Raw genomic sequence first — 57,480 nt, 5'->3', positions numbered from 1 at the left:
GCTCTTTCTTCCTTTCATTAATTCATTTCACATTCGATTCGTATATTTAAATGACAAAGCTCATACTAACAAAGATTAGTTGAGAGTCTCTTTTTTATGTGAATTTCCTTACAAATGCAAACTTTCTTGCTTACGAAAAAAGAAAGGCTCTGTTAGATAGTTAATAGGAAACAGAGCTATAAAATATATATTTTATAATTAAAAAGGAGTTCATACACATAACCACAACTTGTGGATAAAGGTTGTTCTGGAGTAGGGGAAATCTTTGTCCACAGATTATCAACAATTGTGGATAATATATTTCCCAGAAAAGAATTCCACAAAGTAAAACACAATTATCGTATCAAATAAAGTTAGGTATTTCAATAGTTAAACGATCTTATCCACATAATCATATGTTATATACATAACAGTTGTCCACAGGTTTCTTATATGTGAAAAACCTGTAGATAAACGTTGTGGATAATTTTTAAAGGCAAAAATACTATTCACAGCATAAACGGAAATTAATTTTATAAATTGTGGATAAGTGGGAGGGTAGATCAGCAAGGGGATTATATAAGGTTTATAAGGAAAAAGAGAAAAATAAAATTGAAGCATTGACAAACAGGTTTTATTCTTTATATAATATCATGGTCTGTATGTAGAGATAGATATAGTAACGCTCGAATTCAGGAGGTGTATATAAATGAAACGCACGTACCAACCTAAAAAACGTAAGCACTCTAAAGTTCACGGTTTCCGCGCTCGTATGAGCACTAAAAACGGCCGTAACGTATTAGCTCGCCGTCGTAAAAAAGGAAGAAAAGTATTATCAGCATAAGTCCACTGAGCCACATCAGTGGTCTTTTTTTTCTTTTATCGTTGTTGAATGAGCAAAAAAAGTACCAATGATTAGATGGAGCAGGTGAATGGATCATGAATAAACGCCAACGTATAAAGAAAAATGAAGATTTTCAAAAGGTGTTTAAAAAAGGTAAGTCGTTTGCGAATCGCCAATTTGTTGTATATTGCTTGAAAAAGGAAGAGCAACAGGCGTTTCGTATTGGCTTATCAGTGAGCAAAAAAGTAGGAAATGCGGTCACTCGGGTTCAAGTGAAACGCTATATTCGCCAAGCTTTTCTGGAATTAAAAGATGAAGTAAAACAAGATATGGATTATGTTATTATCGCCAGAACGCAGGCGGCCACACTGGATTTTCACGAAACCAAAAAGAGCTTGCAGCATGTTTTGAAGGTTGCAAGAGTATATAAAGGATAGTTCCGCAATTAATTGTTTATCATTCATTGCTCTAAACTTTGGATTTACGGAACAATTAGTAGTGTACGAACGTCCGTACATGGTAAAATATTGTCATAAAAATTGAATAGGTTTGCTTTAGGAGGAAGAAGGTTGAAGAAAAATCTATGGATAATGCTGTCACTTGTTTCAGTAGTATTACTGCTATCAGGCTGTACAGAATTTGACCAACCAATTTCATCTGAAAGTGATGGCTTTTGGAATGAATATATTGTTTGGCCATTAGTATCATTTATCAAGCTTTTTGCTGATATGTTTGAAGGTAATGCTGCGAATTATGCATTTGCAATTATTATCGTAACTGTTATTATTCGTCTAATCATTCTACCTTTAACTATCAAACAAGTAAAAAGTTCTAAGAAAATGCAGGAAATGCAACCGAAGTTAAAAGAGCTGCAAGCAAAATACAGCTCAAAAGACGCGGCAACTCAGCAAAAATACCAGCAGGAAATGATGCAGTTAATGCAGACTTCAGGTGTTAACCCGTTAGCTGGATGTTTACCGATTCTTATCCAGATGCCGATCTTAATCGGTTTCTATCATGCGATCAGCCGTATGAATGCAACACCGGATGCCTTTGAATTAGGGACATTTTTAGCGGTTCCATTAGCTGAGCCTAGTATTATATTTGCTGTTATCGCAGGTCTTATCCAGTACGTTGTATTAATGACTGGACCAGCAGTAGATAACCCGCAAATGAAAATTATGATGTACATCATGCCATTAATGATCGTTGGTTTCGGTATTATTTTACCTGCCGCGTTATCATTGTATTGGGTAGTCGGAAACTTTGTATCTGTATTACAAAACCTTGTTATTTACAAACCTTGGAATAAAAATAAACCGGATGCTACCGATGCCAAAGGAGCGAAATAAGTGAAACAAACTACGCAAATAGGCGCAACAGTAGAAGAAGCGATCTCATTAGCGTTACAAAAGCTTGGCCATACTCGTGAACAAGTTGATGTGGAAGTTTTACAAGAGGGCAAAAAAGGATTTTTAGGTTTTGGGGCACGAAATGCTGAAGTTCGTGTCACTGTAAAGGAAATTGTTCAGCAGCAAGTGGATCAAGAGACGACTTCAGGTTCTGGATCAGATGTGGAAGAACTGACAATTGTCGAGGAAACAATCGAGAATGAGCCGGTTTTAGCTAATGAAGATCAACCAATTCACCATGAACAACAACAAGTGGATCCTATTGAAGAGGCAAAACAGTATTTAACGAATATTGCTTTAGGAATGGGAATTACAGATTTAACAATTGACCATGAAACAGATGGCAAACATGTTTCATTTAAGTTATCGAGCGAGAAAGCAGCGTTATTAATTGGAAAGCGTGGCCTTACATTAAATGCGCTTCAACATTTAACTCAGCTCATTCTTAATAAAACGGCCAAATCGTTTATGATTTTACAAATGGATGTGGAAGATTATCGTGAGCGACGTCAAGCAGCACTTGAACAGCTTGCATTACGCATGGCGGACAAGGCTATTCGAACACGAAAACCCGTATCATTTGAACCAATGGCATCTTATGAACGAAAAATTATTCATAATGCTTTGGCAAATCGCATAGATATCGAAACACACTCAGAAGGTGTCGAACCAAATCGATATTTAGTGATTGAGCCAGTAAAATAATATACAGACATATTTCGACCTATTCTTTTGGATAGGTCGTTTTTTTAATGAAGAATGGAAAATCTACATTACTTTAGATTTTAATAAAAATATGTTAGTCTAAATTGTTAGTTAGTATAGCACGGATGTGATTTATCCACATGTGGATAACACTGAAATAGGAGGATATAAATGGAATTCGATACGATTGCTGCGATTTCCACTCCGATGGGAGAAGGAGCTATTGCGATTGTTCGTCTGAGCGGCGATGAGGCGGTAGCAATTGCAGATAAAATATTTAAATCACCAAATCATAAGCGGTTATCGGAAGTTGCGACACATACGATCCATTACGGACATTTGATCGACCCGAAAACCGATGAAGTGGTAGAGGAAGTTATGTTGAGCTTAATGCGCGGACCTAAAACATTTACGCGTGAAGATGTTGTCGAAATCAATTGTCATGGCGGTATTGTATCTGTTAACCGAGTACTTCAGCTTGTATTACGCTACGGTGCACGTTTAGCAGAGCCTGGGGAATTTACGAAGCGTGCATTTTTAAATGGCCGTATCGACTTGTCACAGGCAGAAGCGGTAATGGATTTAATTCGTGCAAAAACCGATCGTGCAATGAATGTTGCACTCGGACAGATGGATGGAAAGCTTTCTCGTCTTATTACATCTTTGCGCCAGGCATTATTAGAGACATTGGCACAAGTGGAAGTAAACATTGATTATCCGGAATATGACGATGTAGAAGAAATGACGATTCCTGTACTTCTTGAAAAATGCGGTTGGGTACGAGAGGAAATAATTAAATTACTTCAAACATCATCTCAAGGCAAAATTTTACGTGAAGGTTTATCTACCGTTATTTTAGGACGTCCGAACGTAGGTAAATCATCTCTTTTAAATAGTTTAGTTCAAGAAAATAAAGCGATTGTAACCGACATTGCAGGCACAACTCGTGATATTATTGAAGAATACGTAAACGTACGTGGAGTTCCTTTACGTTTAGTTGATACAGCAGGTATTCGGGAAACAGAAGATATCGTTGAACGAATTGGTGTTGAGCGTTCGAGAGAGGCATTAAAAGATGCTGATTTAATATTGCTTGTATTAAATTACGGAGAAGAGCTTACTGAAGAAGATGAACGCCTTTTTGAAACGATTCAGGCGATGGATTATATTGTCGTTGTCAACAAGACAGATATCGAACGTAAAATCGATTTAAACCGTGTTCATGAATTGGCTGGAAAACATCGTGTCGTAACGACTTCGTTATTGAAAGAAGAAGGTGTAATTGAGCTGGAAGAAGCGATTGCAGCATTGTTCTTTGAAGGGCAAGTGGAAGCGAATGATTTAACATATGTATCAAATGCGCGACATATTGCGCTATTGCATCAAGCTCAACAGGTAATTGAAGATGCGCTTGCTGCAGCCGAATCAGGTGTACCTGTCGATATGATTCAAATCGATGTGACACGTACATGGGAGATTCTTGGTGAAATTATTGGAGATACTGTACAGGAAAGCTTAATTAATCAGCTATTCTCGCAGTTCTGTTTAGGGAAATAAATTGGAATAAAAGAGAGGAAGAACAACATGTCAATACAATACGAAGCAGGTAATTTTGACGTAATCGTTGTTGGTGCAGGACATGCAGGTGTGGAATCTGCATATGCAGCTGCAAAAATGGGTGCAAAAACACTCATGCTTACAATTAACTTAGATATGATTGCGTTTATGCCATGTAATCCATCAGTCGGCGGACCTGCAAAAGGAATCGTTGTTCGTGAAATTGATGCACTTGGCGGTTTAATGGGACGCATTATCGATAAAACACATATTCAAATGCGTATGTTAAATACCGGAAAAGGTCCTGCAGTACGCGCATTACGTGCACAGGCGGATAAATTCCAGTACCAGCATGAGATGAAACGGGTTTTGGAAGAAGAAGAAAACCTTCAAATTCATCAGGCAATGGTCGATGAACTAATTGTAGAGGATGGCGCAGTAAAAGGTGTTATTACTCAAGTTGGAGCAATTTACCGTGCACCGGCTGTAATCATTACAACAGGTACATTTTTACGCGGGGAAATTATTTTAGGAAATCTGAAATATTCTTCAGGTCCAAACAACCAGCAGCCATCAATCAAATTAGCGGATAACTTAAAAGAATTAGGATTTGACTTAATCCGATTTAAAACAGGGACACCACCACGTGTAAACAACCGTACAATTGATTATTCAAAAACGGAAATACAGCCTGGTGATGATGTACCCCGTGCGTTCAGTTTTGAAACAACTGAATATATTATGGATCAGCTTCCTTGCTGGTTAACTTATACAACAGAAGAAACACATCGTACAATTGAGGAAAACCTGCATCTTTCTCCAATGTTTTCAGGGATGATTAAAGGGACAGGTCCTCGTTATTGCCCATCAATTGAAGATAAAGTAACACGCTTTAACGACAAACCGCGTCACCAGATTTTCCTGGAGCCTGAAGGACGCAATACACGTGAAGTATATGTTCAAGGCTTATCGACAAGCTTACCTGAGCATGTTCAGAAAAAATTAATTGCATCGATTCCTGGTTTGGAAAATGCTGAAATGATGCGTGCAGGCTATGCGATTGAGTACGATTCAGTGATTCCTACACAATTATGGCCAACATTAGAAACGAAAAAAATCCAAGGTCTTTATACAGCAGGTCAAATTAACGGTACTTCAGGCTATGAAGAAGCAGCAGGACAAGGCTTAATGGCCGGAATGAATGCCGCTGCGAAAGTTTTAGGCCGTGAAGAAATTATTTTAGACCGTTCAGATGCCTATATTGGTGTGTTAATCGATGACCTTGTTACAAAAGGTACGAATGAACCTTACCGTTTATTAACTTCTCGTGCAGAGTACCGTCTTCTATTACGTCATGACAATGCAGATTTACGTTTAACGGAAATCGGTTATAAAGCAGGAATGATTACGGAAGATCGTTACGCGAAGTTCCAAGCGAAAAGAGCAATGATTGAACAGGAGATCGCCCGTCTGCGTGAAATCATCATTAAGCCAAACGCGACGACACAAGAAGTAATCCGAAATGCTGGCGGCGCGGAGCTAAAAGATGGTATCCGCGGAGCAGACCTTTTAAAACGTACAGAAATGACGTATGATTTAGTTGCTTCCCTAACTCCATCAGAAGTGGAACTTACGGATGATGTAAAAGAGCAGATTGAAATTCAATTAAAATATGAAGGGTATATTCAAAAAGCACTTCAGCAAGTAGAAAAAATGAAGAAGCTTGAGGATAAGAAAATCCCTGAAAATATCGATTATGATGCTATTCCTAGCTTGGCGACAGAAGCGCGTATGAAGCTGAAAAGTGTTCAGCCGCTATCAATTGCTCAAGCATCGCGTATTTCAGGTGTAAACCCTGCAGATGTTTCAATTTTACTTGTCTATATTGAGCAAGGTAAAATTGCAAAAGTAACTACGAACTGAATGATGTGAGCGTCTTTATCCAAAAAGGCGCTCATTCTTTAATATGGAGGTGTCATTTTATGAACGAAAAGCAGTTTATCGAGGCATTGAAGGAAAAGGGTATTGAGCTTTCCGAACACCAGATTGCGCAGTTTAGAAAATATTTTGAGCTTTTGGTTGAGTGGAATGAAAAGATGAACTTAACGGCGATTACAGATTTGGAAGGCGTATATTTAAAACACTTCTATGATTCAATCAGTGCATCATTTTATTTTGAATTTACAAAAGTGACAACAGTATGTGATGTTGGTGCAGGTGCGGGCTTCCCAAGTATCCCGATTAAAATTTGTTTCCCGCATTTACAAATTACGATTGTCGACTCGCTTAATAAACGAATTACATTTTTAAATCATTTAACAAATGAGTTAAACTTGGATCATATGACATTTGTTCACGCACGTGCTGAAGAGTTTGGTCAAAATGCAGCATACCGTGAAAAGTTCGATGTTGTCACAGCCCGCGCGGTTGCACGTCTTTCTGTATTGTCAGAGCTATGTATTCCATTAGCTAAAGAAGGCGGTTATTTTGTTGCGTTAAAAGCAGCAGCAGGTGCTGAAGAATTAAAAGATGCGGCAAAAGCCATCTCTACATTAGGCGGTAAATTAATAGAGGAGTTTGCATTCCATTTACCTGTAGAGGAAAGCGAACGTTCCCTTTATGTATTTGATAAAGTGAAATCAACACCGAAAAAATACCCACGTAAACCAGGTGTTCCTAATAAAACACCAATTAAATAAAAAAATTAACGAAATTTGAAATATATCCGTCTTTTGCTGCATATATATTTATATTTATGTTTTTTTAGTGGATAGAAAAATATAAGTTTATTTTGAAATAGAAATGGGTAAAGACATTATTTTGTCCTTTTTAAGACGAAATCGGTCTTTCTCGTAAATTACTATTCATTGAACACTGTACATTTTTGAATGAATCAGAAATAATATTGTATATGAGGTAGACAGTTTCCTAAAGGTGGTGCCACACGGATGAAAAGTACTTTTTCACGTTTTTTCGGAGGCGGGAGCAAAGAGCCTGAAGTAAAAAGTGAAGTAGAAGTAATAGAGAATATCTCGATGGCTTCAGAAGAAGTAGTTAAAATTCCAATAGACAAAATCATTCCGAACCGTTATCAGCCACGTACAGTTTTTGATGATGAGAAGATTGAAGAATTAGCAAGAACGATTCATACACATGGCGTCATTCAACCGATTGTGATTCGTCCAATAGATAATGACCCAGATAAATATGAAATAATTGCCGGTGAGCGACGTTATCGAGCGATGAAATCTTTGCAATGGACAGAAGTGCCTGCCATTGTACGCAATTTAAATGATCGAGAAACGGCGTCTATTGCCCTGATTGAAAACCTTCAACGTGAGGAATTAACAGCAATTGAAGAAGCGCTTGCTTATCAACAGTTATTAGGGTTGCATCAGCTTACACAAGAAGCGCTTGCACAACGTCTTGGTAAGGGACAATCAACAGTTGCTAATAAATTGCGTTTATTAAAGTTGCCTCAATTTGTTCAGGATGCTATTTTAAATCGTGAAATTTCGGAACGTCATGCCCGGGCTTTAATTGTAGTCAAGGATGAGCAATTGCAAATGCAACTCATTGCAGCGACGAAAGAGTTTGATTGGAATGTTAGACAGCTTGAAGAGCAAATTCAAAAAATTCTAAATCCCGATGAGCCAGAGATAAAAAAACGTAAACCAAGCAGAAAAGCGATTAGCAAAGATGTGCGTATTGCCCTTAATACGATCAAGCAGTCGTTGTCTATGGTGACGAAAAGTGGAATAAATGTAAAAACGGAGGAAGAGGATACAGACGATTACTACCAAATCACTGTAAAAATTCCGAAGAGAAAATAAATTACTGAACTGCCCGAAAGATAATGACTTTCTAGGCAGTTTTTTTAGTAGAGTACTAGAATCAGCAAGTTTTTTTGAAATAAATTATGTTTCATAGCATCGTTTTCTAACATTTTTTGTTAAGATAAAAGAAACAGTAATGTAAAAGGAAGATTTAGTCATCCGAGATTTTTAGACTTTAAAAATATACCTAAATTGAAGTGATGAAAGCAGGTGCGGATATTGGGACGTATTATTGCGATAGCCAATCAAAAAGGTGGCGTTGGAAAAACGACAACCTCTGTTAACTTAAGTGCATGTTTAGCTTTTTTAGGAAAGAAAGTATTAATAATCGATATCGACCCACAAGGTAACGCTTCAAGCGGATTAGGTGTTCGAAAAGGTGATTTAGAGAGCTGTGTATACGACGTATTGATCAATGATGAAGATATTAAAGGTGTCATTCAACAAACGGATGTAGAAAATTTATATATTGTTCCTGCGACAATATCTCTGGCAGGGGCTGAAATTGAGCTTGTATCCACAATTTCACGTGAAGTTCGATTGAAGAAATCATTACAGGAGATTAAAAATAACTTCGATTTCATTATTATTGATTGTCCGCCATCGCTTGGCTTATTAACAATCAATGCACTGACGGCATCCGATGCACTGATTATCCCGGTCCAATGCGAATATTATGCATTAGAGGGGTTGAGCCAGTTGCTCTCGACAGTGCGCCTTGTCCAAAAGCATTTGAACAAGGAGTTAATGATCGATGGCGTATTGCTCACAATGCTGGATGCACGTACGAATTTAGGACTTCAAGTAATCGATGAAGTAAAACGCTATTTCCAGGATAAAGTATATCGTTCGATTATTCCGCGTAATGTCCGGTTAAGTGAAGCACCAAGCCATGGGAAACCGGTAATTTTATATGATGCAAAATCACGCGGAGCGGAAATCTACTTAGAGTTTGCAAGGGAAGTGATTAAAAATGGTTAAAGGTTTAGGTAAAGGAATTGATGCGCTTTTTCGTGAAGAGGCCGTACATAAAGAAGACCAGGTACAGCAAATTGCAGTCGGGAAAATTTTAGCAAATCCATTTCAGCCACGTAAAATCTTTGATGAAACTGCAATTGAAGAATTAGCCAGCTCTATTATTGAACATGGTATTATTCAACCGATTGTTGTCCGTAAAAATGCTAGGAAATATGAAATTGTAGCCGGTGAACGCCGTTATCGTGCGGCTGTAAGTGCAGGTTTAACAGAAGTACCTGTTATCGTAAAAGACTTTAATGAGCAGCAAATGATGGAAGTAGCTATTTTGGAGAACTTGCAACGTGAAGATTTAACTCCAATTGAAGAGGCAGAGGCATATAACAGTTTAATTGTGAAACTGAATTTTACACAAGATGATTTAGCAAAACGGTTAGGAAAAAGCCGACCGCATATTGCTAACTTAATACGTCTACTGCAGTTGCCGGAAGATATTCGAGACCTTGTCAATGAAGGAAAACTGACTATGGGGCATGGCCGTGCATTGCTCGGATTAAAAAACAAGCGACGCATACCTGAAGTAGCTCATAAAGTAATAAAGGATCACCTTAATGTTCGCCAATTGGAAAAGTATATTCAAGATTTAAATGAGGCCGTTTCACGTGAAACAAAGCCTACAAAAAAGGATATTCATACACAGGCAACAGAGTCCCAGTTACGTGATTACTTTGGAACACAAGTACAAATCAAAAAAGCTAAGAATAAAGGTAAAATCGAAATCGAGTTTTACTCAGATGATGATTTGCACCGTATTTTAGAAATATTAAATATGGAACAACAGTAAAAAGTGCTGAGCGAAAAGTTCCAGCACTTTTTTTATGAACAGTTATAATATTAAAAGTATAAATACATACAATTGAATAATTTGTAGACAGCAAATAGAAAGAGGAAATTTCATGGTACTACTTGGTTCACTGTTAAATGCATTATTTATCATTATCGGTGCATTGGTCGGCCGTATTTTTAAAAATATCCCGGAATCCATGCAGCAGACAGTGCTATCCATTATCGGTTTAGTCGTTGCACTGTTAGGTATCCAAATGGGATTGGAAAGTACGAATTTTATTATCCTTATCATCAGTTTAATCATAGGTGCGGTCATCGGTGAAAGGCTCGACCTTGAAGGAAAGTTTAATCGCTTCGGTCATTGGATTGAATCACTCTTCGGTAAGCGCGCACAAAAAGGAACGATAGCAGAGGGGTTTGTTACCGCAACGCTCATTTTTGTTATTGGCTCAATGGGAATTCTCGGTGCTCTCGATAGCGGATTGCGCAATGATCATAATATCCTCATCACTAAAGGGATTATCGATGGATTTATGTCGATAATATTAAGTTCAACTTTAGGGATCGGTGTCTTATTATCGGCCATTCCTGTACTTTTATATCAAGGTTCGATTGCATTGTTTGCCGGTGTTATTAGTACATATATTCCTAGTGAAGCGCTGGATCTATTCATTACAGAAATGACGGCAACAGGCGGGATTATGATAATGGCAATCGGTTTGAATATTGCTGGTTTAACGAAAATCCGTATAGCCAATCTGCTGCCAGCGATTTTGATGGTCGGGATACTCGTTGCGCTCACTTTTCCGTTTCAGTAAATGACGCTGCCATGCTAAAACGAGGGCACGAACAATTTTATCACTCATAGAATACGTAACATGCAATCTTGTATTTTGTAATACTTTCGCTTCCATAAAGCCTCCTACGTTAACAATTCCTTTAACAGAGATGTTACCAATAGGGGGCAATTCCTTTTTCACGGCTTTACCGGGATAAAGAGGACCCTGTTGGATTAGAATAGAACCAATTGCATTTGATTCACCTAAGCAAGCATCAATTGCAATAATAAAAGGTTGTTCTTTTTCGTTAATAAGCTGTTCATAGCGTTCTACGATATTGAGCGCATGAAGCGGTGCCTGCAATGTTCCAACTACCGGAAATGGAAATGAGAAAGTTTGGTGCAGCTGGCTCCCAATGATCGGACCTAGTGCATCACCTGTAGACCGGTCAGTACCGATACAGCAAAAAATAAGTTCTTCATGGTCAAACGGAATCGTTTTTAAAAAGATTTCGCTCAGCTCCCAAACAGCGCTCGTTTGCTCGTAATGAACGCTATAATTTTGTGGACAGGCTTGTGTCATATTATCACTCCTTTAATTTTCTGATTTAAGTAGATTACTCGAGAAATAAGCTGAAATACGATATATTTATGCAGTATATTCAATTTTAAAGTTTGTTATACAAGAGGTGGTAAATTTGGAAGAAGATTTGAAATTAGATTTAGAAGAATTCTCTGAAACAGACTTAAAGGGACTCGCACACTACACGACAAGGCTGTGGGATTACGTCACAAGTGCTGAATTTTGGGACGCTATTATTATAGCCAGCGCGAAGATTCTGGCGATTATCGTTATTTCATATCTTGTCGTTTTTATCGGCAAAAAGATCATTCATCGTGTGTTTATGCTGCGTGTAAGAACGAATGAACGCCGGCATCTTACAATTGTAAAACTGCTGCAAAGCGTTCTGAGCTATTTAGTGTACTTCTCTGCCATTATGGGGGTTTTATCGGCTATGAATATCCAAGTTGCCGGATTGCTGGCAGGGGCCGGGATTGCTTCTGTAGCCATCGCCTTTGGTGCGCAAAACTTAGTGAAGGATGTCATTACAGGATTCTTCATTATTTTAGAAGACCAGTTTGGTGTAGGGGATTTTGTGAAAATCAATACAGCAGAAGGTACCGTTATGGAAATCGGTCTTCGCACAACGAAAGTAAAGGGAGTAACAGGAGAACAGTTTATTATTCCGAACGGCAGTATTGTAGATGTCATCAACTATTCCATCAATAACTCAAAAGCTACGATAAATATGCAAATTTCGCTCGATGCAAATATTGAAAAAGTGCAGATGGTCATCCAAAACTATTTGGATACGTTACCGCAAAAATATGAGGAGCTTGTTTCAGCTCCTGTCTTTTTAGGTGTCACAAATACGACAAGCACAGAAGCAACGATTGCTATTACAATAGAAACATTACCATTACAGCAATATTCAATATCGCGTACTATTCGGAAAGATGTGATCGACATCCTAACGCGCAACGGTATTCCACTTGCTGTACCGAAAATGATGTTCTATGAGCGAAATCAGAGAGGAGAATAATAGATGGAAGCAAAGCAGTACGGTCTAAATGACGTTGTGGAAATGAAAAAACAACATCCTTGTGGCACAAACGAATGGAAAGTAATTCGATTAGGTGCTGATATTCGCATAAAATGTGAAGGTTGCGGACATAGCGTTATGATTCCACGCCGCGAGTTCGAGAAAAAAATGAAGAAAATTTTACGCCAGGCAGAAGAAGTCTAAAAGCAAAATAGACTTTTGAGCGCGCAATCAATATAATAGACAAGGTTGTAAAATTTAATGGACAGAAAAATCCATAAAAGAATTAATCATAAATTTAAATGAACTGAACATAGAAAGGTTGTGTCAATATGGCATTAACAGCTGGTATTGTTGGTTTACCTAACGTTGGGAAATCGACTTTATTCAACGCAATTACAAAAGCAGGCGCACTTGCGGCTAACTATCCGTTCGCAACAATCGAACCGAACGTTGGTAGTGTAACGGTTCCGGATGAGCGTTTAGACAAATTAACAGAATTAGTAGTACCAAAGAAAACAGTTCCGACAACTTTTGAATTCACAGACATCGCAGGTATCGTTAAAGGTGCTTCTACTGGTGAAGGTTTAGGTAACAAATTCCTTGCTCACATTCGTGAAGTAGATGCGATTTGCCAAGTTGTTCGTTGTTTTGAGGATGAGAATATTACGCACGTTTCAGGTACAGTAAACCCGATCGATGACATTGAAGTTATTAACTTGGAGTTAATTTTAGCGGATATGGAATCAGTGGATAAACGTATTGCACGTGTAGCAAAAATGGCAAAGCAAAAAGATAAAGATGCAATGGTTGAAGAGCCGATTCTTCAAAAGCTAAAAGAAGTATTGGAAGCTGAAAAACCTGCGCGTGCCGCAGACCTTTCAGATGATGAGAAAAAAGTAATTAAAGGTTTACACCTATTAACAATCAAACCAATGCTTTATGTTGCGAACGTTTCTGAAGATGAGGTAGCGGATCCATCTGAAAACAAGTATGTAAAAATGGTACAAGAGTACGCAGCAGCTGAAGGCGCACAAGTTATTACAGTTTGTGCGAAAATTGAAGAAGAAATTTCTGAGTTGGAAGACGACGAGAAAAAAGAATTTTTAGCTGAATTAGGAATTGCTGAATCAGGTTTAGACCAATTGATTAAAGCTTCATATAGCCTATTAGGTTTAGCTACTTACTTTACAGCAGGTGTACAGGAAGTTCGTGCATGGACATTCCGCAAAGGGATGAAAGCACCTCAATGTGCCGGTATTATTCATACTGACTTTGAACGTGGCTTTATCCGTGCTGAAACAGTAGCATTTACGGATTTAGTAGAGTACGGTTCAAAACCGGCTGCAAAAGAAGCAGGCAAAGTACGCGCTGAAGGTAAAGAGTATGTAGTTCAAGACGGCGACGTTATGGAATTCTTATTCAACGTATAAAATAAAGCAAAGGGATACTCCGGATAGTAATATTCGAAGTATCCCTTTTTCTATTTATCAGTTATTCCCTTTACCAGGTTTGTCTGGCTGATTGCCTTTACCAGGCTTTTCTGGTTGGTTTCCTTTACCGGGTTTATCTGGCTGATTCCCCTTACCAGGTTTTTCAGGTTGATTGCCTTTGCCTGGTTTTACAGGTTGCTCAGGTTCTTCCGGGGTACTTACTTTTTCCCTTTCAAACGTTAATTGCATATTGTCAAAATAGGCACCATTCGTTGTGAAGTAATTTGAAGTACCAACATGAATACGAGCATATTTAGCTTCTGCTGGTGCTGTTACTACAGCTTGAACAGTTTGCCATTCCTTATGACCGCCACGTACGTGAATAATACTTTCATTATCTATATCCGTACCTGTCTGTACCCCGTTTTCATCATAGTAACGGAATAGAAGTGTAGCACTGCCATCTTCCAAAAATAGCTTTGTTGAGGCAGTATAGGTCTGTCCAGCATCAATCGGGATAAGATCAGACTGAGCAAATACTGTTTCGTTTTGAGCAGTGTCCACTATTTTTAAACTATTTTCACCACTGTGAGCACGTACAGAACTTACCTCAAACATTGCATTTGGAGAAAATGTACCGAACAATGAAGACCAACCGGAAATTTTGTTATCTATTACCGGTTCTTCAAAGCTACTGTTTTCCATTTCAACATAAATTATCTCCATTTCAGGTATTTCAGGCGTTACAACCTGGCCACCTTCAACTACAGGAATCATATAAAGATGAGTTGCAGTAGCATCGATGTAATAAATATTTTCATTCCCGGCTGCATCTTCGGCTAATACCATGAAGTCTATTTCAGGACCGTTTGAAATAAGTGAAACAGAGTCCAACGTTTCAGGATCTATTACTGTAAGTTTACCTGCAACATCTGTATATAATAGGCCGTCCTTTCCAAATTCGATATGAACTGGCCGCCACATACCACGGTTTTTAATAGACGGATACAAGTTTTTATATTTCACAACATCGAGCGTTTCAGGATTTAAAGCAAAAATAATACCATCTACCGCTCCCCACAATAAATCATCTAGTCCGAATGTTAAGCCGCTTATCATTGGTGGTGCATCTAATTCGTCAATCGCCAGCTCTGTTTCCTTTATGACACGTTCTTCGGCAATATCCCAAATAAACAGTTTAGCTTCAGATGCAGTCGGATTAATATCCAAACCGCCACGAATTGTTGTGGAACCGTAAATTTTGCCGTTGTGCATTGCCAAGCCAACAATACTTTGGTCTTTCACAATATTGGTATACGTATTTCGTTCATTTGTCGTTGTATCAAAAATCGTAAGAGATCCGCCTAGCTTTTGATAGTTAGGAATTGTCCCGATTAATAATTTATTGTCTTCAAATTTCATAATGTAAGGGCGATCCTGATTGTAATCCGTTTTTAATTCAAACAGCGTTTCACTTGCTAATGTGTCAGTGTTCATCTTTTGAATTACGGCACCTGGGTAAATACCGAAATAAAGGTCACTGTTATTACCGGCGATTATTCCTTCTGCCTGTCCTTGACTATAAGTAACAAACTGATTTGTTTTTGTATTAAACCTAGAACCTTTTGGACCGCCTGGGTAAGTCGTCATATAAAGATTCCCATCAGGACCTTCTCCTAAATTGTGCAATTTTAAAGGAGAGGCAACCATTACACCAGGTAAAGTTTGAGATTTCCCTGTTTGCAGGTTTGCAACGACAAGCTGTCCTAACCGTGACATTGTTACAATTGAATCGCCCGGCAATTCAGTAGTATTAAATTGTAGGATAGCACCACCACGCAGTCCTGCAGCATAGCTGATACCTGTTCGACGTATTTCAAGTGTTGTCATATCAACTTCTACAAATTCACGATTGTGTACTACATACATTTTGTTATCTTTTGAAGGAAGCTGAATAAAGCCAAAGCTGCCAACATCATCTATTGAACCATCATGTAATTTACCGAGTTTAAAATCTTCGACCCACTGCTGAGTTTGCAGATTATAAATTAAAATAGCTCCTTCTTTTCCTTCATCAAAACGTGTCACTAAATACTGGCCGACGATTGACATATCATATGCAAAATTAATTTCTTCTACTGGTTTACCGATTATTTCCGGAACATTTTTCGTAATATCCTCTTTTTCAAATGTAGTTGCATTAATACGATATACCTTTCCGGAAACACCTAATCCGGCATATAAATAGCCTTCGTAATATTCTAAAGAACGTACATAGCTCGCCGCTCCATCATCGATCTTTCCTAAATCAATGAACTGTTTTGCAGCTGAATCATATTTGAAAATTCGTCCATTGCCTTCAGCGTAGGAACCTACATATAAGTTTCCGGCCTCATCTGTAGTACTGCTCCATAATTGATGATCGGCATTCGGTGTACCCAGTTTGGAAAGCTGTTTTGTTTGGGGAGAATAGCTCCAGACTTCACCAACATTTGTATTTGTTAATGCAGCGATAAAGACAGTGCCATCTTTTGAAATTGAGTGACTCCAAACTTGAGAGATATTATCCATTTGTTTAGAGAATAACAATTCATTTGTTTGAACATCGACGATATTGAAAATACCGCCGTTAGCTGTTGAATAAACAACGTCTTTTCCATCTTCCCGTCCAAAGACAGCATTAATTAGAACTACCTCGGAAGCCCCGACGCCTAAGTTGACGGGTTCTTTAAAACCGCGGTTTTTTAACTGGGCCACTACATTTTCATCGTTTGCATAGGAGAGGTTACTAAATCCTAACGACACAGTAAGGACCATAACTGCAACAATAATCAATTTAAATCCTTTTATAAACAATTGACTGAACATAAAAAACCTCCTTTTTCCTTTAATAGGAAATATTTTATCGGAAATTTCTGTTAATTGTTGTCCTCTTAATGTCTTTAAATCAAGCAGGTAAATAATTGATTAAAAAGGATTATTCAATATAGGTCTATTAGTATGGTAAAAATGCGGATTAATAATAAAAGATAGGGAAAACTGTAAAAATAAATTTTAGTTTTATTTGCAAAAGGTGAGCTGCTCTTATCAGGAAAGTAAACTTTATTTCGAATCATACTTTATAAAGTATTTTTAAAAGACATCTGAGGTTGCACCTAATGGGTAACTATGATACAATTCATTGATGTGAGTAATAGAAGTTACTTACTCCTTGCTCCCTATTTAGTAGGAGAGCCCAAGTCCATAAGGAGGTGCAAACACAAATGAGAAAGTACGAATTAATGTACATCATCCGCCCAAACATTGAAGAAGAAGCGAAGAAAGCTTTAGTAGAGCGTTTCCAAGAAATCTTAACTTCAAATGGTGCAGAGATCACAGAAGCAAAAGATTGGGGTAAGCGTCGTTTAGCTTACGAAATCAATGACTTCCGCGAAGGTTTCTACCAAATCGTGAAAGTTAACGCTGGTACTGAAGCTATCAACGAGTACACTCGTCTAGCTAACATCAGCGAAGACATCATCCGTCACATCGCAGTACGCGAAGAAGACAAATAATTTTTAACTTAAATGCTGAAAAAAAGGAGGGTGCATTGATGATTAACCGTGTCGTATTAGTCGGAAGACTTACAAAGGATCCAGAGCTTCGTTACACACCGAGTGGAGTTCCAATGGCACGTTTTACGATTGCCGTAAACCGTACATTTTCGAGCCAGTCTGGTGAACGTGAAGCAGATTTCATAGGCTGTATCGCCTGGAGAAAACAAGCTGAAAACTTAGCAAACTTCATGAGAAAAGGGAGTTTGATTGGTGTAGAAGGTCGTATTCAAACAGGTAGCTTTGAAGGACAAGATGGAAAGCGTGTGTATACAACAGATGTCGTTGCTGATTCAGTGCAGTTCTTAGAACCACGTGGAGGAGCTAATGCATCACAAGGTGCACAAAGCCAACAATACAGTGGTGGGCAAAATTATGGTGGTCAGCCATCTTATAATCAGCCTAACCAACAATTTGGAGGCGCGCAATCCCAGGATTCATACGGTTCTTATCAACAGCCATCTCAAAATCAGCAAAACTATACACGTGTAGATGAAGATCCATTTGCAAACAGCAAAGGACCGATTGAAGTGTCTGAAGACGATTTACCGTTCTAAGAACTTCACATCTATAATTAAAAATTAAAAGGAGGAACACGATAATGGCACCACGTCGCGGAGGCCGCAAACGCCGTAAAGTTTGCTACTTCACTTCAAATAACATTACGCACATCGACTACAAAGATGTAGATCTTTTAAAGAAATTCATCTCTGAGCGCGGTAAAATTTTACCACGTCGCGTAACTGGTACTTCTGCTAAATACCAACGTAAACTTACAAACGCAATCAAAGTTTCACGTATTATGGCATTATTACCATTCGTAGCTGAAGAAAAATAATTTTGCTTAAAAGTACAGCATTGGCTTATTCGGCCTCTGCTGTACTTTTTTATTGTATGAGTTTTTTATCTTTCCATAATAACAAAGGCTGCCACAGAGTTACTTGTGACAGCCTGAGACGTGCAATAGCCTATGTGCAGGCTGTTGCATTATTATTTTGTAATTAATTCAAGATTGACCGGGATGACTTCTTCAACCGTTTCACCGTTTAAATAAGCAATCGCTGTTTCCATTGCAATCTTTCCGATCTCATCAGGTTTTTGCGCAACTGTTGCAGCCAGACTTCCTGCTTTAACAGCAGCTACCGCATCGTCAGTCGCATCAAAGCCGACCACTACGATCTTCTTACCAGAAGCTGATATGGCTTCTTGCGCACCTAATGCCATTTCATCATTGTGGGCAAATACGGCTGTAATATCCGGATTAGACTGTAGAATATTCTCCATTACTGTTAAGCCTTCTGAACGGTTAAAGTTCGCTGTTTGCTTTGCAACGACGTCTAATATACCCGTGACAGCTTCATTAAATCCTTGCCCGCGATCACGTGCAGCAGACGATCCTGCGACACCTTCCAATTCTGCAACTTTGGCACCTTCACCAACCAACTCTGTAATATATTCACCAGCCAGCTTACCGCCAGCTACGTTATCAGAAGCGATATGTGATACGACTTCGCCACCTTCAGATGAACGGTCAACTGTGATGACCGGAATATTTAAAGCATTAGCAGATTCAACAGCAGTTGCAACCGCAACAGAATCTACCGGGTTAATAATGATCAGATCAACGTTTTGTTGGATTAAATCTTCAATATCGGAAGCTTGTTTTGATGCATTATCCTGCGCATCTACAATCGTTGTTTTCACACCAAGCTCTTTTGCCTTTGCTTGTGCATTTTCACTTAGTGTTACGAAGAAAGGATTGTTTAAAGTTGAAACAGATAACCCAATTGTCAATGTATCGTTACTGCTTTCCGTTGATGTAGCCGATGTTCCGAAAGAAGGCTCCAAAGAGAATCCTGGTTTTACCGAACACGCCGACAGCAACACAGTGGCCAAAAGTGCCATTAATAAGATTAATTGTTTTTTCACGCTGATGACCTCCTTTTACGCTGTTTTTTTACGGTCAATTAATACCGCGATTAAAATAACAATTCCCTTTACTACTTGCTGGAAGAATGAAGAAACACCGATTAAGTTCAATCCGTTATTCAACACACCGATTATCAAGGCACCTACTAATGTACCGAAAATCCAGCCTTTACCGCCTGTTAAGCTTGTCCCACCTAAAACAACTGCTGCAATTGCATCCAATTCATAAGATGTCCCGGCTGTTGGCTGTGCAGAGTTTAAACGTGAAGTTAAAATCAGCGCAGATAAAGCAGCTAACATACCTGTTAATGAATAAACTGCAATTTTTATACGATCGACATTGATTCCTGATAATTTAGAAGCCGCTTCATTGCCGCCTACTGCATAAACACGGCGACCGAATGTTGTTTTATGCATAATGACATATAACGCAATGAAAGCTAAAATCATTGTACATACCGGAACTGGGATACCGAAGAAATATCCTTTACCTAACATTTGGAATGTAATTTCATTTCCTAAGTCTGAAACCGGACGACCATCCGTATACACTAATGTTAAGCCACGGTATATTGTCATTGTTGCCAATGTTGCGATGAATGGTGCTACTTTTCCTTTTGCAATGATGACACCATTAATAGCGCCAAGAACGGCACCTAACAATAAGGCAGCCAGCATCGTTAATACAGGATCTATTCCTGAAGCAAGCATTGTGGCAGCTACTGCACCTGTAAGGGCCAATGTGGAGCCAACTGATAGATCGATGCCGCCGGTTAAAATAACAAAAGTCATACCAAATGCAATTAATGCACTAATCGATACTTGACGTAATATATTCAAAACATTATCTGTTGTCATAAAGCTTGGATTTAAAATCGTAATGACAATTACAATTAAAAATAATCCTAAAAGAGGACCTAGCTTTCCTAACATTTCTTTTGAGCTAGTTTTTAGCAATTTCTTCTCCTCCTGTTGCGTAATGCATAATAGTTTCTTGTGTTAAGTCAACATTGTCTAAAACAGCTGTTTGACGTCCTTCGTGCATAATCATGACACGGTCCGCCATACCTAGCACTTCCGTTAACTCTGAGGAAATCATTAAAATGGCAACACCTTCCTCGGCTAACTGATTCATAATCGAGTAGATTTCCTTTTTGGCACCGATATCAACACCGCGAGTAGGTTCGTCCAATATTAAAATATCCGGTTTTGTACTTAACCACTTTGCGATAACTACTTTTTGCTGATTACCGCCGCTTAGTGAACCGACAGCCTGTGTCGCATCACTGCAGCGAATATTTAGCTGCTCAATATATTTTGAAGCATGTATTTGCTCTTGTTGTGGTTGAATAAAGCCACTTTTTGCGATCGTTTTTAAATTAGTTAAAAACATATTTTCCTTAATTGAAAAATCGAGTACAAGACCTTCTGTTTTACGGTCTTCCGTCACAAATCCAATACCGTGTTTCATTGCCTGTATCGGGTTTTTAATCGATGCTTTTTTCCCGTGGATGTAAATATCACCTTTGGACTTTTTAAGGTTGCCGAAAATAGCCTGGGCTACTTCAGTACGGCCTGCTCCCATTAAACCGGCGAATGCCAGGATTTCTCCTTTTCGGATCTGGAAGTTAATATCTTTGCATAATGAAGGACATGTTAGCCCTTTTACTTCCAAAGCAACTTCGCCTATTTTTGCATTACGGCTAGGATAACGTTCACCAAGCTCACGTCCGACCATCATTTTAACGATTTCATCAAACGTTGTTTTTGGGATTTCACGGACCCCAACATACTCACCATCTCGTAAAATCGTAATACGATCACAAATTGCAAAAATCTCTTCCATACGATGTGAAATATAAACAAATGAAATACCTTTTGCTTTCAGTTCTCTGATCGTTTCAAAAAGAGTTTCAATTTCACGATCTGTAAGGGCGGCTGTCGGTTCATCCATTACGATATACTTTGCCTCTGAATTGATGGCTTTTGCAATTTCAATCAGCTGTTGTTTTCCGACTGATAGCGAACCGGCAGGCTGACGTACATCAATATGCAGACCGAGTTTTGCAAGCAGTGTCGTTGCTTCTTTATTCATTTCACGTATACGCAGGAAGCCTGTACGACCGACTGTTTTTTCTTTTCCTAAAAACAGGTTTTCCGCTACAGATAAATGCGGCAGAATGTTTAATTCCTGATGAATTACGTGAATGCCTAAGCTTTCAGCGTCTTTTGCTGAAGTAAATGTATACGACTGACCATCAACTAGCACATCACCGTTATCACGCGAGTAGATGCCGGCCAAAATTTTCATCATTGTTGACTTACCGGCACCATTTTCACCCATTAAGGCGTGAATTTCCCCGTCTAACAGGGTGAACTCAACATTGTTTAATACGACGTTGCCATTGAATGCTTTTCTTATGCTCTTCATTTCAATCATGTTCCGTCACCTACCTTAGAAAATTACGCCGCTTTGTAGCATGATATTGGCGTATGGTGTTATTTCGCCTGTACGAATAATGACCTTTGCTTCACTCGTCATCTTTTTAAACTGTTCGTGGGATATATATGTAACCGGTTCCACAATTTTCAATAAAGAGGAGTGGATAGGTTCGTTTGCAGTTACTATTTCTTCAGCTAAAAAACTGTGTTCCACTTTTAAATCTTCTAGAACAACTTCTAATATTGTCATAAATCCAGGTTCACCCAGTTTGTATGCTAAATCGATACATGTAACGCCTTCTGGAATCGGCAAGCCGCAATCAGCGATAACAATTTTATCTGTATGGCCTAAACGTGCAAATATACCGGCTAATTCGCGATTTAAAATGCCCTGTTTTTTCATTTTGCGCCTTCCTTTCGAGCAGTTACTTCTTCTAGTTTTGGCATACCACCTTGGGCTCCAAATTTTTCAACGGATAATGACGCTGCAATATTTGCAAAAAATACTGCTTCTTCAATTGACTGACCGTTTGTAATAGCATGTGCAAATGCACCGTTAAATGTATCACCGGCACCTGTTGTATCAACAGCTGTCGTTTTATATCCTTTTACATGAACATGTTTTGTTCCATTGAAGTAACGTGCACCATCTTCACCTAATGTTACGATTAACTGATTTGGATATTTTTCCAATGCTGCTTCAACATCGTTTCCGAAAAGTAAGGCACATTCAGTTTCGTTTGGTGTTAAGTATTTAATATACGGCATCCACTCAATGTTGAAATTTGCTGCCGGTGCAGGATTGAATAGTACGGGTACTTGAAGCTCTTTACATAATTTCAAGCTGTACTCAATCGTTTCTACTGGAATTTCAAGCTGCATAACAACTAACTGACTGTTTCCGATAACAGTTTTTGCTGCAGCAATTTCTTCTGGTGTTACTTTCGAGTTCGCACCGGGTACAACGACAATACGGTTGTCCGATTCGTGGAGTAAAATATTTGCAATACCTGTAGCACCAATTGTATTTATAACTAAGCTTGTATCTATATTTTCTTCATTCAGATTCGCACGCAGCTCCGTACCGAAGCTGTCTGTGCCGACAGCACCTAACATTTTAACTTGGCTGCCTAATCGTGCAGCAGCTACTGCCTGGTTCGCACCTTTACCGCCTGGAACTGTTGTGAATAAGCTTCCAAGAACAGTTTCCCCTTTTTTAGGGAATACATCCATTTGAACGACCAAGTCCATATTGATGCTTCCAATTACTGTGATCATTTTGCAGCTTCCTTTCTTGTCGTCCCTCGTACAATTAGTTGTGGATCTATATTTAATACTGTCTGTATGATTTCTTTGCCTTCAATCTGTTCAATTAACATTGTTGCAGCTGCAGTCCCCATTTTGTATAAGTCCTGACCAACCGTCGTTAATGGGGGTGATACCATTTCGCCAAGTGCAATACCATCAAAACCAACAATTTGCAGGTCTTCCGGTATGCGCTTCCCAAGCTTATGCGCAATATGGAGGGCAGCAATGGCTAATGTATCGCTGCTTGCAAAAATACCATCAATCTGCGGATTTGCTAATAGGGTCTGTTCAATCGTTTCAGCAGCAACTTTAAAATCAAATGGTGTTGTTATAATGATTGGCTCTAGTCCTTGTTTATCCGTTACTTCAAGAAACCCAATAAGTCGATCATCTGCAGTTTTTAAACCTTGCGGACCACGTATACATAGTAAATTTCCAGCCCCATTCGTAACTAAATACTCGGCCCCTATCCGGGCTCCTTTTTGGTTATCGGTTGCCACGGTCGGGATCGTTGCATCGATTATTCGGTCAAGTGCAACAATCGGCGTATTGATGGACATATAAACAGAAGGGTCCAGTAAGCTCGTTGCTACTATTAAGCCGGCCACATATGTTTGTGACAGGCGTTCCAAATATAACAATTCTTTATCTGTTTGGTCGTCTGAATTACAAAGAACAACTGTATAACCAAAAGACCATGCCATGTCTTCCACAGCACGAGCAAGTTCAGGGAAATATGGATTTTTTATATCTGGAACAATAAGACCAATAATATTGGATTGTTTTTTACTTAATGAACGTGCAACACTGCTTGGCTTATAATCCAGCTCAAGTATTGCCTGTTCAATACGTTCTGACGATTTTTTACTGACATAACCATTTTGGTTTAAGTAGCGTGATACTGTCGCCACAGAAAGATTTGCAACCTTAGCTACATCTTTAATGTTAACCATATCTCCGCCCCCTGAAACAAAATGTGTTACCGGTTACATAATATATGCTATACAATACGAATTGTCAACGAAATAAAGTACATAAAAGACAGAAAAAAGGCTTTTAATACGTAAAAACTAGTTATTCAAACAAAAAATACTCCATATTAAGTTATACTGAAAAAATCATAATGACATACTATTCATTTCTTTAACACTTTATATGATGGATTTCTAACCTATATATTGGTCATATGACAGTTTTTACATGTATTTATAGCTTTAGATTTAGGGGGATTTTTCAAAAGAGGAGAAGTTAAAAGGGTCTGTCGCAATGGATTGGTTTAATTCATTGTTCTTGTCGTAACGGTTATTTTGTTTGAACTTGCAAAAATGGTACAATAGGAAGGTGAGAAAAGTTGAAAGTAGACTGGCCGAAAAGCTGGCCAAAAGTAATAGCAAATTTTTAATATTCCTTGCATTATAGTCTTACGAACAACAGATAAGGAAGGTTCTCCATGCAAAATAATCAATCAAGAAAGCTGGCACAAGGTGCAATGATGATTGCGCTGTTCACTGTGCTGATGGCAATCGTATTTTATATTCCATTGGTGAATATTATCGCGGCGATTATTGCTCCATTACCGATGATTTGGTATAGCGCAAACTATAATCGGAAGTCATCGATTTTAGTCGCAGTGATTGCTGTATTAATTACTTTTTTTATTGGTGGACTGCTATTACTACCCGCTTCATTAATATTTGCGGCAGCAGGTGTAGCGATAGGGGATGCTATTTTTACTAAAAAAAGTAAAGTATTTATGTTTCTTTCAACAAGTATTGTCCTGCTGATCACATTTGCGATTCAGTATTTAATTTCATTGCGTTTGTTTGAAGTAGACTTTATTCGGGATTCTCTTGCGCTCATGAAGACGAGCTATATGGAATCGATTAAAATGACGGAAAGTTTGACTGGACAACCTGTGCCCAAAGAAACAATGGAAATGGCGAATACAATGTTAAATACGTTGGAAATGACAATACCGGCTTCCATTACATTTGCCATGTTATTTTTAACATTTATTATCATTACCGTTAACTTGCCGATTTTAAAGCGTTTAAAAGTAGACGTACCAAAGTTTGCGAAGTTTAGTGAATTACGTTTACCACGATCGGTATTATGGTATTACTTAATCGTTTTATCAGTGAATTTATTCGTTCGTCCAGAAGCCGATTCAACATTGGCTATTATTATGCTAAATATTTCAATGGTATTATGGGTATTATTAACAATACAAGGTATTTCTTTTATACATTTTGTCATTGATGCATTTGGTTATCCGAAGTTTATAAAAGTTTTAAGTACAATTTTAGCGATACCTCTCTATTCGATTGTTATTTTAGTAGGTATTGTTGATTTAGGCTTTAATGCACGTAATTACATTCGTGAAAAGAGTCAGAAATGAGGAGCTGATGGGAATGGGGATTTTTCGTAAAAGACCAATTCGATATCCACTATTAGTATTGTTTTTACTGGGTGCAGTAGCAGCTATCCTTATGATGATGTGGAATGTATGGGTGGGAATAGCCTTTATAGCTATTTATTCAATAGCAGCTTACTACACGGTAAAAGTTGAATTATTAACATATGTAGAAACGGAAAAGCATATTCAATCACTTTCCTACCGGATGGAGGATGTCGGAAAAGAGGCATTTCTTGAAATGCCGTTCGGAATCCTGATCTTGAATGATGAACTGACGGTGGAATGGGCAAACCCGTTTATGCTTCGCGTCCTGCAGCAGGAATCGCTAGTCGGATATGAACTTGAAATGATTTCAGAGGAACTGCCTCTACTAGTTAATCAAGACCAGAAAAATGAAACGGTCATTGCCATCAATGATCGGAAATATCATATTTACTATAAAGAAGAAGAAAAACTTTTCTATTTCTTTGATATTACAAAGCAAGTACAGATTGAAAAGCAATATATGGCGGACCGTACAGTACTCGCCATTCTATTTATCGATAACTATGATGAGCTTACATCAGGTATGGATGACCAGGCACGAAGCGTTACTAATACGATGATGACATCGATTATAAATGAATGGGCAGCACATTATGATATCTTTGTTAAAAGAATCGCATCGGACCGTTACATGGCTGTGTTAAATGAATCGATTTTATCAGAGCTTGAGCAGAAGCGTTTTTCAATTTTAGATGTAATCCGTGAACGAACTTTGATGCAGAAAAACCTATCATTAACATTAAGTATCGGTATTGGAGCAGGTTCTCAATCTCTTGTGGAGCTTGGACAGTTAGCACAGTCGGGACTTGACCTCGTTCTGGGCCGTGGTGGTGACCAAGTTGCGATTAAGCAGTCCAATGGTAAAATTCGCTTTTATGGCGGTAAAACAAACCCAGTTGAAAAGCGCACAAGAGTACGTGCCCGCGTAATATCACATGCACTGAGTGATTTAATTCAGGATAGCGACCGCGTTTTCGTAATGGGACATAAAAATCCGGACATGGACTCAATAGGAGCATGTGTCGGTGTACGTAAAATGGTTGCGATGAACGGAATTGAAGGGTCTGTCGTAGTTAATTTCGATGAAGTACGCGGAAGTGTAGACAGGTTAATGACCGAGTTGGAGGAAAAAACCGATTTTTACGATCGCTTTATCACACCGGACGAAGCGTTATCAAAAATCACTCCAAAATCACTCGTAGTTATTGTCGATACACATAAGCCGAGTATGGTCATTGATAGTCGCTTATTAAGCAGAACGGATAAGGTTGTTGTTATCGACCATCACCGTCGCGGGGAAGAATTTATCAATAATCCGACATTAGTATATATGGAGCCATATGCATCTTCTACAGCAGAACTCGTTACGGAGCTCCTGGAATACCAGCCTCAAAATGAAAAGTTGTTGCCGCTTGAAGCGACAGCCTTATTATCTGGTATTATTGTGGATACAAAAAGCTTTACATTAAGAACAGGTGCACGTACATTTGAAGCCGCTTCATATTTACGTACATTTGGTGCTGATACGGTGCTGATTCAACGTCTGTTAAAAGAAGATGTAGAAACATATGTCGCCCGTTCGAAAATTATTCAAACTGTTGAATTTCCGTTTGCAGGAATTGCGGTTGCACACGGTGAAGATTCAAAAGTATACGATTCAGTATTAATCGCACAAACGGCGGACATTTTACTCACAATGAAGGATGTCGGTGCCTCATTTGTCATTGCGCATCGTAATGATGGATTAATCGGCATTAGTGCCCGTTCATTGGGAGAAGTGAATGTCCAGCTCGTCATGGAAAAGCTTGGCGGTGGTGGTCATTTAACAAATGCCGCTACCCAAGTGGAAGCACAATCCATTGATGAAGTGAAAAAACTATTAAATGAAGCAATTAATGAAGTAGTCGAAGGGAGTAAAGAATCATGAAAGTAGTATTTTTAAAAGACGTAAAAGGTAAAGGCAAAAAAGGTGAAATTAAAGAAGTGGCAGAAGGTTATGCACGCAACTTCTTAATTAAAAACGGTTATGCAAAAGAAGCAAACAACCAGGCAATCAGCGAACTGCAAGGTCAAAAACGTCTAGAAGAAAAAAATGCTGCAGCAGAATTACAGGCAGCAAAAGATTTAAAAGAACAGTTAGAAGCAATTACAGTAGAAGTAAAAGCGAAATCAGGTGAAGGTGGTCGCCTATTCGGTTCAGTATCTACTAAGCAAATTGCAGATGCATTACAAAAGAAACATGGTTTTAAAGTAGACAAACGCAAAATGGATTGTAATGACGGACTTCGTTCATTAGGTTATGCCAATGTACCAGTGAAGTTACATCATGATGTAAAGGCTACTTTAAAGGTACATGTAATTGAAGAATAAGGAGCGACAACAATGAACGAATCCATGATGGACCGTGTTCCTCCACATAATAGTGAAGCGGAACAATCGGTCATTGGAGCCGTTTTCCTTGAACCGCAAGCTCTTATAACAGCATCTGAAATTGTGATTGCAGATGATTTTTATCATATTGCCCATCAAAAGATTTTCCAAACGATGCTGAACTTGAGCGATCAGGGAAAAGCAATTGATCTTGTCACTGTAACGGAAGAATTATCAGCAAAAAAAGAGCTTGAGGATATCGGCGGATTAAGCTATATTACGGAATTGGCGAGTGCTGTTCCGACAGCCGCCAATATCGCCCATTACGCAAAGATAGTTGAAGAAAAGGCGATTCTGCGTCGCCTTATTCGCGTTGCATCTAAAATTGCGGATGACGGGTATACGCGTGAAGATGAAGTAGAGGTTCTTTTAGCAGAAGCTGAAAAGAAAATGCTTGAAGTTTCGAACCGTAAAAATGCAGGCGACTTTAAGCACGTAAAAGATGTTCTCGTTCAAACATTTGATAATATTGAACAGCTCCAGTCACGTGACGGAGATGTAACTGGTATTCCAACTGGTTTCCGTGATTTGGACAAGATGACGGCCGGTTTCCAACGCAATGATTTAATTATTGTAGCTGCCCGTCCATCAGTTGGTAAAACAGCCTTTGCCCTCAATGTAGCCCAGAGTGTTGCTGTAAAGGCACGTGAAAATGTGGCCATCTTCTCACTTGAGATGGGCGCGGACCAACTTGTCATGCGTATGTTATGTGCAGAGGGAAATATTGATGCACAACGCTTGCGTACAGGTGCTTTAGAGACAGAGGACTGGAGTAAGCTGACGATGGCTATGGGAAGTTTATCGAATTCAGGTATTTATATCGATGACTCTCCGGGTGTGCGGATGACGGATATCCGTGCGAAATGCCGACGACTGGCTAAGGAAAGCGGTTTAGGGATGATCTTAATCGATTACTTGCAGCTTATTTTAGGTAGCGGTAAGCCAGGTGAAAACCGTCAGCAGGAAGTATCGGAAATTTCCCGTTCTTTAAAAGGTTTAGCGCGTGAACTAAAAGTGCCGGTAATTGCTCTATCGCAGCTGTCACGTGGTGTAGAGCAGCGTCAAGATAAACGGCCAATGATGAGTGACTTGCGTGAATCGGGTTCGATTGAGCAGGATGCCGATATCGTAGCCTTTTTATACCGTGATGATTACTACGATAAAGAATCGGAAAGTAAGGATATTATCGAAATCATTATTGCAAAACAGCGTAACGGTCCAACAGGTACGGTAAGTTTGGCTTTCCGTAAAGAGTATAATAAGTTCCTGAACTTAGAATTTACCCCCCCTCCTCGAGAGGAATGACACTTAAACACGAACATTCTACATTAGTTAAATGTGGATGTTCGTGTTTTTTATTGACATTTAGGATTTGAACTTGTTAAAATGTTCATGTTTCATCATTACGGAATTAAAAGGTAAATTCTTATGAATAAGAATGAAATACTTAATACATAATCATTAGGTGAATCATTCGTCGGAGGTGCATATAGATGACAGCTGTAGTTGTAGTAGGTACGCAATGGGGAGATGAAGGAAAAGGTAAAATTACGGATTTCCTTTCAAAAAGAGCAGATGCAATCGCACGTTATGCTGGTGGAGATAACGCGGGACATACAATTAAAATTGGTGAAGAGACATATAAATTGCATTTAATCCCCTCAGGAATTTTTTATCCGGATAAACTTTCGGTTATAGGAAATGGTGTAGTTCTTAATCCAAAGTCAATTGTAACGGAATTAAAAGGACTGCAAGCTAGAGGAATTGATACTTCCAATTTAAGAATTTCCAACCGTGCACATGTTATTTTGCCATATCATATTTATCAGGATATTGTAGAAGAAGAGGCACGTGGTGATGAAAAGATAGGAACGACAGCAAAAGGAATTGGTCCATGCTACCAAGATAAAGTTGCCCGAATCGGGATCCGTGTAGCAGATCTTTTAGATAAAGAAATATTTGAAAAAAAATTACGTGCAAATTTAACACTAAAAAATCGTTTATTTACGAAGTTTTATGAAGTAGAAGGCTTACAATTCGATGATATTTTTGAGGAATACTATGCATTTGGTCAAGAAATTGCCCAATATGTAACGGATACATCAAAAGTGCTGAATGATGTTATTGATGAAGGCGGCAAAGTCCTGTTTGAAGGTGCACAAGGAATTATGCTAGATGTCGATCAAGGAACATATCCATATGTAACATCTTCAAATCCAGTGGCAGGCGGTATAGCAATCGGATCAGGTGTAGGTCCAACAGCTGTAGAACGTGTTGTTGGTGTTTGTAAAGCATATACATCGCGTGTAGGAGACGGCCCATTCCCATCTGAACTTCATGATGAAATTGGTCAGCAGATTCGTGAAGTAGGCCGTGAGTATGGTACAACAACAGGCCGTCCACGTCGTGTTGGATGGTTTGACGCGGTTGTCGTTCGTCATTCGCGCCGAGTTTCAGGAATAACAGATCTTGCTTTAAACTCTATTGATGTATTATCAGGGCTTGAAACAGTTAAAATTTGTACAGCGTATGAATATAACGGCGAACAAATTACAGAATACCCGGCAAACCTGGAAATCATTGAACAATGTAAACCAGTCTATGAAGAACTACCAGGTTGGTCAGAAGATATTACAAACGTTCGTGCATTTGATGACCTACCTGAAAATGCAAAAAATTACGTACAGCGTATTGTTGAGCTTACAGGTATTTCATTGATGACTTTCTCAGTGGGTCCATCTCGTGAGCAAACAAATATCGTAAATGAAATCTGGAAATAATGAGTTTGAATTAGAAGAGTGTATTAAAAGTCTAGCCGGCTTTTAATACGCTTTTTTTTGTTAGTAAGAAAAACTATAAATGGATATAAAGTGGGGGTATGTACTAATTTACCTACTAAAAATGTAACATTCATTTAGAAAATAATACATTTACATTACAAAAAGACCGGAACGGTTCATTTGAAATGTGAAATATGCTACATTAGCAAAGTGTGTTTTTAGTCACCGCTCATTATTTTAATGAAAATACATCATTTTTATAGAACAGATCTAGTTGAAAGGAGCTTTATCATGAGTTCAAAAGGAAACAAGTTAGACTTAAAAAAATCAAATCTAAGTCTAATGAATCGTCATAATAGAAAATTTAAAATGGCTGCATTATTTGCCTTACTTGCTTCTACTGTGACATTCAATATAGGTTTCGCGAATGAAACAGATAAAGAAAAATTCGCTAAAGTTTTTCACGTTTATGTAGCTGATACATACGTAGGTTCTGTTGCAGATGAAGCAACAGTAAACGAGTTTGTCGAGAAAAAAGAGCAAGAGGCAAGCGAACAATATGAAGATTTAGTAATTGACGCAGGCGCCGATATCTCACTAATTCCAGAGCAAGTATTTACAGTCGATGCCAATGAAGAGCAGACGTTAAAAAACCTTCAAGAGGCAATAACTGTTCAGGCAAAAGCCTACTCACTAAAAGTGGGAGAAACAGTCGTTGCATCAGTGAAGGATAGAGAAGAGTTTGAAGCTGTAATTGACGGATTAAAGCTTCAATTTGTGACACAAAATGATTTAAAAGAATTGCAAAACAATGCATCTAAAGATTCTTTACCCGAATTACAAAAGGATGAAACACGTCTGGTAGATCTTACATTATCTACCCCAATTACCGGAGACGAAGTATTAGCCGAACCGGCAAATATTGTTTCTGCAAAACAAGCGGTTCAACTTTTGCAAACGGGTGCATTGGAGCAAGAAGTATATACTGTAAAAGCAGGAGATGTGTTAGGTTCAATTGCCAAAGCACATGATTTAACAACTGCTGAATTATTAGAGATCAACCCTAACCTTAAAGCGGATACGGTCCTGCAAATTGGTGAACAAGTCAATGTAACGGTTCAAAAACCATTTGTTACGGTCAAGGCAGTTTATGAGAAGAAAAGAGTAGAGGGAATCGACTTTGCGAAAATCGTCAAAGAAGATGCTACGATGCTTAAAGGTAAAAAAGTAGTGAAGCAAGAAGGCGAAAAGGGTAAAAAAGAAGTTTCATATTTAATTACAGAAGAGAATGGCGTCCGAACTGAAAGAATACAATCAGAGGAAAATGTAATATCAGAACCTGAAAATCGTATTGTTGTTGTCGGCACGAAGGTAGTTCCTTCTATTGGAACAGGTAATTTTGCTTGGCCGGCAGTCGGAGGTTATATATCAAGTAATATGGGAGAGCGTTGGGGCCGTTACCACTACGGAATTGATATTGCCCGACCATCAAATTACACGATTAAAGCTTCAGATAATGGTGTTGTCAAAACTGCAGGTAAGCATTCAACATATGGAAATTATGTAGTGATTAATCACAATAACGGCTTTGAAACGTTATATGCTCATTTATCTCGCATTGATGTAGAGGTAGGACAAGTCCTAGAACAAGGGTCCGCTTTAGGACAAATGGGTTCTACAGGCCGTTCAACTGGAACACATTTACATTTTGAAGTTCATAAAAACGGTAAAGAAGTAAATCCGTTATCATATTTAAATTGATTTTTAGCAGTCCAAAATAGAATTGGGCTGCTTTTTCTATAAAATGGTCTCCATATTATTTAGGTGGATAAAATTCAAAAATAATTCTTAAATGAGAGGAATATTTCCCGGAAAATAATCATAGCAGTATAGCTGTATAATGCACCAAATGGCAAACCATGATAGAGTAGTTATAGTAAAAATAAACATACCCTTTCATAATTATATAGAGAATTTATGAGAAAAGAGGAATTAGATGATGGATAAAACGATATTAGTTGTAGATGATGAAAAACCAATTGCGGACATTCTACAGTTTAATTTAATAAAAGAAGGTTACCGCGTAATTTGTGCATATGATGGGGACGAAGCGCTTCAAAGAGTGGAAGAGGAGCAGCCGGATTTAATGCTGCTTGATATTATGCTGCCTAAACGCGACGGCATGGAAGTATGTCGTGAAGTACGTAAAAAATATGATTTCCCGATTATTATGTTAACGGCAAAAGGATCGGAAATCGATAAAGTGCTCGGACTGGAAATGGGTGCTGACGATTATGTAACAAAGCCGTTCAGTACACGTGAATTAATCGCCCGTGTTAAAGCGAATATGCGTCGATTAAATGTGCCTGCTCAAATAGAAGAAGCACAAGCAGAAACGAATGATATTGTAGTAGGCTCTTTAACGATTCAGCCGGATGCCTATTTAGTATTAAAGCGTGATGAGTCTATTGAATTAACACACCGTGAATTTGAATTACTGCATTATTTGGCAAAACATATTGGTCAAGTAATGACACGTGAGCATTTGCTGCAAACGGTATGGGGTTATGATTATTTCGGTGATGTAAGAACAGTGGATGTAACAATCCGCCGTCTACGTGAAAAAATTGAAGATAATCCAAGTCATCCTTTATGGATTGTTACGAGACGAGGAGTCGGCTATTACCTACGAAACCCTGAACAGGAGTAAAATACATGCAAAAAGTGAGCTTTTTTAAGTCCATCCATGTAAAGCTTGTATTGATTTATGTCCTATTAATTATTATTGCTCTTCAAATTATAGGCATTTATTTCTCAAAGCAGCTGGAGACGAATTTAAAAACGAATTTCCAAGATTCGATTCGCCAAAGAATAGAGCTTGTGCATTATAGTGTACGTGAAGAAATGTTAAAAGACCGGGATGAAAATACTCCCCCAACTATAGAGTATAGTTTAAAAACGATTTTAGAAGGATTTTCTACAGAAGATATTAACAAGATTAATGTAGTGGATCGTAACGATCGTATATTGGCTACTTCCGATGATGATCAGGCAGTTGTAGGTCAGCGTATAAATGAAGAAATTATACAACAGGCCGCGTCTTCGGAAACACTGTTGGATAAGATTTCATTGGATCGGGATACAGGGCAGCGCATTTGGATACTAGCAGTCCCTATTATGGATAACGCAGGTCCTAAAGAGGAATTAAAGGGTGTTATTTATGTTCAGTCGAATATTGAAAAGGTTTACGAGCAACTAAATGAAATTAACCGAATTTTTGCGGCAGGTATCGCAGTATCGCTTGCCATTACAATCATATTAGGAATTTTAGTTGCGCGAACTATAACTCGCCCTATTTCCGATATGCGAAAACAGGCACAGGCAATGTCTAAAGGGAATTATGCAAGGAAAGTTCGTGTATACGGAACAGATGAAATCGGTCAGTTAGCCATTGCTTTCAACCATCTGACCAATCGTCTGCAGGAAGCACAATCCACAACAGAAGCAGAACGGCGGAAGCTGGCAAGCGTACTTAGTAATATGACAGATGGTGTAATTGCAACAGACCGTAAAGGAAAAATTATATTGATTAACGACCCCGCATTGGAATTGCTTCATGATTCACGTGAAACAACTTTAAATCGTCCAATTGCGTCTGTTTTGCGTTTAGACCAGGAATATAGTTTTGAAGACTTGATTCATATGAAAGATCCTGTGAATCTTGATTTTAGTATGAATGATGCTCCATATGTATTACGAGCAAACTTTTCTGTAATTCAAAAGGAAACAGGTTTTGTAAATGGTCTGATTACGGTATTGCATGATATTACTGAACAGGAAAAAATCGATATGGAACGTCGTGAATTTGTTGCGAATGTATCCCATGAATTGCGTACGCCGTTAACGACGATGCGCAGCTATTTAGAAGCACTTGCAGAAGGTGCATGGAAAGATGAAAATATAGCGCCGGCATTTTTAAATGTTACGCAAACAGAAACAGAGCGTATGATTCGCCTTGTAAATGATTTGCTGCAATTGTCAAAAATGGACAGCCAGGAATATGAACTGAACCTGGAGTTTGTGGAATTTAACAAGTTTTTCACGCAAATTATCGACCGTTTTGAAATGTCGAAGTCACAGAATGTAGAATTTATCCGATTGCTTCCGGAAAAAAGCTATTTTGTTGATATTGATACCGATAAGCTTACACAGGTAATCGATAATATTATTTCAAATGCATTGAAATACTCTCCGGATGGCGGCAATATTCGTTTTGGCTTTACCGTTCATGATAATATGATTCGCGTTATGATTTCAGATGACGGTATGGGGATTCCGAAAGAAAATGTGACAAGAATTTTTGATCGTTTCTATCGCGTAGACCGAGCAAGAGCAAGGTCCATGGGTGGAACAGGATTAGGTCTTGCAATCGCTCGTGAAATGATTGAAGCACATGGCGGGAAAATTTGGGCAGAAAGTGAGGAAGGCCAAGGTACTACGATATTCTTCACATTGCCATATGAATTGGATGAAGCGGGGGATTGGGAATGAAATATATTGAACAGATAAAATCACTTTTATTAGCATTCCTTGTTTTACTCAGCATCGTCTTCACACTTCTTATTTGGACTTACAAACCTGAATATGAAACGGTTAAGGAGACCCAGATTGAGGAAGTACTTGTCGGCAAACCGAAGGAATTACAGGAAGTAATAAAACCGTACCGGATGTTGTATCGCCAAAATGAGCAATTTTATGGGACAGTCTCTTCAACACCATTAAAAAATTTATACAGCCACTTACGGTCATGGCAAGTTTACGAGATGGGTTTAATTAACAGTGAACTTTCAGATAGTAAAATGAACGAAATGCTAAGTATGGATAATCGTATAACAATGTTCTTTAATGAAGAAATTCCTTTGCGCGTTTTCGCTAATCTTATGTCATTTAATGATAATGAAATACCAGATACAAGCTTTACACATTTTATTGTAGACTGGTCAAATGTAGAGAGTAGCAATCAGCTGCAGTTACTTTTCCTAAACACAGAAACGCGATTATTGTATAGAGCGTACGCGAGTGTGCCGGACAAAGATTATTTCATGGAGAAGATAATTGAACCGGCAAATAATTATAGCCAATATGTTGAAGTTGAACGGGAACCTTTACGTTCTTTATATGTACCGAAAGAACCTATTCAATCAACAAGGTTAAGATATTTAGCTGAAGATATTGAACCTGATTTATTTAAAAAAATCCTGTTTACCGATTTAAAAATTGTACAGCGGAATATTGAAAGTCCTCAATCTGAAAGGTTTACTGATGGGACATCATTAATGACAGTAGACAGCCAAAATCGGGTTATAAATTATGTATATCCGACTGCAGAAAGTGCTGCACCGATTCCCGCCGCAAGATTATTTATAGATAGCTTTAATTTTATAAATGACCATGGTGGGTTTACAATGGATTACCGCTTGTCTTCAATGAATATTGAAAGGCATATTACAGAGTATCAGCTGTTTATACAGGGGCTTCCTGTATACAGTGATGTAATGACTCGTCTCGCAACTACTTGGGGTGAAAACCGTATTTTCCGTTACCGACGCCCTTATTATTCGATGGGTACTATATTTCAAAGGGTACAGAAAGAACTCGAATCAGGGGAACAAATAGTTGAGACTCTTCGTACGGAAAACAATAAATTATTTAGAGAAGCAGATGAAATCGCTGTTGGGTACGAATTAACACTTGAGGACTCAGAGCAGGATACAGATTTAGTCCTCGTATTGGAACCAAAATGGTTTGCCGTAACAAACAATACATGGAAACGCCTTTCACCCATGGAAGTAGGGGGTGACGAAGTTGGATTGGAGTAGAACGAAAACTATTTTTATATGGGTTTTCCTAATATTGAACCTCTTTTTATATACGCAGTATTTAGAGAGCTATAAAGAAGGGGAGAAAATAGAAGTTTTAGGGGAAACAATGGAAATCGAAGCACGTTTGAAAGGGGATAATATAACGTATATTGCCCTTCCGAACAATAAGGAAAGTGCAGCATATTATTCCGGACAAATTAAAAATTTCTCTCCATCAGAAGTGCCATATTTCACAAATCAAAGCGCAAAAATCGAAAATAACAATAAGCTGATTGTCACGATGGACAAGCCTGTGAAACTACAGAAAAGCGATACGCGTGATTCGTATACTGATTTCGTTCATAATAATGTATATGAAGGTGATTCCTATGTACTTTGGGGTATTGATGAAGAGAAAAAAGAAGCGACATTTTTCCAGAAGGTAAACGACGTAACATTGTATTATAATGTACGTGGGTATATCAAACTTTATTGGGATGATAACAACCGTATTATTTCCTATGAACAAACAATGCTGGAAAAGCATGAAAAGTTAGATAAAGAACAAAATCTATTAACTGCAAGACAAGTATTGCAGATTTTATATGGAAAGAATTTATTAAAACCAGATTCTCAGATTACGGAAATGAATCTAGGCTATTCTACAATTGTTCAATTAACGCAAACACAGGTATTTGCACCGACATGGGAAGTCCGGGTAAAGCGGGCTGATGAGACAGAAGAAATACATTTTGTAAATGCGGTACAAGGACGAATTGTAGAGATCCAAAATGACTTATCCGAAATTGTCGAGCAGACAGAGGATTTGGAAGAGTAGGGAGTTTTAACAATGCGATTTAGCGTTTTAGCAAGTGGCAGTACAGGAAACGCAGTCTACGTAGAAAATGATGAACACTCATTTTTGATTGATGCAGGCTTAAGCGGAAAGAAAATGGAGCAACTGTTTGCTAATATAGATCGTGATATGAAAAGTTTATCAGGTATTTTAGTAACACATGAGCATAGTGACCATATTAAAGGACTAGGTGTCATTGCACGGAAATATAATATTCCTGTATTTGCAAATGCAAAAACATGGACAGCGATGGACGGGCTAGTAGGAACAATACCAACCGATTTATGTTTCGATTTCGATATGGAAACAGTAAAAACATTTGGCGGATTGGATATTCAATCATTTGCAGTGTCCCATGATGCTGCTGAACCGATGTTCTACACATTCTATGAGAACGGGAGAAAGCTAGTTGTCATTACAGACACAGGTTATGTCAGTGACCGGATGAAAGGTTATATCTCAGCAGCAGATGCCTATGTATTTGAAAGTAACCACGATGTGAGTATGCTTCAAATGGGCAAATACCCTTGGAGTATTAAACGCCGTATATTATCGGATGTAGGCCATGTTTCAAATGAAGATGCTGCAGTGGCAATGGCTGATGTGGTCGCAGAAAAACCGACGCAAATTTATTTGGCGCATTTAAGTAAAGACAACAATATGAAAGATCTGGCGCGGATGAGCGTAGAGCAGACATTGCAGTCTTGCGGCATTATTGCAGGAGAATATTTGCATCTGCATGATACCGATGCAAACGAGCCGACAAAGCTTGTGACAGTTTAATATCAGCAAAGCATAATTGAACTAAATATGGGTAAAAGATAGGTGTGTTAAAAGTTTCTACTTTTAGCATACCTTTTTTATTTATATTTTTAATTAGGTTTTATGTGATTTTCATCTAATTTTAATGTTAAATGTGTATGCTATCAGTAAGGAAAACAAAGAAAGGATGAGGGATATGGGTTACTATCCTGAAGATGATAAGAAGGAAATCCAAAATGATCGTATTGCAGAGCTTGAGGCTCGTTTAAAAAGAGAAGAAGAAGAAAAAAAACAGCGGCAAAATAGAAAAGAAAAAAGAGGCGGCAGTAAAGGCGGTTATTTTTTATCTGGTTTAAGTGGTGTTGTCGTTGGTGCTTTACTTTTATGGCTTCTGCTACCCTCGTTGGCAAACCAGTTACCGGGTGGAAATGAAGTAAACTCGGTTACAAATAATTCCCCAAACTCAACGATTAGCCAAACTGCAACAGAGGTAACAACAGATGTAACAAATGCAGTTGAAAAGGTATCAAGTGCCGTTGTAGGGATTACAAATATTCAAAATGTAGCCCCAAACTTTTGGAACCAAAGTACAGGAGAAGCTCAAGCGGTAGGTAGCGGTTCGGGCGTTGTTTATAAAAAAGAAGGGAACTTTGCCTTTATCGTGACAAACCACCATGTTGTGGATGGTGCAGAACAAATTGAAGTAACGTTGGATGATGGTGAAAAAGTAAAAGCAGAGCTTATCGGTTCTGATATTTGGACAGACTTGGCGATTCTTTCAATACCAAGTGAAGGAATAGATACAGTAGCCAACTTTGGAGATTCGGATGTATTAAAACAAGGTGAAACAGTAATTGCAATCGGAAATCCACTCGGGTTAGATTTTTATGGCTCGGTAACAACAGGCGTCATTTCGGGTAAAGACCGTTCTGTGCCGGTTGACTTAAATGAAGATGGTGTCGAGGACTGGTCAACAGATGTACTACAGACGGATGCAGCAATCAACTCAGGGAACTCAGGTGGTGCCCTAGTTAATATCGCTGGTGAATTAATTGGTATAAATTCAATGAAAATTGCCCAATCTTCAGTTGAGGGCTTAGGATTTGCAATTCCAATCAATTCAGCCATTCCGATTATTGAACAGTTAGAAAAGCACGGGGAAGTACAACGCCCAACAATGGGTATTTCCTTAGTCGATTTAACGGAAGTACCGGCTTACTATCAACAGCAAACATTGAAATTACCGGAAGAAGTAACAAATGGTGTTGTCATTTCTCAAGTTGTAAGAGGTTCTGCAGCAGATAAAGCAGGTTTACAGCAGTACGATGTCATTGTGGAAATGGATGGCGAAAAAATCGATAATGCAATAGAGTTACGCAAACATTTATATAATGAAAAATCTATTGGGGATACATTAAAGATTAAAGTTTATCGTAACGGTAAAATAGTAGAAGCCGATTTGAAGTTAGTGGAAACTGCACAATTATAAATGTGGATAACTTAATTAAAGAATGAAATTGTACACAACGGGTAGAGAAGAAAAAGGCTTGTCTTTTCTACTCGTTTTTTGTCTGTTACAATGGGTTGTGGATAACATTTCAAAAATTGTGAATAAGTTTGTGGAAATTTCAGAAAAGAAAGAAGGTTTAAAAATGAAGACATACAGCTGCGAAACCCATATAGATCATGCGTTGGATATGCATGTGGCAGAAACAGAAAATTTCCCGATGATGGATTTATTATCGGAAGAAGAAAAGTTATCAACAACTTGTTCTTACTGTGAACAGTCAGCAACATATGTTGTATCAAGTAAATAACTTTACACAATATGTAGTTTTTAGTTGGGGATATGTGCATAACTTTTGTGGATAACTTGTTTGTAAATGGAACGTAAAGGTGGATAAGTTGTGAATATTACTATCATCTCGGTTGGTAAGTTAAAAGAAAAGTATTTAAAAATGGGTATCGAAGAATATGTTAAGCGATTAGGCGGCTATGCAAAAATCGACTTAGTGGAAGTACCGGATGAGAAAGCACCTGAACAGTTAAGTGATGCTGATATGGAAATCGTCAAACGTAAAGAAGGAGAACGTATCCTTGCGAAAATCAATGACGGAACCTATGTCATCGCATTGGCACTGGAAGGTAAAATGAAAACAAGCGAAGAAATGGCTGCAGATCTAGAGGCATTGATGACCTACGGGAAAAGCAAAGTCGTGTTTGTAATAGGCGGATCATTAGGATTGCATGCGGATGTACTTAAGCGCGCAGATGAAAAACTATGCTTCGGAAAAATGACCCTACCTCACCAGTTGATGAAACTAGTGCTGGTAGAGCAGATTTACCGAAGCTTTAGAATTATTAAGGGCGAACCGTATCATAAATAAGGGTAAAACTGAAAGGGAGGCTAATGCTTCCCTTATTGTTTTTTCGCTATTTGAAGGTAAATCTAAAAGAGACGAATCCACAGGTTGAATATAGTCGAGAGAAGCCATTTCATTGAACCATTCTCCAGTAGCACCAGCCATCGATTCAATTGTGAAATCAAAGAGTAGATTGATTTTCGAGATTTGACGGCTTTTTTGACGACGATGTTCAGAGCTTATAGGCTCCTTAGTAATCTGGATGTTTTTGATGAAAAGCGAAAGTAGCTGTTTAATTTCTATCGCCGAAGCGCGGCTAATAATAGCATCAAAATGAGACAGCAGATTTCTAAGTGCTTCTGCATCAATTGGTTGTGTGTCGAGGGATTTTAATTCTTTCTCGACTCTTTGGATATGTTCATCGACATTCAATGCAACTTCTTTTAATTCGAGTAGTTTCTTTTTGAATACATCTTGTAATTCAGGCATATCCATCAATTGATTTACGATATTATCCATCTGTTTCTCAAGCTTTGCTTTGGATGAATAAAGGCGCTTTCTTTCCGCGGCTAATGGCTGTTCAGCATGCAACCGCTGATCGTTCAACGTCGCTACAAGCTTATCGATAAAATAAGGTTTTTCTACTGTAAGCCTTAATTCATCGAGCACTTGTTTTTCAGCAACATCAGCATTAATGGAATACGCTTTGCATGCTGTTGCACCCTTTGCTTTGTATTGTCCGCATTGGTAAAAGCGATATATGCCATTTGAAGCCCCCGAAACCATACCATGACCACAGACAGGACAGCGTAGTAATTTTGTCAGTATGAATGGTTTCTTGGATTGTGTAGGGCGATACGAGCGCTTCTTTTTCTTATGATGAACTTCTTCCCAAAGTGGTATAGAAATTATAGGCGTATGAGTACCATTAATAATTTCAGGATTGGCGTTCTTTCCTCTTCGCCGTTTTTCAGACCAGTCGACGTGTTGATTAAAACGAATTTTTCCGATGTAGACAGGGTTTTCTAATATGCCCTTTACAGTTCCTACGGAAAATTCTTTCTTGCGTTTTGTCTTATAACCTTTACGGTTCAACTCACTCGTAATTTTTTTATAGCCATGCCCGCGACTAGCAAGTTCAAAAATCTCCTTGATGATTGCAGCTTCAGCCTCATTTATAATCAATTCTTTCTTGACGTTGTCATAGCCGAAAACAACGCCACCATTCCACTTGCCCTGTTTAGCACGTTGTGTCATTCCCATCTTTACACGGTCAATAATAGTGCCTCGTTCCATTTCAGCAACAGAACTTAACACAGTGTAAAACATTTTGCCGCCAGGTGTAGATGTATCAATGTTTTCTGAATAACTCATTAACTGAATGTTGTGTTGATCTAGCGTCTCAATGATTTCAAGAGAATCTTTTGTTTTACGAGAAAGACGATCCAATTTATAGATGAGTACAACATCAAACTTTTGGTCTTTTGCTGCCTGTAACAACTGTTGCATTTTTGGTCGACCATCGATGCTTTTACCGCTCCGACCTTCATCAACATACTGATCAACAATGTCAATTTGTCTTAGCTTGGCATACTCCTGCAATGCTTCTTTCTGGGCAGCAATACTATATCCTTCTGTAGCTTGTTCTTCAGTACTTACACGAGCATAAATAACGCCTTTTAATGTCATTATAATTCCTCCAATTTTTTATTATTGAGAGCATTGATTAATAAATCACTAAAAGCGTCTATAAATTCCTTTTGTTGTGTTTTAGTTTCTTCAAGATGTTCGTGAATTGTTTTTGACATTTCGAGTGCGCTAGGAATAATGAAATTATGTGTATCGATGTATTTATCCATATTACTCTTCCTTTCGTTTTTCTTTATCTTCTTGGCACTGCGTTGTATATTGAAGTGCTTCTTCATACAGTTCATTCAACTTTTCAATAGATTGCTGAGGGAAGAATGGGAATGCTGAATTAGGATTGTTAATATGCTTAGCAAGCTCGTCCACATTCTTAAAATGATTACTCATATCATTGTTTGAGTGAATCAGTCGATCTGCATGATAATCAATTAAATCTATAGCCTGTCTAATTTGAATTAAAAAGTTTTTCAGTGTATCTAAATCATGTGTTACATGCGTAGTATCAGAAGAAACAATCTGATAATCCCCATTAGATGCAATGCGTTTTAGCTGAATGTTTAATTTGAATTTCTCTTCATCCAGTGGATTAACGTTATTCAGCCTTTTTACATTGTGAGAAGAATCATTAAGGGACTGATAAATTTTAGGCTCCATATAAATAGTGTCTTTAGTGGAAACATTGGAATAAAAATCATCAAAGAATATCTCCATAGGTACCCCGAAATCTTTCGAAATTTCATACAGAAGTTGAGCGTCTATAGACAACGTTTCTCCTCGTTCAATAAAGTTCAGTTTTGATTGAGATATATTTGGTAATCTTGACGCAACTGTCTTTCCAGTGAAATCAGATTTATTTATCTTCTGTAATTCTTCTCGTAAAATTCTTATCCGCTGACCAATGTCCTTGAATTGAAGCTCTTCAATCGTTGAAGCATGTAAGGTGATTTTCATATGTAATCCTCCAAAAATAAGTTTCTTTTATTATATCATATAAATTTAATGTTGAAATTGAATTTAATATTAAATATAATCACGATAATGCATTTGTTTTTTGTAAGTAATAACTATCCCTCTATTTGGACGGTAAAAGTGCATTAAAGCTATGGGGCTCTAGGCTTCAAATGATGAAATTAGGAGAATGGGAATGTACATATATAAATCACGTACCTTAGATATGCTTTTGAGTAGTATTTATACCGTTAGAGAAGTTTACAAGAAACAAAGAGTTGAAGGATGTCCATATGATGGGATTGCATTTTGTAGTACAGCGCTGCCGAAAACATCTTTTTTAGCACTAGCTGATCGCTTCAAAAGACCAAATAAAAAACCATCCTCATATTATCAACACGTACTTCTATCGAACTTATTTCACGTATACTGGATTCCTGTTACTTGTAACAATAAGTGGACGACAATGGTACGCATTAATCCGAATAAACAACAACTAACACCACAAGGAGTCCTCGATTTACTTGCCTATGTATTTGAGGATTTATCTCAAGTATACGTTGCCTCCTTCGACGAGAAGGTTGATCTTGAAAATATGACTGTAGATGAAGTTGTAAAGGGGTTAAAGATTCCTCATAGTCGTTCTATGCAAGATTATGCAGATACAACCTATTATTCTGGCAAAAGAGGAGGACAACAAACTAAAGTGTATGATAAAGCAAAAGAAGCGGGAATAGAAAATAAAGTAATAACCCGAATAGAGAAAACAAAGAAAATGGATTCCTCTAAAAGACCAACTTTAATCGAATTCTTTTCGTATTCATCTTCACAGGCAATAGCAAAACTTAAACTGATTGATGTTGATAAGATTGATAAACGAACGACAATCGGTAAGCATATTAGCAAGTACGATACATTGAAAGAAGCGGAATTGCATATGTCACCGTCTGTTAAAGAAAAGTACAGAAAGCAAAGTAAGCTATATCCTACACTTATTGACTTGGAGAGTGAATTTGCTGCTCAATTAAAGAAATGGAAGAAAACTTCTTTCAAAAATCATAGAGAGTTAAAAAGAAAAATAGCCCATCTGTAAAAAATATGGTTTCCAATGTTACAATTAGCCTAATCAACTAGTATATAAATATAAGCAGCTAAAGTAGGTCGCGCTTAATGAATATACTGGTAAGCGGAAACGTTGATTTATCGTTCTTTTAGGTGGTACTACAAAAGAATGTACCCAAAACACCAAACTTTCGCCCATTATCGAAATTGAAGAAAAGAAAGGCACGCCTAAATCAATAGACGTACCTCTTATCAGTTTAGAAGTATCCTTTTTCTTTCATCGACAGATATTTGTTTGAGCCGACGATGATATGGTCGACGACATCAATTCCTACAATTAAACCAGCTTCTTTTAAACGCTCGGTTACTTGTATATCTTCTGGAGATGGTGTTACGTCCCCTGAAGGGTGGTTGTGTGAAAGGATTGTACATGCACATGAACGTTTGATAAGTTCTTTCATGATTTCACGTGGGTGGCAAATTGATGCATTTAACGAGCCGATAAAGACTGTTTTACGGAACATTACTTCATTCTTTGTATTTAGTCCTAAGATAACAAAGTGCTCTTGTTGTAGATGCTGTAAATCTTGTAGATACGTGTATGCATCTTGTGGCGAGCGAATACGGAACCGTTCTTCTGTTGTTACTGGATTCATACGTGCTAACTGTAATGCAGCGATGATTTGTTGCGCTTTTGTTTTACCAATGCCCTTGATATTTAATAACTCTTCTTCCGTCACATCTAATAATTCTTGGATCGATGGGTAGCGAGTGAACATTTCTGATAGAATGTAGCCATCCTCTTTCTCACGTAATGTTGTTGCGATTAATGATTTGAATGTGTTTTCGTTGATTGTAGTCATAATATATTCCTCCGATTTGTATAAGTTTTTTAATGCAAAAAGGAGCAGCATCGACGCCACTCCCTTGTATGTGATAAAATTGAATTACGTTGAATATCAATGTAGATGCATCTACCAAATGTATCTACACATACAAAAGCCCATCTACTGCGTATGCAATGGATGGGTTTTACTGTTGTTGAATATGGTCGATGACAGCATCGTTACCATGTTGTTGAGCGTATTGTAGTAACAATAAATCTTGAATGAATTCATGTGCTTGCTGCTTCGTCAATAAGATGCTTTTGTCGACGTCGAACTTAATTTTCATCATCTCCTTTGCTACACCGTTAGACATATCCATTTGCTCAACGATACGAAACAGTGTTGTTAATTGCTGCTTAGTAGCGGGGGCATCACCTCCTTTACGGTCTGGTTTAGGAAAGTCCTCAATATCTTGCGTAAATAGCCCAGATGCTCTTGTAGCGGATAATACAGCGTCAATTAATGCACGTTTCTTTGCCATCTTCAGTAGTGTGTTGACGATTGTAAATGGATCTTGATAACGGAAAGCTGTTTCTTTGCTATTACATGAGCCAATCCCTTCAGCCTCTACGGCAGCTGTTACCTTATTTGATAATGTCACTCGTACTTCATAAGAAAAAATCCCAACATCCCATTGCTCAATGCGGTTGATGACGTCGACAGTTTTAGAGAAGCCAAAAGCATCACATAACTTTTCAGCACCTGGCTTTAACAATGTAGGCTTCGAGAAACCATCGATTGAGCCGTAATCAACACCGCGCACCATCGACGTCTTTACGAATTCCTGTAGCTTGTCGATACGCACTTTTGCCTCTGTCGATGTAATAATTAAATCAGGCAATGTCGATGTCGACGACGGATTTGGAGTTATTTCCTTTTGTAGATGAACGATGTTGTTTATAGCTTCTTGTTTTGGTTGTTTCATTTGTTTTTACGCTCCTTTGCTTGATGAATAACTTGCTCTGATAATTGAGATAGACGTGTTGACAACTGTTGAAGCGCATGTTGCATTTTTTCACTAAGTTGAGAACTATATGCTAATCCTTTTGCCGCGCGGTTGATGACGTTGCCAGTGATGTTTCTTGATGTATTGTTGATGGATGACAGTGAATCCTCAAGCTTTGTCGACATCGTAGCAATGGCTATAGACGAAAAGAAACGACGTTGATTTGTTTGATCGAGTGCCGTTTCAACGGTATGAATAGCGAGATGAATTCTCTTTCTTTCAATGATTAAATCAGAAAATAATGTGTAATTATTTCGGTCGATAGCACGCAGAATTTTTTCATCTACTGTTTGTAGTTGCTGCGTTAAATCCAGATGGAGTTCTTTTATCTCCCTAGTTGATAAATCAACACCATCTTCTTGTGACGATGCTTGGAAACGTTGTTTGAATCGTTTTAACATGTTTATTCCTCCGATACATTTTTATATTGGTGATAACCTTTCAACGTCAACTTGATGAGAACGCCATCTTCTTGCTGACGCTTTACTAATAACAGTCCTCGATCTTCTAAATTCAACAGAATCGAACGTTGCAATGAGACTTCCACAAGATGTTTAGTAGCAACCCATTTGTTTACCTCCTTTGCACGAACTAAAATACGCAATAATGTTTTAGTCATCGTTTGCACCTCCTTTCATTACTGGCGCTCTTCTCACTACGCCTTTTTCGCTGTAACACAAAAAAGCCGCTACATATCCAAATGGATACATAACGACTTATGTATAGGGGTGGGGCATGAAACATGGGTATCCCCTTTGTTATATAAATGACCAGGTACTGAGAAAAAATTTGTTAAAAAAATTAAAAAAGAAGGGATTAATAAAAAAAAGTTTAAATTAATTAATAATAGATTTTATTTCCGGAGGTTGTTATGAATAGGTTTGACATGGCATATGCATTAATTAAAAGAGCAAAGCTTAGAAGAAATGAAATAGGTGATCATGGAGATCCTTATGAAGAAGCAATATTGTATGGGATTGTATCAGTTGAAATACAAATAGTTCTGAAGGAAGTTTTAGAGCATTTAAGATCTGCTTTAGATTATACAGCAATGGAAGTAGTCGAACGAATAACTGGAAAGGTTTCGAGAAGGATATATTTCCCTATAGTTAAGTCAGAAGATTCTCCCGAAGAAATAAATAAAAAAGTAGAAAAGGCTTTACCGGGAGTGAATAAAATAAATTTGGAAATAATAAAGCTATTCGAATCGTTTCAGTATAGTGATTGGCTTTCAAAATTTGCTACAGTTTGTAACGAGAGCAAACATCAAAAATTAAGTGTAGTAGCAGTAGATAATGCGTTTGTTGAAGTTTATAATAAACAGGGTATAGAATATATGAGTTTTTTTAGAGCAGATGGTCAATTTGCCTTTAATAGAGGATTGCCTTTGGTTACTATTATTGATGGAAAAGCTAACTATGTGAAAATTGATTCAATTGATGAAGAATTGTTACGTTTTTTAGACGATTGTATTAAGGGATCCGAACAGATAATTCATACCATAGTAGAGGTAATGGAGCCTTTAAAATAGATTTTTTACAATCAAATTTATTCCTGTATTTGTTGTAAAAAATATTCAATACATATTGAAGGTATAACTTTTTTATAAAAGTAAAAGGGGTGATAATATGGAGAATTCAAGAAAAGAATATATATCTGATATAACACGAGTAATTAGAGATGCATTTAACTTAGAAGCACCTATTGATTTAAAATTATTAGTGGAACAATTAGGTGGTCGATTAATTGAGACTACAAATATTGACGATAATATGGAAGCGAAAATAGAAAAACTAGGTAACTCCTTTGAAATAACAATTGATCCGGATAAAAATCAAAAGAGAAAAAGGTTTTCTATAGCTCATGAGTTAGGGCATTTATTCCTTCATATGGGATATTTGATTAACCCAGAAAAATGGAATAGTACAAATGAATATGTTGACTCTGTATATTATAGATATGGCTATAATATTGAAGAATTTGAAGCTAATGAGTTTGCAGCATGTTTATTAATGCCATTAGAAGAATTTATGGATATATCTCAGAAGAATTTTAAAAATGGATTTTATGATATAGAAGAGATTGCGAACCATTTTGATGTTTCTACTCAAGCTGTGTCAAATAGAGGGAAATTTCTTGGTTTATTTGGGTGGTTATAATGGATAATTTATCTAAACTGAAGAAAAATCTTATTGATATGGAATTAGTAGTAAATTCAAATGATAATGATAATAAAAGTGGAGCATTTTTATTTGTATCATTTGATTTGGTTAATTCTACTGCTTTCAAATCGCTTTACCCTACAAAATGGCCAGTTATTTTTCATAGATTCTATGAACTAGTTGAAAATCATGCTTTAAAAAACTTTATTAACAGCATGGTATGGCGATATGCAGGTGATGAGATTTTATTTTATAAGCAAGTTGATAAAGTATCGGACTTGTACGATGTTCCGAAAATTGCTTATCGAGTTATAAAAACAGTTTTAGAAGCTTTAAATATTAAGTATCCAGAAACTAAAAATATTTTGTATATAAAATCAACTTTATGGATTGCAGAAGCAACATTTGTAAAATCTCAGAACTTAGCTGAAAGCGAGACTTTATTAAACAATTTAATTATAAACTTTGATATTAATCAAAAAAGAAATGTGGATTTTTTAGGTTCTGATATTGATTTAGGATTTAGAATTTCTAAATTTGCTGAGCGAGACAAGGTAGTAGTAAGTGCAGAATTAGCTTATCTGTTATATAAAGAACGTGGAATTATAGAAGAAGAATGTAATTATAATGTTTTAGACAGCCTTAGAATAGTTACCTATGAAAGACTAAAAGGAATTTGGAACGATAGACATTATCCTATAATTTGGTATTATGAATCATGGGATAAACCAGATGAAATGTATCTATATGACGAACATTTTAAATCTGAAATTGTTAATAAAATTAAAAATAAAGATTTCTCGAGTGAAATGAAAATTGATAGATTAAAAAAAGTATTTATTGAAGTTGATAATTTAGATAAAGTAAAAAGTATTGAAAAATGCATGGAAGATGCAGCCCCTATAAATGTTTTACCTAGTGTATCCCAATATAACCAAGCTGAAGTACACTGTGTAGCAGTTTGTTTTAATGAAAATGGACACATACTAATTGCTAAACGTCCGCCAGATAAGAGGAGATTCCCTGGTGTTTGGGAGTTTGGGTGCGGTCAATTAAAAAAGGCTCAAGATTTCACAGAATGTTTAACAGAAAGTTATAAAGAAGACTTTGGTGCGAATATAGATTTTTATTCTAAATTAACACCAATAAGCACTTATATTATGGAAGATAGATTAGAAGGACGAAAAATCCCGGGGATAATTTTTATTGCTAGAGTTTTAAATCCAGATGATGTTAGTGAAAATTATTCTAGAGCTAATCATTCTGATATAAAATGGTTTGATCCAAAAGAGTTAGATAGTATTGAAGTATCTGATTATGTAAGTGATTTTAAAGATACTATAATGAAAGCTACAAAAGCATATGAATCAATGATAAAGGGACATTAAATTAGTCCCTTTATTTTATTTGTCTAATAACCATGAAATACCTACGACTAAAATGCCTGTAGAAAAAAACCACGTACTCATTTTTAAATATTTAAATTTTGCCTTACAAACATTAGCTAATGCATAGTTTTGTTCAGCCATATCTTTAAGAAAAGTATCAAATTCTTTATCCTTAATTTTTGCTGTATAAGAATCTTTATCTAAATGTGCAGCAATTCCACCCCATGACATATATTCATTTACATTGAGATTATATCTTGGCCAGAGAATTTTAATTAGAATTATTGAGGCTGATATAATTAAAATTACAACTCCAATTATTAAAAATACTTTGGTAATTACATTTTCATCCAAATTAGCATTTTTTAAATAGTTTGCAAAGAAACCAATCAATGCAATATTGATTGTTAAAAGGATATTAGCTTTTTGATCTGCTAATTTAATATATTCGCTAATATAAACAAGATTGTGTTTATTGTAATCAAATAGTTTCTCATTATCAATTTTCCCCAATATTCCTCACCTCGCATTTATTTTAACAAATATTTGTATATAAGAAAATCTAATTAATATTTATGATTTACCCTATCCAACGTTACGGTGAACCGTATCATAAGTAAGGGCGGTTTTTAATAAACCATCGATTACAGTAGATTTATTGTAGTTGGTGGTTTGTTTTTGTTAGATAGTAAATAGAAATTTGCAGATAGATTACGGGAGGGCGTAACATATTCTAGAAGAAAGCTAAAGAAGTGAGATAAGAATTAGTGATCAATATTGCCACGCCAAACATTTATTTGATAATGTTTGGCGTGATTTTATTTAGTCTTCTTTATAACCTAAATCATTCAAAGTTAAATCTTTATAATTTTTACCAATTCTATACGATGTGATACGCTGATTTCCACTAGCCCCTTCAATTATATTTCTTTCTAACCAAGTATTAGCCCATTTTGTAATCGTTATTGGTTTCACTTGGAACAGTTCAGCAATTTCTTTTGGTTTAACAGGTCTATTGCGTTCAATTAAATAGCGAAGTAACGTTTTTTCTTTTGGCTCTAACGATAAGATACGCTGATCTGTAGTGGAGGTAGCAAATTGGATAGATAGATTAGCAACTTTTTCATAGGCAAGTGCCATTGTTCTAAGGAAATACTCAATCCATGGAGCTAAATTTTTTGGATTTTCACGCCCATCATAATAAAGAGCGGGTAAGCCCATTTGTAAATGTTTGTAGTAGCCTTGTAAATCTTCAACATAATATTCTTCAATAGAATGGAAGCCTTTCACATCATAATTAGTTGTTGATAAAACATAAGATGCTAAAGCTCGTGCGGTACGTCCATTACCATCTTCAAAAGGATGAATCGTTAGTAGTTGATAAGTAACAATTGCAGCTTTAATCGGAACAGGCATTTCGTTTTCTGACTGTATCCATTTAACAAAAGATTTCATTAACGCAGGGACATCAGAGTATTCTGGAGGAATATAATCGGGTTGTCTTGTTTGATTATCGAAAACAGCAAATAGTACTCCTGGAGGCATTGGTCCACGGTAATTACTTTTAGAAGACTTTCTACCTGAGCCATGTTTAACAATGATGGAGTGTAACTTTTTAATAAAATCTTCAGTTATGGGTGTATTTTTATTTTTTTCTTGTGTTAAAAACGAAAGGGCTTCCCAATAATTTCGTACTTCTTCCTCGACAGGTATTCTTAAGTCGTCCTTCTTTTGTTTAACTACACGTGCAACCTGTTCTAAATCTAAAGTATTCCCTTCAATTCGTGTTGAGTAATGGGTTGCTTTTAATTTAGCTTGTTCTTTTAAGTCACTTTCAATATGTGCCGGAATAGGCATTAGTTCTACGATAGATCGAGAACGTTCAATTGACATTAAATCTTTTACAATAGCTTGCGTGTAAATAAATTTTGGTGTGTACAGATGAATCACCTCAAATAGAATATAATAACGTACGTTAATTATACGCTATTCGTATGCTAATTTATAATTTAAATACGCTATTTATACGCTAAATTTAAATTAATGATACGTTAATTTGTTGAGATATTTTGATAGCGAAATAATTGGTTATTTTTCACTTTTTCTAATTTTGAGTTTAATTTAAGGATACAAAAATCTGGTGCAAAAAATTATAAAGAATTTAGATGAATCGGAATAAAAATTGAGTTTTAAAAAAACGGAAAGGCACAATTTGATGAATATTGAACAACAACTCCATCAAGCCCTTTTAGAAATCGAACATTTAAAAAAAGAAAATGCACATTTGAGGGGATTGCTTAAACAAAAGCAAGTTGAACCAAATAAAATAGTAGAGCCAGTTAAGCGAGCTAATCATAACGAACAATTGAAAGAAAAAATCCTTCAAAAAAGAGTGCAGATTTTTAAAAGTTTATTCCGCGGAAGAGACGATGTTTATGCTGTTCGATGGCAGTCTAAAAATAATAAATCAGGTTATACACCTGCCTGTTCGTTAGAGTGGCAGCCTCCGTTATGTCAGAAGCCAAATATAAAATGTTCGCAATGTCAGGTTAGAAAACTAATACCTCTTAGCGATGAAACGATTTATCGGCATCTTTCAGGAGAGATTACTATCGGTCTATACCCATTGTTAAAAGATGAAACGTATTGGTTTTTAGCAGTAGATTTTGATAAACGTGATTGGCAAAAAGATATTCAAGCATTTGTAGATACATGTCAACAACTTGATGTACCTGTTAGTATTGAACGTTCGAGATCTGGAAATGGAGGACATGTGTGGCTGTTTTTTAGTGAGCCCATTTCAGCAAAAGTAGCTCGACAATTGGGGCATTGCTTTGATAATTTTGTGGAGTCCATAAATACCTCTTTCTTAGATGAATGTAAATGTGTACCATAATAATTACACAACCTTAACATCATACCAAGAATATGTTTTCCTGAAAAACCCTATCTTAGTCAAGGAGAGAAGGATACTCCCTAAAATCCCCTTCAATTCAGTTCTTTTTAATTATTCATTACAAAAATTAAAGGTTAAATAGATCTTATAAATTGAATTTAAGTTATGTAGTAGATTACTTGAAATTTTATAACTATAATGAAAATACAGGAAAATTAAACTAATTTAAATGTCTGGTAGGAGACTTAAGTAATGATTTTATTTTTAGTTGGGTTAGTAATTGGGTTGGCTATATACAGGAGTTATATAAAATATCGAAAATCAAAATTTTTAAAAGATAATATTCCCTTAAAACTAGTGGAGAGGTCCAAAGATATTATTTATTATTATCAGGTAAAGCCTGTGTATAAGCATATATACACTAGTCCTTCTGTAGATTTCTTTTTAGGTAAAGGTACATTAGAAGCGCTAAATAAGGATTCAAACACGCCTTTTGAAATGATTCATCCAGAAGATAAAGCAATTATGGAGTCGAAAGTTTCAGGGGAGATTAATTATAACGAGGGAATCATTCAACGTTTAAAAGGAACAGACGGAATCTATCATTATTTTGAAGAATATGCAACGCCTATCTATGAAAATGGAAAAATCATTGCAATTCAAGGTATTATGCGTAATATTGATGAAAAAATAAAACTGGAGCAAGAGTTATATTATCAAAGCACACATGATGCCTTAACTGATATTTATAATCGTGGCTATTTTGAGAGAATGCTGCATTATTATAATGAAATAGAAAATGTTTCGATTGGTATGATTCTATGTGATGTTGATAAATTAAAATTTGTAAATGATACATATGGACATAAAAGGGGAGATCAGCTTATACAAGCAGTAGCTAAGCTTTTAACGGATTTCTTCCCCGATACGACAATTATTTCTCGAGTGGGAGGTGATGAATTTGTCGTTATTCTACCAAAGACGTCTAGGGAACAGGTGGATTTCCTATGTGAACAACTACGAAAAAAAATTAATCATTCAACAGTGGAAAATGATGAAATTCATCTCCAAATGTCAGTCGGCAAGGCTTTTCGAGATCAATCGTTTAATGAAATGGAAAATGTGTATATAGAGGCTGATAAAAGTATGTATATAGAAAAGAATCAAAAACGAAAGTTATCCCTAAGATTATAGGGATGAATTCTACCATGCTTATAATGGGTAAGGACATCGGAGAATTGTATAAAGAATAAAAATCAGTACAAGAAGTGAGTGAAAATGATGATAGTAATAGGGGTGATTCTAACAATATGTTTATCTATTGTTTTTTTATTCATAGTTACGCCAAAACCAACGGCACTACTCGTTCGCCGATTATTTGAAGGTGGGGTCGCGGTTAAGCCGACAAACTATGAGGAAATTGAAAGATCGGTTCAGATAGAAAATGATCTCTCTTACAATTCAAATTATAATAGTGGGAAACTTGATATCATTAAACCTAAGGAATATGAAGGGTATTTGCCGGTTATATTCTGGGTACACGGAGGAGCTTTTTTGGGGGGTGACAAGTCGGATATTACTGAATATGCAGTTCAGATTGCTAGTAAAGGCTATATCGTAATTAACATTAATTATGGCTTAGCGCCGAATTCCAAATATCCCACGCCGTTATAATAAGTAAAAGAAGCTTTTCAATTTATAGATAAAAATGCAAAAAAATATGGTATTGATATGAATCGTCTATACTTTGCAGGGGATTCAGCAGGTGCACAAATTATTAGCCAATTTGTGAATGTTCAAGTAGATAAAGGCTATGCAAATATGCTTGGAATAGAAGGTACTGTTTCATCAGACAAGATTAAAGGTGTGCTATTATTTTGTGGACCATACGATGTTTCAAAGCTTTCCAATAGTAGTAGCTTTTTAATAAATTTTCTGTTTAAGCGAGTTGGCTGGGCTTATATAGGTGAGCGAAATTGGACAAATTCAGATAAAGTAAAGGAAGCTTCTATTCTTCAACATGTTTCTGGCAATTTTCCATCTACGTTTATAACAGATGGTAATATAGGGTCATTTGATGATCAAGGGAAAGAATTAGCTGATAAACTGAAAAACAAGGGTGTAGAAGTTTCCCAAATCTTCTATTCAACTGAAGAAGCTAAGTTAGGACATGAGTATCAATTTATGATGAATACACTTCAGGCTGAAAATACATTTAATAAGCTGATAGAATTTCTAGATAATACAAGTCAAAAACAGAAGAACTAATTTTAGATTTTCGCCTTACTATAAAGATACATAAGCATAGAGTAGATTATTTTATGGCATAAGCTTAATAATTAATTTTATAGTCAATGAGTCAATGCAAATTGCAATAATTTTATCCATACTTAGGCATATCCAGATAAAATGGGTATGTCTTTTTTAATTTTGATAATAAAAGGAGGAATTCAACCAATCAGAAGGGAAAAAAGATGTAAAGGGATGTATTAAAACAATGGTCTAATTTCCAAAAGAAGAATGGAGAAAGATTTAACTGAGTGCTAGTGGAGATCTTGCAAGCAAAAGTTTATTGTAAATCAGAGTCACGTGATAATATTACGAATAGATATATTAAAATGGATTTTTCAATTTGAAATAGTTCTATCCTTATCTTTATAACTTAGTATTTATTGAAAGACTCTATCGGAGGAATACACATTATGAGCTATAACTTTATACTTTCATCCATTTTATTTCTTTTTGTTTTTTGTTACATGATGTTGCTGTATTATGCTTGGCAAAATAGAGAAACTCCTATTTCGATTAGTTATGGCTTGGGTGTCTTGACAGCATTTTTCTATACATTTGGCTATGCATTTCAACTTTTAAGTACGACAGTAGATCAAATGATGTTTTGGATACATATTCAATATATAGGAATTCCCTTTGCTCCATTTATTTGGGTGATCATGACATTACAATTTACAGGTAAGCAAAGGTTTTTAACAAAAAGAATAATTCCCCTATTATTAATCGGTCCCATTTATACATTAACTGCCCATTTTACTAATGAATGGCACCACTTATTTTATAAGAGCGCGGCATTAGATTTTTCTCAGGGATTTCCGCTAATTGATTTGGATAGAGGCCTACTATTTTACTTACATATTTTCTACGTTTATAGTTACCATTTGTTTGGTATTGTATTATTACTTCAAATGTATTTTAAGGCAAATAAAGAGAAAAGAAAACAAGTAATCCTGATGATAATTGGTTCTTTATTTGTGTTTGGTTTTCCATTCATCCATTCTATAGGTGCAATAAAAATTCCAATCGATATTTCGCCATTTGGACTTATTTTTTCTTCATTATTTTACCTATGGGGAATTTATCAATTTAATATGCTGAAATTATCTCCTTTGGCTATGAAAAAAGTTTTCGAATCTATCAATGATGCTGTAGTCATTTTCGATACAGATAATAATTTAAAAATTTATAATAAATCGGCTAATAGTTTGTTTGAGCAGCCTAATCAAAAATTGATCGGCAAATCGGCAGCAAAGATTCTATCTCAATTCCCGCTATTAGTACAATTCATTGAACATAATGCTGAAATAGATAACGGATCATCACAATCAATGCAGCTGGGAGATAAATATTATAATGTTCATTTTTCATATGTAAATGGAAGTAATAATAAGCCGATTGGAAAGATGTTCATATTACATGATATTACGGAATCTATAAAGTATGAAGAAAGCTTACTTTTGCAATCTAGACAGTTTGAATACTTAGCGCATCATGACGTATTAACCGGGTTATATAATCGTACTTATTTTGAAGAAGAAGTTAAAAAGAAGTTGAGACAGTCCAAAGAAAAAGATGCTGCATTAATGCTCTGTGATTTAAACTTCTTTAAAGAAATAAATGATGTATACGGTCATCTAACAGGAGATAATGTGTTAGTTTTTGCATCAAATTGCTGGCGTGAAAATTTACCAAACCCACATATACTTGCACGCTTAGGCGGTGATGAATTCATTATGTTTTTTGAGCAGATTGAATCAAAGGAAAAGTTTTTAAAGCAAATAAGTAAGGTACGTTATGTATTCCAGAAGAATTTATATAAGAAGAATGACATTGAAATCGAAGTTGTACCAAGTATAGGTATTGCTTTTATAAAAGAAGATGGCTTAGACTATGAAACCTTATATCATACGTGTGATAAACGTATGTATGAGGACAAAAAGATTACGAAAGAAACTTATTCAATGAAAGAAATGTAGAGAATTCCCTTAAATAGTAAGCATACAGAGCCAGTTGGTGCCTTTCTGAGTAATATCCCCCTAATGCGTATCGTAATTTTTAAACTGTAAACATAAGATGTTTTAATTATTGATGTTTGCAAGGGGGAAAATATTTGGAACTGCAGAAAGAGGAAAACATAAGGGAAACAAAACCTAATATCCTTATCTTTCTAGTGGATGAACAACGGTTTCCGACTGTTTACGAAAATAAGGAACTGAAGAAATGGCGTAAAGAAAACTTAAAGACACAGGAATTATTACGGGAAAATGGAATGGAATTTTTAAACCATTATGTTGGAAGCATTGCTTGTTCACCGAGTAGAGCAACACTGTATACGGGACAATACCCATCATTACATGGACTGACTAAAACAATAGGGGCTGCTGCTTCTTCATTTGAACCGGATGTATTTTGGTTAGATCCTAATACAGTTCCAACTT

At 36.9% G+C, this 57,480-nt stretch carries 56 protein-coding genes and 1 pseudogene (1 of these 57 running past the window's edge); 40 read left to right on the top strand and 17 right to left on the bottom strand.

All coding sequences use genetic code 11. From position 1 onward, the window contains the following. Positions 1 to 688 precede the first annotated feature (688 nt). From rpmH to MKY27_RS17900, 11 genes are all read left to right on the top strand, one after another. Positions 689 to 823, top strand: coding sequence for a 50S ribosomal protein L34 (gene rpmH / locus MKY27_RS17950; protein ID WP_008408389.1), 135 nt, complete (start codon positions 689 to 691; stop codon positions 821 to 823). Positions 824 to 918: 95 nt separating this feature from the next. Beyond that, entirely contained in the window at positions 919 to 1,260 is a 342-nt protein-coding gene (gene rnpA, locus MKY27_RS17945; RefSeq protein WP_008408387.1) for a ribonuclease P protein component, read from the top strand. A 132-nt stretch (positions 1,261 to 1,392) separates the two neighbouring features. Beyond that, positions 1,393 to 2,175: a membrane protein insertase YidC gene (gene yidC / locus MKY27_RS17940; RefSeq protein WP_339196731.1), complete on the top strand. Its 783-nt coding sequence runs from the start codon at positions 1,393 to 1,395 to the stop codon at positions 2,173 to 2,175. Then, positions 2,176 to 2,940: an RNA-binding cell elongation regulator Jag/EloR gene (gene jag / locus MKY27_RS17935; protein WP_339196728.1), complete on the top strand. Its 765-nt coding sequence runs from the start codon at positions 2,176 to 2,178 to the stop codon at positions 2,938 to 2,940. 171 nt (positions 2,941 to 3,111) lie between these two features. Next, entirely contained in the window at positions 3,112 to 4,497 is a 1,386-nt protein-coding gene (gene mnmE / locus MKY27_RS17930; RefSeq protein ID WP_339196725.1) for a tRNA uridine-5-carboxymethylaminomethyl(34) synthesis GTPase MnmE, read from the top strand. A 27-nt stretch (positions 4,498 to 4,524) separates the two neighbouring features. Next, complete coding sequence (gene mnmG, locus MKY27_RS17925; RefSeq protein ID WP_339174577.1) at positions 4,525 to 6,420, top strand: tRNA uridine-5-carboxymethylaminomethyl(34) synthesis enzyme MnmG; 1,896 nt, start codon at positions 4,525 to 4,527, stop codon at positions 6,418 to 6,420. Positions 6,421 to 6,479: 59 nt separating this feature from the next. After that, the gene (rsmG, locus tag MKY27_RS17920; RefSeq protein ID WP_339196723.1) at positions 6,480 to 7,196 is read left to right on the top strand and encodes a 16S rRNA (guanine(527)-N(7))-methyltransferase RsmG; all 717 of its coding nucleotides are present in this window, start codon (positions 6,480 to 6,482) and stop codon (positions 7,194 to 7,196) included. Between the two features lie 249 nt (positions 7,197 to 7,445). Then, entirely contained in the window at positions 7,446 to 8,330 is an 885-nt protein-coding gene (gene noc / locus MKY27_RS17915) for a nucleoid occlusion protein (RefSeq protein WP_339174573.1), read from the top strand. A 222-nt stretch (positions 8,331 to 8,552) separates the two neighbouring features. Continuing rightward, complete coding sequence (locus MKY27_RS17910) at positions 8,553 to 9,314, top strand: AAA family ATPase (RefSeq protein WP_339174571.1); 762 nt, start codon at positions 8,553 to 8,555, stop codon at positions 9,312 to 9,314. Continuing rightward, positions 9,307 to 10,152, top strand: coding sequence for a ParB/RepB/Spo0J family partition protein (locus MKY27_RS17905; protein WP_339174570.1), 846 nt, complete (start codon positions 9,307 to 9,309; stop codon positions 10,150 to 10,152). The genes MKY27_RS17910 and MKY27_RS17905 overlap by 8 nt, the downstream gene beginning before the upstream one ends. Positions 10,153 to 10,264: 112 nt before the next feature. Next, positions 10,265 to 10,972 carry a DUF554 domain-containing protein gene (locus MKY27_RS17900; protein ID WP_339174569.1) on the top strand — a complete coding sequence of 236 codons (708 nt, stop codon included), beginning with the start codon at positions 10,265 to 10,267 and terminating at the stop codon, positions 10,970 to 10,972. On the opposite strand, the gene yyaC is transcribed toward MKY27_RS17900, so the two are convergent. Continuing rightward, entirely contained in the window at positions 10,889 to 11,515 is a 627-nt protein-coding gene (gene yyaC / locus MKY27_RS17895; protein ID WP_339174568.1) for a spore protease YyaC, read from the bottom strand. The genes MKY27_RS17900 and yyaC overlap by 84 nt on opposite strands. A gap of 115 nt (positions 11,516 to 11,630) precedes the next feature. On the opposite strand from yyaC, the gene MKY27_RS17890 reads away from it, so the two are divergent. The 3 genes from MKY27_RS17890 (at position 11,631) to ychF (ending at position 13,969) form a co-directional block, all read left to right on the top strand. Then, a complete protein-coding gene (locus MKY27_RS17890) occupies positions 11,631 to 12,536 on the top strand; it encodes a mechanosensitive ion channel family protein (RefSeq protein ID WP_339174567.1) in 906 nt (301 codons plus the stop codon). Between the two features lie 3 nt (positions 12,537 to 12,539). Next, positions 12,540 to 12,740, top strand: a complete 201-nt coding sequence (locus tag MKY27_RS17885) for a DUF951 domain-containing protein (protein WP_079523585.1) — start codon at positions 12,540 to 12,542, stop codon at positions 12,738 to 12,740. Between the two features lie 128 nt (positions 12,741 to 12,868). Continuing rightward, positions 12,869 to 13,969 carry a redox-regulated ATPase YchF gene (gene ychF, locus MKY27_RS17880; protein WP_339174564.1) on the top strand — a complete coding sequence of 367 codons (1,101 nt, stop codon included), beginning with the start codon at positions 12,869 to 12,871 and terminating at the stop codon, positions 13,967 to 13,969. A 57-nt stretch (positions 13,970 to 14,026) separates the two neighbouring features. Here the strand turns inward: ychF and MKY27_RS17875 are convergent, their stop codons facing one another. Continuing rightward, positions 14,027 to 16,837 (bottom strand): carbohydrate binding domain-containing protein, encoded by a 2,811-nt coding sequence (locus MKY27_RS17875; RefSeq protein WP_339196720.1) that lies wholly within the window; start codon positions 16,835 to 16,837, stop codon positions 14,027 to 14,029. A gap of 395 nt (positions 16,838 to 17,232) precedes the next feature. Here MKY27_RS17875 and rpsF point away from each other — a divergent pair, with 395 nt between their 5' ends. The 3 genes from rpsF to rpsR are packed head-to-tail and all read left to right on the top strand — an operon-like array spanning position 17,233 to position 18,400. After that, complete coding sequence (gene rpsF, locus MKY27_RS17870) at positions 17,233 to 17,523, top strand: 30S ribosomal protein S6 (RefSeq protein ID WP_008408357.1); 291 nt, start codon at positions 17,233 to 17,235, stop codon at positions 17,521 to 17,523. Between the two features lie 38 nt (positions 17,524 to 17,561). Next, positions 17,562 to 18,119 (top strand): single-stranded DNA-binding protein, encoded by a 558-nt coding sequence (gene ssb, locus MKY27_RS17865; RefSeq protein ID WP_339174560.1) that lies wholly within the window; start codon positions 17,562 to 17,564, stop codon positions 18,117 to 18,119. A 41-nt stretch (positions 18,120 to 18,160) separates the two neighbouring features. Beyond that, positions 18,161 to 18,400, top strand: coding sequence for a 30S ribosomal protein S18 (rpsR, locus tag MKY27_RS17860; protein ID WP_191701183.1), 240 nt, complete (start codon positions 18,161 to 18,163; stop codon positions 18,398 to 18,400). A 152-nt stretch (positions 18,401 to 18,552) separates the two neighbouring features. Here the strand turns inward: rpsR and rbsB are convergent, their stop codons facing one another. The 6 genes from rbsB to MKY27_RS17830 are packed head-to-tail and all read right to left on the bottom strand — an operon-like array spanning position 18,553 to position 24,194. Continuing rightward, a complete protein-coding gene (rbsB, locus tag MKY27_RS17855; protein WP_339174558.1) occupies positions 18,553 to 19,491 on the bottom strand; it encodes a ribose ABC transporter substrate-binding protein RbsB in 939 nt (312 codons plus the stop codon). A 15-nt stretch (positions 19,492 to 19,506) separates the two neighbouring features. After that, the gene (gene rbsC / locus MKY27_RS17850) at positions 19,507 to 20,448 is read right to left on the bottom strand and encodes a ribose ABC transporter permease (RefSeq protein WP_339174556.1); all 942 of its coding nucleotides are present in this window, start codon (positions 20,446 to 20,448) and stop codon (positions 19,507 to 19,509) included. Beyond that, entirely contained in the window at positions 20,435 to 21,931 is a 1,497-nt protein-coding gene (locus MKY27_RS17845) for a sugar ABC transporter ATP-binding protein (RefSeq protein WP_339196718.1), read from the bottom strand. The genes rbsC and MKY27_RS17845 overlap by 14 nt, the downstream gene beginning before the upstream one ends. A gap of 15 nt (positions 21,932 to 21,946) precedes the next feature. Then, positions 21,947 to 22,336 carry a D-ribose pyranase gene (rbsD, locus tag MKY27_RS17840; protein WP_339196716.1) on the bottom strand — a complete coding sequence of 130 codons (390 nt, stop codon included), beginning with the start codon at positions 22,334 to 22,336 and terminating at the stop codon, positions 21,947 to 21,949. Further along, entirely contained in the window at positions 22,333 to 23,211 is an 879-nt protein-coding gene (gene rbsK, locus MKY27_RS17835) for a ribokinase (protein ID WP_339174552.1), read from the bottom strand. Before rbsK ends, rbsD begins: the two co-directional genes overlap by 4 nt. After that, complete coding sequence (locus MKY27_RS17830) at positions 23,208 to 24,194, bottom strand: LacI family DNA-binding transcriptional regulator (RefSeq protein ID WP_339196715.1); 987 nt, start codon at positions 24,192 to 24,194, stop codon at positions 23,208 to 23,210. The genes rbsK and MKY27_RS17830 overlap by 4 nt, the downstream gene beginning before the upstream one ends. 497 nt (positions 24,195 to 24,691) lie before the next feature. On the opposite strand from MKY27_RS17830, the gene MKY27_RS17825 reads away from it, so the two are divergent. From MKY27_RS17825 to rlmH, 14 genes are all read left to right on the top strand, one after another. Further along, on the top strand, positions 24,692 to 25,639 hold the full coding sequence (locus MKY27_RS17825; RefSeq protein ID WP_339196713.1) for a DUF2232 domain-containing protein: 948 nt from the start codon (positions 24,692 to 24,694) through the stop codon (positions 25,637 to 25,639). Between the two features lie 13 nt (positions 25,640 to 25,652). Then, positions 25,653 to 27,629, top strand: a complete 1,977-nt coding sequence (locus MKY27_RS17820; protein WP_339174547.1) for a DHH family phosphoesterase — start codon at positions 25,653 to 25,655, stop codon at positions 27,627 to 27,629. Further along, positions 27,626 to 28,072, top strand: a complete 447-nt coding sequence (rplI, locus tag MKY27_RS17815; protein WP_339174546.1) for a 50S ribosomal protein L9 — start codon at positions 27,626 to 27,628, stop codon at positions 28,070 to 28,072. The genes MKY27_RS17820 and rplI overlap by 4 nt, the downstream gene beginning before the upstream one ends. 12 nt (positions 28,073 to 28,084) lie before the next feature. Continuing rightward, positions 28,085 to 29,437: a replicative DNA helicase gene (gene dnaB / locus MKY27_RS17810; RefSeq protein ID WP_079523573.1), complete on the top strand. Its 1,353-nt coding sequence runs from the start codon at positions 28,085 to 28,087 to the stop codon at positions 29,435 to 29,437. A 188-nt stretch (positions 29,438 to 29,625) separates the two neighbouring features. Further along, positions 29,626 to 30,912: an adenylosuccinate synthase gene (locus MKY27_RS17805; RefSeq protein WP_339174545.1), complete on the top strand. Its 1,287-nt coding sequence runs from the start codon at positions 29,626 to 29,628 to the stop codon at positions 30,910 to 30,912. A gap of 291 nt (positions 30,913 to 31,203) precedes the next feature. Then, the gene (locus MKY27_RS17800; protein WP_339196710.1) at positions 31,204 to 32,673 is read left to right on the top strand and encodes a M23 family metallopeptidase; all 1,470 of its coding nucleotides are present in this window, start codon (positions 31,204 to 31,206) and stop codon (positions 32,671 to 32,673) included. A 238-nt stretch (positions 32,674 to 32,911) separates the two neighbouring features. Next, the gene (gene yycF / locus MKY27_RS17795) at positions 32,912 to 33,622 is read left to right on the top strand and encodes a response regulator YycF (RefSeq protein WP_008408338.1); all 711 of its coding nucleotides are present in this window, start codon (positions 32,912 to 32,914) and stop codon (positions 33,620 to 33,622) included. Between the two features lie 5 nt (positions 33,623 to 33,627). After that, on the top strand, positions 33,628 to 35,463 hold the full coding sequence (gene walK, locus MKY27_RS17790; RefSeq protein ID WP_339196709.1) for a cell wall metabolism sensor histidine kinase WalK: 1,836 nt from the start codon (positions 33,628 to 33,630) through the stop codon (positions 35,461 to 35,463). Further along, positions 35,460 to 36,791 carry a two-component system activity regulator YycH gene (gene yycH, locus MKY27_RS17785; RefSeq protein WP_339196706.1) on the top strand — a complete coding sequence of 444 codons (1,332 nt, stop codon included), beginning with the start codon at positions 35,460 to 35,462 and terminating at the stop codon, positions 36,789 to 36,791. Before walK ends, yycH begins: the two co-directional genes overlap by 4 nt. Beyond that, positions 36,778 to 37,611: a two-component system regulatory protein YycI gene (gene yycI, locus MKY27_RS17780; RefSeq protein WP_339196703.1), complete on the top strand. Its 834-nt coding sequence runs from the start codon at positions 36,778 to 36,780 to the stop codon at positions 37,609 to 37,611. Before yycH ends, yycI begins: the two co-directional genes overlap by 14 nt. Before the next feature lie 12 nt (positions 37,612 to 37,623). After that, positions 37,624 to 38,412 (top strand): MBL fold metallo-hydrolase, encoded by a 789-nt coding sequence (locus MKY27_RS17775; RefSeq protein WP_251691005.1) that lies wholly within the window; start codon positions 37,624 to 37,626, stop codon positions 38,410 to 38,412. Between the two features lie 175 nt (positions 38,413 to 38,587). Beyond that, entirely contained in the window at positions 38,588 to 39,880 is a 1,293-nt protein-coding gene (locus tag MKY27_RS17770) for a trypsin-like peptidase domain-containing protein (protein WP_339196701.1), read from the top strand. A 163-nt stretch (positions 39,881 to 40,043) separates the two neighbouring features. Continuing rightward, positions 40,044 to 40,208: a CxxH/CxxC protein gene (locus tag MKY27_RS17765; RefSeq protein ID WP_079523607.1), complete on the top strand. Its 165-nt coding sequence runs from the start codon at positions 40,044 to 40,046 to the stop codon at positions 40,206 to 40,208. A 90-nt stretch (positions 40,209 to 40,298) separates the two neighbouring features. Further along, positions 40,299 to 40,778, top strand: a complete 480-nt coding sequence (rlmH, locus tag MKY27_RS17760; protein ID WP_339174534.1) for a 23S rRNA (pseudouridine(1915)-N(3))-methyltransferase RlmH — start codon at positions 40,299 to 40,301, stop codon at positions 40,776 to 40,778. Here rlmH and MKY27_RS17755 read toward each other — a convergent pair. From MKY27_RS17755 to MKY27_RS17745, 3 genes are read right to left on the bottom strand one after another with little or no spacing between them, the layout of a single operon-like run. Then, a complete protein-coding gene (locus MKY27_RS17755) occupies positions 40,713 to 42,443 on the bottom strand; it encodes a recombinase family protein (protein WP_339196699.1) in 1,731 nt (576 codons plus the stop codon). The genes rlmH and MKY27_RS17755 overlap by 66 nt on opposite strands. Continuing rightward, on the bottom strand, positions 42,443 to 42,613 hold the full coding sequence (locus MKY27_RS17750) for a hypothetical protein (RefSeq protein ID WP_339196698.1): 171 nt from the start codon (positions 42,611 to 42,613) through the stop codon (positions 42,443 to 42,445). Before MKY27_RS17750 ends, MKY27_RS17755 begins: the two co-directional genes overlap by 1 nt. Position 42,614: 1 nt before the next feature. After that, positions 42,615 to 43,352 carry a helix-turn-helix transcriptional regulator gene (locus tag MKY27_RS17745; RefSeq protein ID WP_339196697.1) on the bottom strand — a complete coding sequence of 246 codons (738 nt, stop codon included), beginning with the start codon at positions 43,350 to 43,352 and terminating at the stop codon, positions 42,615 to 42,617. A 193-nt stretch (positions 43,353 to 43,545) separates the two neighbouring features. Here MKY27_RS17745 and MKY27_RS17740 point away from each other — a divergent pair, with 193 nt between their 5' ends. Further along, positions 43,546 to 44,442, top strand: a complete 897-nt coding sequence (locus MKY27_RS17740; protein WP_339196695.1) for a hypothetical protein — start codon at positions 43,546 to 43,548, stop codon at positions 44,440 to 44,442. A gap of 226 nt (positions 44,443 to 44,668) precedes the next feature. Here MKY27_RS17740 and radC read toward each other — a convergent pair whose 3' ends face one another. The 4 genes from radC to MKY27_RS17720 all read right to left on the bottom strand — a co-directional run bounded on the left by radC (position 44,669) and on the right by MKY27_RS17720 (position 46,923). Next, the gene (gene radC / locus MKY27_RS17735) at positions 44,669 to 45,274 is read right to left on the bottom strand and encodes a DNA repair protein RadC (protein WP_339196693.1); all 606 of its coding nucleotides are present in this window, start codon (positions 45,272 to 45,274) and stop codon (positions 44,669 to 44,671) included. 169 nt (positions 45,275 to 45,443) lie between these two features. Continuing rightward, positions 45,444 to 46,223 carry a hypothetical protein gene (locus MKY27_RS17730; protein WP_339196692.1) on the bottom strand — a complete coding sequence of 260 codons (780 nt, stop codon included), beginning with the start codon at positions 46,221 to 46,223 and terminating at the stop codon, positions 45,444 to 45,446. Further along, a complete protein-coding gene (locus MKY27_RS17725) occupies positions 46,220 to 46,705 on the bottom strand; it encodes a hypothetical protein (RefSeq protein WP_339196691.1) in 486 nt (161 codons plus the stop codon). Before MKY27_RS17725 ends, MKY27_RS17730 begins: the two co-directional genes overlap by 4 nt. Positions 46,706 to 46,707: 2 nt before the next feature. Then, entirely contained in the window at positions 46,708 to 46,923 is a 216-nt protein-coding gene (locus tag MKY27_RS17720; RefSeq protein ID WP_339196689.1) for a hypothetical protein, read from the bottom strand. A 252-nt stretch (positions 46,924 to 47,175) separates the two neighbouring features. Here MKY27_RS17720 and MKY27_RS17715 point away from each other — a divergent pair, with 252 nt between their 5' ends. The 3 genes from MKY27_RS17715 to MKY27_RS17705 all read left to right on the top strand — a co-directional run bounded on the left by MKY27_RS17715 (position 47,176) and on the right by MKY27_RS17705 (position 49,854). After that, complete coding sequence (locus MKY27_RS17715) at positions 47,176 to 47,835, top strand: hypothetical protein (RefSeq protein ID WP_339196687.1); 660 nt, start codon at positions 47,176 to 47,178, stop codon at positions 47,833 to 47,835. A gap of 97 nt (positions 47,836 to 47,932) precedes the next feature. Further along, positions 47,933 to 48,463 carry an ImmA/IrrE family metallo-endopeptidase gene (locus tag MKY27_RS17710; RefSeq protein ID WP_339196685.1) on the top strand — a complete coding sequence of 177 codons (531 nt, stop codon included), beginning with the start codon at positions 47,933 to 47,935 and terminating at the stop codon, positions 48,461 to 48,463. After that, positions 48,463 to 49,854 (top strand): NUDIX domain-containing protein, encoded by a 1,392-nt coding sequence (locus MKY27_RS17705; protein ID WP_339196683.1) that lies wholly within the window; start codon positions 48,463 to 48,465, stop codon positions 49,852 to 49,854. Before MKY27_RS17710 ends, MKY27_RS17705 begins: the two co-directional genes overlap by 1 nt. Positions 49,855 to 49,869: 15 nt before the next feature. On the opposite strand, the gene MKY27_RS17700 is transcribed toward MKY27_RS17705, so the two are convergent. After that, the gene (locus tag MKY27_RS17700) at positions 49,870 to 50,367 is read right to left on the bottom strand and encodes a Pycsar system effector family protein (protein WP_339196682.1); all 498 of its coding nucleotides are present in this window, start codon (positions 50,365 to 50,367) and stop codon (positions 49,870 to 49,872) included. A gap of 309 nt (positions 50,368 to 50,676) precedes the next feature. Next, positions 50,677 to 51,747 (bottom strand): Fic family protein, encoded by a 1,071-nt coding sequence (locus MKY27_RS17695; protein ID WP_339196678.1) that lies wholly within the window; start codon positions 51,745 to 51,747, stop codon positions 50,677 to 50,679. 322 nt (positions 51,748 to 52,069) lie between these two features. Here MKY27_RS17695 and MKY27_RS17690 point away from each other — a divergent pair, with 322 nt between their 5' ends. The 5 genes and pseudogenes from MKY27_RS17690 to MKY27_RS17670 form a co-directional block, all read left to right on the top strand. Beyond that, positions 52,070 to 52,750, top strand: a complete 681-nt coding sequence (locus tag MKY27_RS17690; protein WP_339196675.1) for a hypothetical protein — start codon at positions 52,070 to 52,072, stop codon at positions 52,748 to 52,750. 252 nt (positions 52,751 to 53,002) lie between these two features. Then, positions 53,003 to 53,944, top strand: coding sequence for a diguanylate cyclase (locus tag MKY27_RS17685; protein WP_339174531.1), 942 nt, complete (start codon positions 53,003 to 53,005; stop codon positions 53,942 to 53,944). Between the two features lie 84 nt (positions 53,945 to 54,028). Beyond that, positions 54,029 to 55,018: pseudogene (locus MKY27_RS17680) on the top strand (alpha/beta hydrolase). A gap of 434 nt (positions 55,019 to 55,452) precedes the next feature. Continuing rightward, the gene (locus MKY27_RS17675) at positions 55,453 to 57,018 is read left to right on the top strand and encodes a histidine kinase N-terminal 7TM domain-containing protein (protein ID WP_339196672.1); all 1,566 of its coding nucleotides are present in this window, start codon (positions 55,453 to 55,455) and stop codon (positions 57,016 to 57,018) included. Between the two features lie 134 nt (positions 57,019 to 57,152). Continuing rightward, a protein-coding gene (locus MKY27_RS17670) for a sulfatase-like hydrolase/transferase (RefSeq protein ID WP_339196669.1) crosses the window boundary here: on the top strand, positions 57,153 to 57,480 show its beginning. It continues 1,469 nt past the right edge of the window; only the first 328 of its 1,797 coding nucleotides appear in the window; its start codon is at positions 57,153 to 57,155; the stop codon falls past the right edge of the window.

Origin of the sequence: Solibacillus sp. FSL R5-0449, from assembly GCF_037975215.1 — a bacterium.
GTDB lineage: Bacteria > Bacillota > Bacilli > Bacillales_A > Planococcaceae > Solibacillus.
Note: the sequence above shows the minus strand (reverse complement) of the source record. Positions and strands in the feature narration are given on the sequence as shown.

What these genes read in the sequence shown, in the direction of transcription:
- rpmH (WP_008408389.1), top strand. Translation starts at nt 689, where the DNA reads ATGAAACGCACGTACCAACCTAAAAAACGTAAGCACTCTAAAGTTCAC.
- rnpA (WP_008408387.1), top strand. Translation starts at nt 919, where the DNA reads ATGAATAAACGCCAACGTATAAAGAAAAATGAAGATTTTCAAAAGGTG.
- mnmE (WP_339196725.1), top strand. Translation starts at nt 3,112, where the DNA reads ATGGAATTCGATACGATTGCTGCGATTTCCACTCCGATGGGAGAAGGA.
- mnmG (WP_339174577.1), top strand. Translation starts at nt 4,525, where the DNA reads ATGTCAATACAATACGAAGCAGGTAATTTTGACGTAATCGTTGTTGGT.
- rsmG (WP_339196723.1), top strand. Translation starts at nt 6,480, where the DNA reads ATGAACGAAAAGCAGTTTATCGAGGCATTGAAGGAAAAGGGTATTGAG.
- noc (WP_339174573.1), top strand. Translation starts at nt 7,446, where the DNA reads ATGAAAAGTACTTTTTCACGTTTTTTCGGAGGCGGGAGCAAAGAGCCT.
- MKY27_RS17905 (WP_339174570.1), top strand. Translation starts at nt 9,307, where the DNA reads ATGGTTAAAGGTTTAGGTAAAGGAATTGATGCGCTTTTTCGTGAAGAG.
- MKY27_RS17900 (WP_339174569.1), top strand. Translation starts at nt 10,265, where the DNA reads ATGGTACTACTTGGTTCACTGTTAAATGCATTATTTATCATTATCGGT.
- yyaC (WP_339174568.1), bottom strand. Translation starts at nt 11,515, where the DNA reads ATGACACAAGCCTGTCCACAAAATTATAGCGTTCATTACGAGCAAACG.
- MKY27_RS17885 (WP_079523585.1), top strand. Translation starts at nt 12,540, where the DNA reads ATGGAAGCAAAGCAGTACGGTCTAAATGACGTTGTGGAAATGAAAAAA.
- ychF (WP_339174564.1), top strand. Translation starts at nt 12,869, where the DNA reads ATGGCATTAACAGCTGGTATTGTTGGTTTACCTAACGTTGGGAAATCG.
- MKY27_RS17875 (WP_339196720.1), bottom strand. Translation starts at nt 16,837, where the DNA reads ATGTTCAGTCAATTGTTTATAAAAGGATTTAAATTGATTATTGTTGCA.
- rpsF (WP_008408357.1), top strand. Translation starts at nt 17,233, where the DNA reads ATGAGAAAGTACGAATTAATGTACATCATCCGCCCAAACATTGAAGAA.
- ssb (WP_339174560.1), top strand. Translation starts at nt 17,562, where the DNA reads ATGATTAACCGTGTCGTATTAGTCGGAAGACTTACAAAGGATCCAGAG.
- MKY27_RS17845 (WP_339196718.1), bottom strand. Translation starts at nt 21,931, where the DNA reads ATGATTGAAATGAAGAGCATAAGAAAAGCATTCAATGGCAACGTCGTA.
- rbsD (WP_339196716.1), bottom strand. Translation starts at nt 22,336, where the DNA reads ATGAAAAAACAGGGCATTTTAAATCGCGAATTAGCCGGTATATTTGCA.
- rbsK (WP_339174552.1), bottom strand. Translation starts at nt 23,211, where the DNA reads ATGATCACAGTAATTGGAAGCATCAATATGGACTTGGTCGTTCAAATG.
- MKY27_RS17830 (WP_339196715.1), bottom strand. Translation starts at nt 24,194, where the DNA reads ATGGTTAACATTAAAGATGTAGCTAAGGTTGCAAATCTTTCTGTGGCG.
- MKY27_RS17825 (WP_339196713.1), top strand. Translation starts at nt 24,692, where the DNA reads ATGCAAAATAATCAATCAAGAAAGCTGGCACAAGGTGCAATGATGATT.
- MKY27_RS17820 (WP_339174547.1), top strand. Translation starts at nt 25,653, where the DNA reads ATGGGGATTTTTCGTAAAAGACCAATTCGATATCCACTATTAGTATTG.
- rplI (WP_339174546.1), top strand. Translation starts at nt 27,626, where the DNA reads ATGAAAGTAGTATTTTTAAAAGACGTAAAAGGTAAAGGCAAAAAAGGT.
- dnaB (WP_079523573.1), top strand. Translation starts at nt 28,085, where the DNA reads ATGAACGAATCCATGATGGACCGTGTTCCTCCACATAATAGTGAAGCG.
- MKY27_RS17805 (WP_339174545.1), top strand. Translation starts at nt 29,626, where the DNA reads ATGACAGCTGTAGTTGTAGTAGGTACGCAATGGGGAGATGAAGGAAAA.
- MKY27_RS17800 (WP_339196710.1), top strand. Translation starts at nt 31,204, where the DNA reads ATGAGTTCAAAAGGAAACAAGTTAGACTTAAAAAAATCAAATCTAAGT.
- yycF (WP_008408338.1), top strand. Translation starts at nt 32,912, where the DNA reads ATGGATAAAACGATATTAGTTGTAGATGATGAAAAACCAATTGCGGAC.
- walK (WP_339196709.1), top strand. Translation starts at nt 33,628, where the DNA reads ATGCAAAAAGTGAGCTTTTTTAAGTCCATCCATGTAAAGCTTGTATTG.
- yycH (WP_339196706.1), top strand. Translation starts at nt 35,460, where the DNA reads ATGAAATATATTGAACAGATAAAATCACTTTTATTAGCATTCCTTGTT.
- MKY27_RS17775 (WP_251691005.1), top strand. Translation starts at nt 37,624, where the DNA reads ATGCGATTTAGCGTTTTAGCAAGTGGCAGTACAGGAAACGCAGTCTAC.
- MKY27_RS17770 (WP_339196701.1), top strand. Translation starts at nt 38,588, where the DNA reads ATGGGTTACTATCCTGAAGATGATAAGAAGGAAATCCAAAATGATCGT.
- MKY27_RS17765 (WP_079523607.1), top strand. Translation starts at nt 40,044, where the DNA reads ATGAAGACATACAGCTGCGAAACCCATATAGATCATGCGTTGGATATG.
- MKY27_RS17755 (WP_339196699.1), bottom strand. Translation starts at nt 42,443, where the DNA reads ATGACATTAAAAGGCGTTATTTATGCTCGTGTAAGTACTGAAGAACAA.
- MKY27_RS17750 (WP_339196698.1), bottom strand. Translation starts at nt 42,613, where the DNA reads ATGGATAAATACATCGATACACATAATTTCATTATTCCTAGCGCACTC.
- MKY27_RS17745 (WP_339196697.1), bottom strand. Translation starts at nt 43,352, where the DNA reads ATGAAAATCACCTTACATGCTTCAACGATTGAAGAGCTTCAATTCAAG.
- MKY27_RS17740 (WP_339196695.1), top strand. Translation starts at nt 43,546, where the DNA reads ATGTACATATATAAATCACGTACCTTAGATATGCTTTTGAGTAGTATT.
- radC (WP_339196693.1), bottom strand. Translation starts at nt 45,274, where the DNA reads ATGACTACAATCAACGAAAACACATTCAAATCATTAATCGCAACAACA.
- MKY27_RS17730 (WP_339196692.1), bottom strand. Translation starts at nt 46,223, where the DNA reads ATGAAACAACCAAAACAAGAAGCTATAAACAACATCGTTCATCTACAA.
- MKY27_RS17725 (WP_339196691.1), bottom strand. Translation starts at nt 46,705, where the DNA reads ATGTTAAAACGATTCAAACAACGTTTCCAAGCATCGTCACAAGAAGAT.
- MKY27_RS17720 (WP_339196689.1), bottom strand. Translation starts at nt 46,923, where the DNA reads ATGACTAAAACATTATTGCGTATTTTAGTTCGTGCAAAGGAGGTAAAC.
- MKY27_RS17715 (WP_339196687.1), top strand. Translation starts at nt 47,176, where the DNA reads ATGAATAGGTTTGACATGGCATATGCATTAATTAAAAGAGCAAAGCTT.
- MKY27_RS17710 (WP_339196685.1), top strand. Translation starts at nt 47,933, where the DNA reads ATGGAGAATTCAAGAAAAGAATATATATCTGATATAACACGAGTAATT.
- MKY27_RS17705 (WP_339196683.1), top strand. Translation starts at nt 48,463, where the DNA reads ATGGATAATTTATCTAAACTGAAGAAAAATCTTATTGATATGGAATTA.
- MKY27_RS17695 (WP_339196678.1), bottom strand. Translation starts at nt 51,747, where the DNA reads ATGTCAATTGAACGTTCTCGATCTATCGTAGAACTAATGCCTATTCCG.
- MKY27_RS17690 (WP_339196675.1), top strand. Translation starts at nt 52,070, where the DNA reads ATGAATATTGAACAACAACTCCATCAAGCCCTTTTAGAAATCGAACAT.
- MKY27_RS17685 (WP_339174531.1), top strand. Translation starts at nt 53,003, where the DNA reads ATGATTTTATTTTTAGTTGGGTTAGTAATTGGGTTGGCTATATACAGG.
- MKY27_RS17675 (WP_339196672.1), top strand. Translation starts at nt 55,453, where the DNA reads ATGAGCTATAACTTTATACTTTCATCCATTTTATTTCTTTTTGTTTTT.